51 protein-coding genes are annotated in these 54470 nt (G+C 56.1%); 35 read left to right on the top strand and 16 right to left on the bottom strand.

The window, feature by feature from the left end; translation table 11 throughout:
- Window positions 1-379: 379 nt before the first annotated feature.
- A complete protein-coding gene (locus tag DW56_RS23020; RefSeq protein ID WP_029589743.1) occupies window positions 380-2080 on the bottom strand; it encodes a rhamnan synthesis F family protein in 1701 nt (566 codons plus the stop codon).
- 914 nt (window positions 2081-2994) lie between these two features.
- On the opposite strand from DW56_RS23020, the gene DW56_RS05925 reads away from it, so the two are divergent.
- The 3 genes from DW56_RS05925 to DW56_RS05915 are packed head-to-tail and all read left to right on the top strand — an operon-like array spanning window position 2995 to window position 5313.
- On the top strand, window positions 2995-3801 hold the full coding sequence (locus tag DW56_RS05925) for a TIGR04255 family protein (RefSeq protein WP_024554304.1): 807 nt from the start codon (window positions 2995-2997) through the stop codon (window positions 3799-3801).
- Between the two features lie 17 nt (window positions 3802-3818).
- On the top strand, window positions 3819-4463 hold the full coding sequence (locus DW56_RS05920) for a helix-turn-helix domain-containing protein (protein WP_024554305.1): 645 nt from the start codon (window positions 3819-3821) through the stop codon (window positions 4461-4463).
- Window positions 4464-4473: 10 nt separating this feature from the next.
- Complete coding sequence (locus tag DW56_RS05915; RefSeq protein ID WP_024554306.1) at window positions 4474-5313, top strand: hypothetical protein; 840 nt, start codon at window positions 4474-4476, stop codon at window positions 5311-5313.
- A gap of 60 nt (window positions 5314-5373) precedes the next feature.
- Here DW56_RS05915 and DW56_RS05910 read toward each other — a convergent pair whose 3' ends face one another.
- Together DW56_RS05910 and DW56_RS05905 are read right to left on the bottom strand one after the other, a co-directional pair.
- Complete coding sequence (locus tag DW56_RS05910; protein WP_024554307.1) at window positions 5374-6426, bottom strand: phage portal protein; 1053 nt, start codon at window positions 6424-6426, stop codon at window positions 5374-5376.
- Entirely contained in the window at window positions 6426-8192 is a 1767-nt protein-coding gene (locus DW56_RS05905) for a terminase ATPase subunit family protein (protein WP_024554308.1), read from the bottom strand. Before DW56_RS05905 ends, DW56_RS05910 begins: the two co-directional genes overlap by 1 nt.
- Before the next feature lie 144 nt (window positions 8193-8336).
- Between DW56_RS05905 and DW56_RS05900 the strand changes: the two genes are divergently transcribed.
- The 26 genes from DW56_RS05900 to DW56_RS21375 all read left to right on the top strand — a co-directional run bounded on the left by DW56_RS05900 (window position 8337) and on the right by DW56_RS21375 (window position 25533).
- Entirely contained in the window at window positions 8337-9158 is an 822-nt protein-coding gene (locus DW56_RS05900; RefSeq protein WP_024554309.1) for a GPO family capsid scaffolding protein, read from the top strand.
- A 15-nt stretch (window positions 9159-9173) separates the two neighbouring features.
- Window positions 9174-10352: a phage major capsid protein, P2 family gene (locus tag DW56_RS05895; RefSeq protein ID WP_024554310.1), complete on the top strand. Its 1179-nt coding sequence runs from the start codon at window positions 9174-9176 to the stop codon at window positions 10350-10352.
- 2 nt (window positions 10353-10354) lie between these two features.
- Window positions 10355-11011 carry a phage terminase small subunit gene (gene gpM / locus DW56_RS05890; RefSeq protein ID WP_024554311.1) on the top strand — a complete coding sequence of 219 codons (657 nt, stop codon included), beginning with the start codon at window positions 10355-10357 and terminating at the stop codon, window positions 11009-11011.
- A gap of 99 nt (window positions 11012-11110) precedes the next feature.
- A complete protein-coding gene (locus tag DW56_RS05885) occupies window positions 11111-11578 on the top strand; it encodes a head completion/stabilization protein (RefSeq protein WP_024554312.1) in 468 nt (155 codons plus the stop codon).
- Window positions 11578-11781, top strand: a complete 204-nt coding sequence (locus DW56_RS05880; protein WP_024554313.1) for a tail protein X — start codon at window positions 11578-11580, stop codon at window positions 11779-11781. The genes DW56_RS05885 and DW56_RS05880 overlap by 1 nt, the downstream gene beginning before the upstream one ends.
- A gap of 2 nt (window positions 11782-11783) precedes the next feature.
- On the top strand, window positions 11784-11999 hold the full coding sequence (locus tag DW56_RS05875; protein ID WP_024554314.1) for an HP1 family phage holin: 216 nt from the start codon (window positions 11784-11786) through the stop codon (window positions 11997-11999).
- Entirely contained in the window at window positions 11980-12495 is a 516-nt protein-coding gene (locus DW56_RS05870) for a lysozyme (RefSeq protein ID WP_024554315.1), read from the top strand. Before DW56_RS05875 ends, DW56_RS05870 begins: the two co-directional genes overlap by 20 nt.
- Entirely contained in the window at window positions 12492-12938 is a 447-nt protein-coding gene (locus DW56_RS05865) for a DNZ54_00345 family protein (protein WP_024554316.1), read from the top strand. The genes DW56_RS05870 and DW56_RS05865 overlap by 4 nt, the downstream gene beginning before the upstream one ends.
- The gene (gene lysB / locus DW56_RS05860; protein ID WP_024554317.1) at window positions 12923-13339 is read left to right on the top strand and encodes an Rz-like lysis system protein LysB; all 417 of its coding nucleotides are present in this window, start codon (window positions 12923-12925) and stop codon (window positions 13337-13339) included. Before DW56_RS05865 ends, lysB begins: the two co-directional genes overlap by 16 nt.
- The gene (lysC, locus tag DW56_RS22835) at window positions 13221-13502 is read left to right on the top strand and encodes an Rz1-like lysis system protein LysC (protein ID WP_235048766.1); all 282 of its coding nucleotides are present in this window, start codon (window positions 13221-13223) and stop codon (window positions 13500-13502) included. The genes lysB and lysC overlap by 119 nt, the downstream gene beginning before the upstream one ends.
- Complete coding sequence (locus DW56_RS05855) at window positions 13444-13869, top strand: phage tail protein (protein ID WP_024554318.1); 426 nt, start codon at window positions 13444-13446, stop codon at window positions 13867-13869. The genes lysC and DW56_RS05855 overlap by 59 nt, the downstream gene beginning before the upstream one ends.
- On the top strand, window positions 13862-14308 hold the full coding sequence (locus tag DW56_RS05850) for a phage virion morphogenesis protein (RefSeq protein ID WP_024554319.1): 447 nt from the start codon (window positions 13862-13864) through the stop codon (window positions 14306-14308). Before DW56_RS05855 ends, DW56_RS05850 begins: the two co-directional genes overlap by 8 nt.
- A gap of 65 nt (window positions 14309-14373) precedes the next feature.
- The gene (locus DW56_RS05845) at window positions 14374-14961 is read left to right on the top strand and encodes a phage baseplate assembly protein V (protein WP_024554320.1); all 588 of its coding nucleotides are present in this window, start codon (window positions 14374-14376) and stop codon (window positions 14959-14961) included.
- A complete protein-coding gene (locus tag DW56_RS05840) occupies window positions 14958-15308 on the top strand; it encodes a GPW/gp25 family protein (protein ID WP_152976859.1) in 351 nt (116 codons plus the stop codon). The genes DW56_RS05845 and DW56_RS05840 overlap by 4 nt, the downstream gene beginning before the upstream one ends.
- The gene (locus DW56_RS05835; RefSeq protein WP_024554322.1) at window positions 15305-16213 is read left to right on the top strand and encodes a baseplate assembly protein; all 909 of its coding nucleotides are present in this window, start codon (window positions 15305-15307) and stop codon (window positions 16211-16213) included. The genes DW56_RS05840 and DW56_RS05835 overlap by 4 nt, the downstream gene beginning before the upstream one ends.
- The gene (locus tag DW56_RS05830; protein ID WP_024554323.1) at window positions 16206-16814 is read left to right on the top strand and encodes a phage tail protein I; all 609 of its coding nucleotides are present in this window, start codon (window positions 16206-16208) and stop codon (window positions 16812-16814) included. Before DW56_RS05835 ends, DW56_RS05830 begins: the two co-directional genes overlap by 8 nt.
- On the top strand, window positions 16811-18130 hold the full coding sequence (locus DW56_RS21385) for a phage tail protein (RefSeq protein ID WP_029697467.1): 1320 nt from the start codon (window positions 16811-16813) through the stop codon (window positions 18128-18130). Before DW56_RS05830 ends, DW56_RS21385 begins: the two co-directional genes overlap by 4 nt.
- On the top strand, window positions 18130-18315 hold the full coding sequence (locus tag DW56_RS05820; protein WP_024554324.1) for a hypothetical protein: 186 nt from the start codon (window positions 18130-18132) through the stop codon (window positions 18313-18315). Before DW56_RS21385 ends, DW56_RS05820 begins: the two co-directional genes overlap by 1 nt.
- A gap of 118 nt (window positions 18316-18433) precedes the next feature.
- Window positions 18434-19603 carry a phage tail sheath protein gene (locus tag DW56_RS05815; protein WP_024562188.1) on the top strand — a complete coding sequence of 390 codons (1170 nt, stop codon included), beginning with the start codon at window positions 18434-18436 and terminating at the stop codon, window positions 19601-19603.
- Window positions 19604-19612: 9 nt separating this feature from the next.
- Window positions 19613-20128, top strand: a complete 516-nt coding sequence (locus DW56_RS05810) for a phage major tail tube protein (protein WP_024554773.1) — start codon at window positions 19613-19615, stop codon at window positions 20126-20128.
- Between the two features lie 55 nt (window positions 20129-20183).
- Window positions 20184-20504 (top strand): phage tail assembly protein, encoded by a 321-nt coding sequence (locus DW56_RS05805; protein ID WP_024554772.1) that lies wholly within the window; start codon window positions 20184-20186, stop codon window positions 20502-20504.
- A gap of 11 nt (window positions 20505-20515) precedes the next feature.
- A complete protein-coding gene (locus DW56_RS21380; RefSeq protein ID WP_234409236.1) occupies window positions 20516-20641 on the top strand; it encodes a GpE family phage tail protein in 126 nt (41 codons plus the stop codon).
- On the top strand, window positions 20634-23678 hold the full coding sequence (locus tag DW56_RS05800; RefSeq protein ID WP_024554771.1) for a phage tail tape measure protein: 3045 nt from the start codon (window positions 20634-20636) through the stop codon (window positions 23676-23678). The genes DW56_RS21380 and DW56_RS05800 overlap by 8 nt, the downstream gene beginning before the upstream one ends.
- A complete protein-coding gene (locus tag DW56_RS05795) occupies window positions 23675-24139 on the top strand; it encodes a phage tail protein (RefSeq protein WP_024554770.1) in 465 nt (154 codons plus the stop codon). The genes DW56_RS05800 and DW56_RS05795 overlap by 4 nt, the downstream gene beginning before the upstream one ends.
- Window positions 24136-25242: a phage late control D family protein gene (locus DW56_RS05790; RefSeq protein WP_024554769.1), complete on the top strand. Its 1107-nt coding sequence runs from the start codon at window positions 24136-24138 to the stop codon at window positions 25240-25242. Before DW56_RS05795 ends, DW56_RS05790 begins: the two co-directional genes overlap by 4 nt.
- Window positions 25243-25314: 72 nt before the next feature.
- Window positions 25315-25533, top strand: coding sequence for an ogr/Delta-like zinc finger family protein (locus DW56_RS21375; RefSeq protein ID WP_071789819.1), 219 nt, complete (start codon window positions 25315-25317; stop codon window positions 25531-25533).
- Window positions 25534-25689: 156 nt separating this feature from the next.
- On the opposite strand, the gene rplS is transcribed toward DW56_RS21375, so the two are convergent.
- The 5 genes from rplS to ffh form a co-directional block, all read right to left on the bottom strand.
- A complete protein-coding gene (rplS, locus tag DW56_RS05785; RefSeq protein ID WP_002914145.1) occupies window positions 25690-26037 on the bottom strand; it encodes a 50S ribosomal protein L19 in 348 nt (115 codons plus the stop codon).
- Between the two features lie 47 nt (window positions 26038-26084).
- Window positions 26085-26858 carry a tRNA (guanosine(37)-N1)-methyltransferase TrmD gene (trmD, locus tag DW56_RS05780; RefSeq protein WP_024554768.1) on the bottom strand — a complete coding sequence of 258 codons (774 nt, stop codon included), beginning with the start codon at window positions 26856-26858 and terminating at the stop codon, window positions 26085-26087.
- 30 nt (window positions 26859-26888) lie between these two features.
- A complete protein-coding gene (gene rimM, locus DW56_RS05775; RefSeq protein WP_024554767.1) occupies window positions 26889-27437 on the bottom strand; it encodes a ribosome maturation factor RimM in 549 nt (182 codons plus the stop codon).
- A gap of 18 nt (window positions 27438-27455) precedes the next feature.
- Window positions 27456-27704: a 30S ribosomal protein S16 gene (gene rpsP / locus DW56_RS05770; protein WP_024554766.1), complete on the bottom strand. Its 249-nt coding sequence runs from the start codon at window positions 27702-27704 to the stop codon at window positions 27456-27458.
- A gap of 132 nt (window positions 27705-27836) precedes the next feature.
- Window positions 27837-29198 (bottom strand): signal recognition particle protein, encoded by a 1362-nt coding sequence (gene ffh / locus DW56_RS05765; protein ID WP_024554765.1) that lies wholly within the window; start codon window positions 29196-29198, stop codon window positions 27837-27839.
- A gap of 163 nt (window positions 29199-29361) precedes the next feature.
- Here ffh and DW56_RS05760 point away from each other — a divergent pair, with 163 nt between their 5' ends.
- Window positions 29362-30153 (top strand): cytochrome C assembly family protein, encoded by a 792-nt coding sequence (locus DW56_RS05760; RefSeq protein WP_024554764.1) that lies wholly within the window; start codon window positions 29362-29364, stop codon window positions 30151-30153.
- 28 nt (window positions 30154-30181) lie between these two features.
- A complete protein-coding gene (locus tag DW56_RS05755) occupies window positions 30182-31468 on the top strand; it encodes an HlyC/CorC family transporter (RefSeq protein ID WP_024554763.1) in 1287 nt (428 codons plus the stop codon).
- A 57-nt stretch (window positions 31469-31525) separates the two neighbouring features.
- Here the strand turns inward: DW56_RS05755 and grpE are convergent, their stop codons facing one another.
- Window positions 31526-32113: a nucleotide exchange factor GrpE gene (gene grpE / locus DW56_RS05750; RefSeq protein ID WP_024554762.1), complete on the bottom strand. Its 588-nt coding sequence runs from the start codon at window positions 32111-32113 to the stop codon at window positions 31526-31528.
- A 122-nt stretch (window positions 32114-32235) separates the two neighbouring features.
- Here grpE and nadK point away from each other — a divergent pair, with 122 nt between their 5' ends.
- The 3 genes from nadK (at window position 32236) to bamE (ending at window position 35449) form a co-directional block, all read left to right on the top strand.
- Window positions 32236-33114 carry an NAD(+) kinase gene (gene nadK / locus DW56_RS05745; protein ID WP_024554761.1) on the top strand — a complete coding sequence of 293 codons (879 nt, stop codon included), beginning with the start codon at window positions 32236-32238 and terminating at the stop codon, window positions 33112-33114.
- Window positions 33115-33200: 86 nt separating this feature from the next.
- Window positions 33201-34862, top strand: a complete 1662-nt coding sequence (gene recN, locus DW56_RS05740) for a DNA repair protein RecN (RefSeq protein ID WP_029589742.1) — start codon at window positions 33201-33203, stop codon at window positions 34860-34862.
- Window positions 34863-35104: 242 nt separating this feature from the next.
- A complete protein-coding gene (bamE, locus tag DW56_RS05735) occupies window positions 35105-35449 on the top strand; it encodes an outer membrane protein assembly factor BamE (RefSeq protein WP_024554293.1) in 345 nt (114 codons plus the stop codon).
- A 218-nt stretch (window positions 35450-35667) separates the two neighbouring features.
- Here the strand turns inward: bamE and DW56_RS05730 are convergent, their stop codons facing one another.
- A complete protein-coding gene (locus DW56_RS05730; protein ID WP_024554292.1) occupies window positions 35668-35958 on the bottom strand; it encodes an RnfH family protein in 291 nt (96 codons plus the stop codon).
- Window positions 35948-36385: a type II toxin-antitoxin system RatA family toxin gene (locus DW56_RS05725; RefSeq protein ID WP_024554291.1), complete on the bottom strand. Its 438-nt coding sequence runs from the start codon at window positions 36383-36385 to the stop codon at window positions 35948-35950. The genes DW56_RS05730 and DW56_RS05725 overlap by 11 nt, the downstream gene beginning before the upstream one ends.
- 149 nt (window positions 36386-36534) lie before the next feature.
- Between DW56_RS05725 and smpB the strand changes: the two genes are divergently transcribed.
- The gene (gene smpB / locus DW56_RS05720; protein WP_024554290.1) at window positions 36535-37017 is read left to right on the top strand and encodes an SsrA-binding protein SmpB; all 483 of its coding nucleotides are present in this window, start codon (window positions 36535-36537) and stop codon (window positions 37015-37017) included.
- 61 nt (window positions 37018-37078) lie between these two features.
- On the opposite strand, the gene DW56_RS05715 is transcribed toward smpB, so the two are convergent.
- The 5 genes from DW56_RS05715 to DW56_RS23125 all read right to left on the bottom strand — a co-directional run bounded on the left by DW56_RS05715 (window position 37079) and on the right by DW56_RS23125 (window position 54470).
- The gene (locus DW56_RS05715; protein WP_024554289.1) at window positions 37079-38248 is read right to left on the bottom strand and encodes an HlyD family type I secretion periplasmic adaptor subunit; all 1170 of its coding nucleotides are present in this window, start codon (window positions 38246-38248) and stop codon (window positions 37079-37081) included.
- Between the two features lie 9 nt (window positions 38249-38257).
- A complete protein-coding gene (locus DW56_RS05710) occupies window positions 38258-40393 on the bottom strand; it encodes a type I secretion system permease/ATPase (protein WP_029589741.1) in 2136 nt (711 codons plus the stop codon).
- A 25-nt stretch (window positions 40394-40418) separates the two neighbouring features.
- Window positions 40419-41717, bottom strand: coding sequence for a TolC family outer membrane protein (locus DW56_RS05705; RefSeq protein ID WP_234409237.1), 1299 nt, complete (start codon window positions 41715-41717; stop codon window positions 40419-40421).
- 150 nt (window positions 41718-41867) lie between these two features.
- Window positions 41868-54314, bottom strand: coding sequence for an Ig-like domain-containing protein (locus DW56_RS05700; RefSeq protein WP_029589740.1), 12447 nt, complete (start codon window positions 54312-54314; stop codon window positions 41868-41870).
- Between the two features lie 99 nt (window positions 54315-54413).
- On the bottom strand, window positions 54414-54470 hold the full coding sequence (locus DW56_RS23125) for an IS1 family transposase (protein WP_003032489.1): 57 nt from the start codon (window positions 54468-54470) through the stop codon (window positions 54414-54416).

The following is a 54470-nucleotide window of genomic DNA, read 5'->3' as shown; positions in this document are numbered from 1 at the left end:
GATGTCACCGACAGAATATGAAAACCAGTATTATCAACGGCTCGGAAGTGTCTAGATTATCCGTGGCGATTCAATCCGCATACCAGCGAGTTAACATTAGTGCCAATTATGGATAACTACATTATCCATAAAATTCATGCAACACAGCAGTATTTGAAAGTGACCCCATAGTGCAAGGTAATTTTGCTGTCGGTTTACTTGGCATAGGTGAGCCATATAGAGCGGTTATGGCAAGCGCTTTTTGACACGATAACCTGTAGACATAAATGCCTTTGATGTGGCAGTTACAAAAAGATGTTTGCCATTATGTGGAAACGCCAGCCCGTTCATTAAATTACGGGCTGGCAATGGGTAGCTGTATTAGCCCCGGTATTTAGGCCTAACTGACGACGGCCATGGTGGGAATAACCTCAGCCTTTTTGTTATTTTCATTGGCGAGGGTGTTGTTCTTAATGCCAGCTAAGAATGCCACCGCCTTTTGTATGTCATCGAACGGTATCTGGCGGATCATATCATCTGGTAAATCCCACCACTTGCTTTCAAGTAGTGCATGTATTGTCTTTTCATCAAAGCGATATCCGATAACGTCAGCAGGTATACCGGCAACGATAGCATAAGGCGGGACATTTCTGGTTACGACAGCTCTCGCACCGATGATGGCTCCGTCCCCGATTGTTATCCCATTCTTTATGAAAGCGCCATCACCGATCCATACGTCGTTGCCTATGATGGCGGGCTCAATATACCAAAACTGATCGTGGGTCGGCATTTCTTTTGTTTTGAACCCCAGTTCATCAAAATAGAAAAATGGCGATGATGAAAGAAAGTCTTTCGGGTGACTACCGTGCCCGATTACCACGCGCTGCCAAATAGAACAGAACGAGCCGATAACTGTGCCGATGCAATGAACATGGGTGTCCGGTGCGGCATAGGTGTAACGCCCAACATGCTGGATCTGAGGAGGACCAGGATGCATAGGAGATGAAATTTGCTTCTGCTTTCTAAAGCAATTTATATATTGTTCCCACAAATAGTGAGGTTCTTGTACCAAGGGCTCCACCTGAGGAGCGATCACTGGCCGAGGATGAGCTTCATCCCAAAGAAGTTGTTTGAGAATATCTCTAATCTCTTTTTTCGGATGTATGTACGAACCAAGCCGCCTTTTATAATGCCTATATCGAGAAATAGGAGCTGGGGGCTCAATTTGTGGCATAATGACTGGTTTAGGAGGTATCGGCTTTTGAGTACGCTCGATATTCTCAAGCATTAAAGCAATGTCATAATCGGTACGGCACTTTATAAAGTTTGTTATATGCGTGATTTTATGAATATTTGAGCCTTGCTCGAAATTCCCATTAGAGAAAAACATCGCTCTACGTTTAAGGAAGGGGCAGTTGTCCTCTATAAGAACACGATCGGCGCAACTTATAACAAAATTGTATGGAGATATGCTTGCGTATTTCTTCGTCGATGAAAAGCTAGCGAAAGTATATCCTCTATCAGAGAAATAAGGTGTTTGAGCTAACTCATGGAGGTTAACCGAATCAATATAGTTTTCGATTTTTGGCAGCTGTTGCCAATAATTCCTAAAGTCTTTTGAAGACGTGAGAGATTTACGATACGCCACAAAATATGATTGGAGATGCTGAATGTCGTCTTGGCCTTTGACCTTTTCGTTATAACCGGCGAGCCCCCAGAAATCGCAGGGCGTAGAATCCATTCGTGAAAAAAAGTCGGAAAGAGAAAACAGCGGCCCAAACAAAGTGAAATTGGTAACTAAAACTTCGTCAAATTTGCTCAAATAGTCATAGCCAACATAATCAAATGCTGCCTTGTAAGCTCCAGCATCTAGACCAACATTTTCACGAATGATCAGCTGATTAGAAACAGAACGAAGTTTACGATAACCGAGAGGATTCAATTCCCCGTTTACGACTACTACTATTTCGGAAGAATGTTCACCTAGCGCCTTTATTGAGTGAACAACGTAATCATCAACGATACCGTCCGCATCCCAAAAAAAGTAGACCAGTAAACGCTTATTGTTTTCTGGGCGCGTGATGACAGTCAAGTTTTCCATAATTTATCCAATATTCGAACTATGCTTTTGCGAAAGCACATTATTTTGTTAGAAAAGTGTAATCATTGGTAACATTGTACACCGAAATCGGTTCCAAATTGGAAGTGTGATTATCGTTTTTTTTAGGTTTTTTCCGAATTTTTCTTTTTTTTGTGCATGCAAGCGGTGCATGGTTTTGCATCTGACTGGATGGCTCGATAAGGCTGTGCGCCGCCATGGCTGGAGACGATTTGGCACGGATATGCATCTGCATTAAAGCGATACATGAAGCGGACAGACGTGGCGACTTTAGCATTCAAACATGTATACGCAGGCTGCGTCAGCGCCATGCTGCCAATAAAAACGAAAAAGGATTTGCTAAAGGTGTGAAAAGCTCCTCCTGCAAAATGCCTTAGAGAGCGCGTGTGAGACTATACGGGGAGCAGCGTTGACTATAAAGCGGCGCTTAACAAACCGCTTGTTCCTCTAACTATCATGCTGAAAGCAAAGAGTTAGCGGTTTGAATGACCCTCTATCAAATTAGCACTTCTCTCATTTCCACTTTCCCGCAGATCTTGGATAAGAATACTCCAAGGCCATATTGCGCAACCGCTAAACTGACGACCAGCTGCCCGAATTTTAACGTGGCCAGGTACTGCATAACTATGCCGCATAAATTCGCATGATCCCAGAAGACTCATTAATGCCCCTGCCCGCCAGTAATCACGGGCTTTAGCTTATGTCATGCAGCTGCATGAAAACCTCTACATAAAGCGGGCAGGCGTGGCGGGGCTACGAGCGCGCGCTGATTACTTTAGTGCATAGGAGGTCTGGCTAAAGTGCTATTGATTGAACTAAGTAGTGGTTAAAGTGTCAACCAAGATGTAAACTGTCAGCAGTTGATAGTTATTAATAGATATGATTAGGAGGGCGACATGAGTGACAACAAGCGTATGTCCAATGCACCCGTATACTACGTACTAGCGCAAATCAAGTTTACGCCTGTTAAGGCGATGAAAAAGTATGTAGATGACATACAAGATGCGTTACGTTTGCAAGGCTACCCTCTCTTCGAGGGCCGAGAATCTACGCAACTTAAGTTTGAGTTTAATACACCTACTGTACCGGCTCAGCCTGCTTTTGAAACGGTCCAGCAATGGTATATGTCTAACTTGAGTCGTACTTCGGGATTTATATTAGGAAACGATTTCCTCACGTTTCACACGACAGAATACGAAACACACCAACCATTTATTAAAGAATTAATGAAAGGGTTGGCTGTAGTGATGGAACATCCTAGGCCTGCTTTAATTACTCGCTTAGGCATGAGATACTTGGACGCTGTTTTACCTGAAAATGGTGAAACAATTGAACAATATCTCTGTGAAGGGTTGCATGGTATCGATTTAGACTTAAATCAGATTCAATCAGTCAATGAATTAGTTTTCCAGACTAAGGTCGGACCAATCATCGATAATGGTTTCCTAGTTACGCGTTTGCACAAAATGCACGGGCAGTTAGGCTTCCCACCTGACATGGTTCCGGTCGGAGTTGATGTGATCCCGCGCTTTAGAACTGAACACGCTCTTTGGCATGGCATCATCGATACTGATCACTATGTGGAAGGCAACTTGCCACCGGCTATCGATTTGATCGAGCAACAATTTACTTCTCTTCATAGGGTGATAAAAGGTACATTTAATAAAATGATCTCTCAGTATGCCATTGACAAATGGGTATAACGCCGGGGAGGTGTGATATGCGTCAATCCATGACTGGTAGTTACTATGAAACGCCTAGCTTTTCTCCTGCTATTGCCGGGGCATTTGTAGTTGCATCATCATTATTCTTAAGTAGCACTGGGTCGCATTTTTCTGTCGACGATGTAAACCAATGGCGCGCTTATGTACAGCCTAAGGTTCAGTTTGGATTATCAAAACCTGAAGCCGAGGGTGATGTTGAAAATGAGGTAGTTGATATTAGAACAATATCTGACCACTTGAACAACGTCAGATATACGCTTGCTCCATCAATGTCAGAGCTTGCAAAAGATTTAGGTATAACTAGACAGGCACTCTATAAATGGTTATCAGGTGAAAGTCAGCCTGATGACATGGCAAAGGCTAGTTACATTGTGGAGCTGAGCCGGTTATCAGATCGCTTTAATGAGGCTGGCATTGTAAATGCCAAGCTCATGGCTAAGATGAAAGCCTTCGACGGATTATCAATCATTGATTTGATAAAACGAGGTGACAACTGGCAGCAATCAGTCACTACCTTAATTGAAGAAGCTCGTAATCTTAAAAACGCTGGTGTAAAAGCAAATCTGATAGGTAGCAAAGGTTCTCCTACAGATGGCTGGATGTCATCAGTTTCTATCCCAGGTTCAGGAGTAAAGGAGTAAAAAGTAGTTTATGAATGACTCTGGAACAACATGGCGCCAAGGCCAAATTCTTAAGCATGAAGATGCTGTTTCCTTAGGTTTACTTATGGAAGAGGAAACGGGCGTTAAAGTTGTCGTCATAAGTCATGATTGTGACTTACAGAGTTCTTCTGAACCTAAAGTTGAGCTTATAGCTGGCCCCTTATTAAGGGGGGCCAGCAATTTTTCCCGCGCCAAGCATCCAAGAATATTGCATTTAAATTTTGAAAATGCCGCGGATGTTGACTTAAATGCTATCGAACTTAGGCATGACAATAAGCTTCTGATAGACAAAGATAAATTCACATGTCCAGAATGTGATCCAACCCTCACAATTTCCCCCGAAGAAAAGCAAGCTCTAAAACAATGGCTTGCAGCAAGATATGGGCGTCCTGCGTTCCCGGACGTTTTTGAGAGTAGGCTACGAGCTTTTGACATTAAAAAATTTAGATTCGAAAAAGAGCTAGCAAAGATTATTAGCCAGCATTCTAGGCATTTAATAGGGGTTTTCTTCGATTTAGGGGAGGATCGATTTACCGATCTAGAAGAAGGCACACCTTACGAATTAAATATCCATATGGTTTATGATGCGATAGATGGAGGCCCAGAAGCAAGACAAGAGGCTGAACAGGCTGTTGCGCTTATAAATAAATTGTTTACAACTTATCATGGGGAACCATCAGAGAGTGAGCTTATCGCTCTAATGTCCTGTAACGCTGTTCCAGATACTGAATTCACTTTGTATGCGTTGCGCAGGATGGATCAATGGCGTGTAGAGTACATCAGTTTAATGGGTGATGAGATAGGAGATTATTTAAATCCTTCTATTTGACTGTTGAATGAGCTATGTCGCACTGGGGCGTTAAATTTTCGAACGCCCAGTGCGTAGGTATTAGCTAAGATCTAAATTATAGGCATCAAAGCGGATCACCTCTTCCCCAATCCAGTCGTTAAGCTCACTCATCCGCTTTTGCAAAGGTAATAGCTCGTTGCGGACAAACACACGAGCGGCCTTCTCCACGTCGCCGAAGCCGCCGGTGTTGGTCGGGATGATTCCCATCAGCTGCGGCGGCACGCGGTGAGCTGCAAGCATGTCATCACGGCTGATGTTCTTGATGTTCAGAAATTCATCTTTTGCCGCCACCTCAGAGAGAGGAATTATCTGAATGCCGTCTTTCTTCCCGTTCGGGCTGTACATAAACAGGTTGCGGAAGTTGCCTGGCCCTTTTGAGCGTTTAAGCGCTTCTCGAATGTTGTCTACGTCCTGTTGGTTGGCCGCCGGGTCGCTCATGTACATGATGAAGCCAGCGTGCGAGCCGTTCAGGTAATACTTACGGCGAAACAGGGTCGCCGACTCGTTCAACAGCGTTGAGGGAATTGCGGACAGGTATTCTGGCAGGCCGTAAATCTCCTGGTTTAAGTCTGGCTCCATCAGGTGGAAGACTCGACCAGGCGCGAACTCATAAGGCTGCTTCTCGTAGCCGTACTGGACGAACCAATACTGATCCGCCTCAACGCCTCGCCGGGTGAACTTGGCTAGCGAAGGTTCCAGCTTCAGCGTGCCACCGAGCCGGTTTACTCGCTGCTCAAGGTAGGAATTTCCGAACACAAGAAAGTCCTGGGCGAAGCGTGAAAACGCCTGCTTTGAAAGCCAGCGGTGCGGAATGAACGTGCTGGTCAGAATGTTGCGCTTTACGTAAATGGCGCTGCTGTGGTGAACGGCAGCGCGGAACGTACGCGCCAGTCCGTCCAGGCTGATTGGGGGTTCATACCAGTTATCGACCTGCACGCATTCCAGATAGTCCAGCAGTTCGCGCCGGTCCAGAACCGGGACGGGGTCGCCGAACGAAAAAGCCTCCGCATGTGCGGCGCCGGGCTGTGATGTCATGGTCTGCGCGGCAGACTGGCGGCGCAGCTCCTGCGCGCGGGCTTTGCGTTTATTCATTAAAAAATCTCCACGATATTGCTGTTATTAACAGTGGTTCCTTCAAGCGGCTCATTAAACAGCGCGTGCATTGTTGCCCAGGCCAGATCTGCATGGCTTGCTTCCTCGCTGCGGCTGGCTTCATAGGTCGGACGGTTGCCGCTGGCCGTTGTGGCTTTGCGGATAGCCATGAAACTTTGCGCGATATCGGTCAGGCCAGCATCAAACTCCAGGCGGCGATGACTGATAATGTCGTATGCTTTCAGGACCAAGGCATTTTTTACGTTGGGGTTGTAAACAAACTCGCGTGCGGCCGGGAAAAACTGCTTAACCGACTTATAAACACCATCACCGACGCCGGTCGAATCAATGCCGATATATGCCACGTTGTAACGTCGGGTCAGTTCCTCAATGGCTTTCGCCTGTGCGCGAAAATCCATTCCTCGCCATTGATGGCGCTCAAGAATGCGAAACTTACCGCCCGGAACAAGCGGCGGCGCCACGACAACACATCCGGCGCTATCGCCGTTCTGCGTTCCCTTCGCCGGGTCGTAACCTATCCAGACCGGGCGGTGCCCGAACGGCCGGATCATCAGTGGTTCAAAGTCGTCCCATACCTCCCAGCTGTCCACCATGCAACCCTGCATGAGGGCCAGCTGGAATACCGAGGCCAGGTCGTCCATGAATACGCACATCAGCAGGTTCTGGTAATCCTCCGGGCTGTAACGCTGGCGCAACTGCTCAAGGTCGAAAAGGTCGCAGCCGCCGCGTACCGCATCCTCTACGGTGACAATCTGGCGAAACTGACCGTCAGCGCAGAGAGCGCCGCGCGAAAGGTGGCTATGTGACAGGTCGATTTCCACCTTGTCCGCTTTTGTCCGGCCTTTGTTGAACATGGCACCTGACCAGAACGGATAGGCGCTGTGAGTGAGGCTTGACGGCGTTGAGAAATAGGTTTCGCGCCATTTCTTGTGCAGTGCCATACCTGATGCAACTTTTTGCAGCTCCTGGAATTTCGGGATCCAGAAATACTCATCCAGATACAGATTTCCGTGGTAGCTCTGCGCGGTGCGGGCATTTGTGCCGAGAAAGTACAAGCACGCGCCATTGCTTAACGTCATCGGGTCGCCTTTCAGTTCGACATCCACTTCGCGCGCAAACTCAATGATGTACTGTTTAAAGACGTGTGCCTGAGCCTTACTTGCTGAAAGAAAAATCTGGTTGCGGCCGGTGGTCAACGCATCAATCAGCGCTTCACGGGCAAAAAAGTATGTGGCGCCAATTTGACGGGATTTAAGCAGATTGCGGACGGCGTATTTATTTCCCGCTTCCCACCACTGGCGCTGGTAGTCGAACATTCCGGCGTGAAAAACTTCTTCAAGCTTCTCGATCTGCTCGTCACTAAAAACGTTTTTTTCCGGCGGCTTGCGTGGGCCTTTGTTGCGGTTCGCCACGTTAGGGTTCAGGTCGGCTTCATTACCGCCGTCGTTGTACTTACCAATGCGAGCGTGTCGTTCCGCCTGGCGGGCCAGCAAATCAATTTCTTTAAAGTCCCTCCCCTCCTTCTGCTGCTTCATGATGAGCTGACAGTATCGCGCGGCTGTGGTGAGCTGCATCTGCTCAAGCGGGCCAATCTCGCTCCAATTGTCGCGCTTCTTCCAGCTGTGAACGGTCGCGGGTTTCTCTCCCAGCATTTCGGCAATGCGGGCAATACGAATGCCGCTGAAATACAGGAACATGGCCTGTTTTCGCGGATCGAGGTCAGGGTTGAGCGTCGTCGTAGTCATGGCGCCAGACTACGGCCCGGCGAGCGCTTGATCCGCTTCGTCCTGTTGTGCCATTTTTCCCACAATCGCCCCGCATTGTTTCTGCATCCCCCTCGCCGCAACCATAAGGCTCCTGAATCGTCCTGAACAACCGGAGCCGGACAGATGGCAAAAAAAGCAAAGCGTTTTCGTATTGGGGTGGAAGGCGCCACCACGGACGGACGCACCATTGAGCGCGTATGGCTTGAGCAGATGGCGGCAAATTACAACCCGCAGCTCTACACCGCCGTAATTAACCTCGAACACATCAAGGGCTACACACCTGATAGCCCCTTCCGCCGTTTTGGCACAGTGGACAGGCTGGAAGCGGAAGAAATCAATGACGGCCCATTGAAAGGCAAGCTCGCACTGTATGGCTGGATCACGCCGACCGACGAGCTGGTTTCCATGACCGCTAAGCTGCAGAAAATCTTCACTTCCATGGAAGTGAACCCGAAATTTGCAGATACCGGGGAGGCTTATCTGGTTGGCCTCGCCGTAACCGACGACCCGGCAAGCCTGGGTACGGAAATGCTGCAATTCAGCTCATCCGCGCCGCATAACCCTCTGGCCCGCCGCAAACAGGATGAAAGCAACCTGTTCACTGCTGCTGAAGAAACTCTGATTGAGTTTGAAGACGATCAGACCTTTTTCACCCGCGTTAAAGACCTGCTGAGCCGCAAAAAAGCCGACGACAACGCGAACTTTGCCGACGTGCATCGCGCGGTTGAGGCGGTGGCGGTGGAAGTCTCGACGACCGGCGAAAACTTCGCGTCGTTCAAAGCGGATTTAACGCAACGCCTGGAAGCGCTGGAGCAGAGCCAGCAACAGCAGGCAACCGACTTCACCGCTCTGCGCGAAGAACTGTCCACCCAGGACAGCCGCGGCGACCGCCGCCCGCATTCCACTGGCGGCAACGGTGGCAATGAAGCTCTCACCAACTGCTGACGGAGTAACAGCGCAATGAAAAAAACCACCCGATTTAAACTTAACGCCTACCTGACACGCCTTGCGGAGCTTAACGGCATCAGCATTGATGATGTCGGTAAGAAGTACACCGCTGAGCCGTCGGTTGCACAGACGCTGGAAACCAAAATTCAGGAGTCCTCCGCGTTTCTGCAGCGCATCAATCTTGTGCCGGTAGATGAGCAGTCCGGCGAGCGGCTGGGGCTGGGCATCGGTCAGACTATTGCCGGAACTACCGATACCACCAAACAGGAGCGTCAGCCGACTGACCCGACCTACATCGACGGCGAAGGTTACAAATGTACTCAGACCAATTTTGATACGGCCCTGCCTTATGAAAAGCTGGATCTGTGGGCAAAATTTCAGGACTTCCAGACTCGTATCCGTGACGCCATTGTGAAGCGTCAGGCGCTGGACCGCATCATGATCGGCTTCAACGGTCTGAAGCGAGAGAAGACCTCTGACCGCGTGACTTACCCGCTGCTGCAGGATGTAAACATTGGCTGGCTGGAAAAAATCCGCCGTGAAGCGCCTGTGCGCGTGCTGAGTAAAATCGTCTCCGGGGATGGCTCCACCATTTCCGAAAAAGTGCGGATTGGTAAAGGCGGAGACTTCAAAAACCTTGATGCGCTGGTTATGGGCGCCGTCAGCGAAAAAATAGAACCGTGGTATCAGGACGATACTGAGCTTGTTGTTATTTGTGGCCGCTCGCTGATGGCGGATAAGTATTTCCCCATCGTTAACCGTGACCAGCCAAACAGTGAAGCGCTGGCCGCCGATCTCATTATCAGCCAGAAGCGCATCGGCAACCTGCAGGCGGTGCAGGCGCCCTTCTTCCCGGCTAACGCCATGCTGATTACCCGCCTGGACAACCTGTCCATCTACTGGCAGGAAGGCACGCGCCGCCGCTCGGTTATCGACAATCCGAAGCGGGACCGCGTGGAAAACTTTGAATCGGTTAACGAAGCGTATGTGGTTGAGGATTACGACTGTGTTTGCCTGATTGAAAACATCGAAATGCTGGAAGTCGAAGATGCACCGACACAGCAGGCTGCAGGCGCGGATCTGTCCGATGAGCAGATTGCTCGCATCGCTGCAGTAACGGCTGCTGTCATGCAAACCATGAACACGGCGCCAGCGTCAACCACTGAAACCCAGGCGGACGGCGAGGCATAACAATGACCAACCCGTTCCGTGCGCATACGCGCTTCATCCAGGCACAGGAGGCCGCCCGACCGGGCGGCAGTGCCGCCGCCGCGACTGGCTATGAACGGATGCTGATGCAGCTTTCCGAACATGCGCGCCGTCTCAAAGGTGTGCAGTCCACTGAACGAAAAATTGAACTGAAACGCGAGTTTCTGCCGGTCTATGACGCCTGGATTGCCGGGCTATTGGCAGCAGATGCCGCACGTCAGGACGATGTGGCGATGTTCGTTCTGATCTGGCGCATTGATGCCGGGAACTATACCGGCGCGCTGGAGATTGCCCGCCACGCGCTTAAACATGGCTGGGTGCTGCCGCAGCGCTTCAACCGCACAACGGCAACGGCCATTGCCGAAGAGTTTGCTGATGCCGCCATGCGTGCTTTTGCTGCCGGTGAGACTTTCAGCGCCGCGCTGCTGACGCAGGCGCTTGACCTGGTTGAACCGCACGACATGCCGGATCAGTCGCGTGCGCGCATCTACAAAGCGCTGGGCTATGCCTTGCGGGATAACGATCAGGGTGTCGCCGCGCTCAACCATCTTAAACGCGCTCTACAGCTGGACAGCAACTGTGGCGTGAAAACTGAAATTAAGCAGCTGGAAGCCCGGCTGCGCAAGGCCGCTGGCGGCTAACCGAACGTGCCCACGCGCGGGGCGGCACGGGGTGGCGACAGGCTATAAGCCGCATCAAAACCCCGTCCACCGCCCACCATCAGGGAGTAGTGCATGAACATGAAATTTGTTTCGCCGGAGCCGGTGAACGAAAGCGCGCCGGACGTGATCGAAAATACCTTTTTTTGGCCCACGCTGGACCTTGCAGAGTATCGCCGCGACATGCGCACAGACGGGACAGTGACGCCGGAGCGGCTGCGACTGGCGGCGCGTACTGCCATTTCAGAAGTGAACGCCGAGCTGTTCGAGTTTCGCCGTAAGCAAATGGACCGAGGCTATGCCGTCCTGGCTGATGTTCCATCAGAAAAAATCGACGGTGAAAGCGAGCGTGTGCAGTTATACCGCCGCGCGGTTTGGTGCTGGACGAAAGCCGTCACGGTTGAAAACTACCGGGATTTTGACAGCACGGCGGAAGGGAACAAAAAGGCCGATGAAATGGAGGTAAGCCTGGGTGATTTGTGGCGCGATGCACGCTGGGCGATTGCCCGCCTGCAGGAGCTGCCGCATATGACGGTGGAGCTTATCTGATGAAAGTCCGGGCGCAGCAGTATGACACGGTAGATGCGCTCTGCTGGCGTCATTACGGGCGCACGCAGGGCATGACAGAAGCGGTACTGACCGCTAATCCGGGGCTGGCCGATGTCGGCCCCATCCTGCCGCACGGTCTGGAAGTTGAGCTGCCCGAACAGGTCAGCAGTCCGACCGCTGAAACCGTGCAGCTCTGGGAGTGAAAATGAATATCGAACGGGTAGCGGCGGCAATTGCTTACGCAATAGCAACTTTTCTTGCGTGGCTGGGCGACTGGTCCATTCAGGATGTGGGAACCGTATTTGGTATGGGGATAGGTGCCGGTGCGCTGTTTATTTCCTGGTACTACCGGCGCAAAACCTATCAGTTGCTTGAGGCCGGAAAAATTAGCCGGGAGGACTATGAACGCGTCAATCGTTAAACGTTGCCTTCTTGGCGTGGTACTGGCGATTGCTGCCACGCTGCCGCAGTTTGAGCTGCTGAAAACCTCGCCGCAGGGTCTGCAACTCATTGCGGATTATGAAGGGTGCCAGCTCACGCCGTACAAGTGCACTGCCGGGGTCTGGACGAACGGGATCGGCCATACCGCTGGCGTGGTGCCGGGTAAAACCATTAACGAGCATCAGGCGGCCAGTAACCTGGTTAGTGATGTGCTGAACGTAGAGCGAAGGCTTGCCGTCTGCGTGCCGGTACAGATGCCGCAGCAGGTTTACGACGCAATGGTAAGCCTGGCGTTTAACGTCGGCACGGGTGCCGCATGCAAATCAACAATGGTGACGTTTCTTAAGCGCGGGCAGTGGTTGCAGGCGTGCAACCAGCTTCCGCGCTGGGTTTACGTCAACGGGATTAAAAACGAAGGGCTGGAGAACCGCCGCGCGCGGGAGCTGGCATGGTGCTTAAAAGGGGTGACAAAGTGAAAAACAAAATGAGTGGCTGGGTGATCCATGTGCTGTTTCTGAGTGCGCTGGCATGGGGGATTTTTCATCCGCAAAGCGTGGCGATGAGCGCAGCGGCATGCTGGGTATTTTTCATGGCGTTTGTGACCGCCGCGATTATGGCAGTGGGTATTTTCAGCTACGCCGTCTATGCGTTTTGTGAAAAAGGCATTGTGAAGCCCGGCAGAGAGGAGATGCCACCTCTCCTTTGTAAGCTGTTCGGGCTGGATAAGCCGTCAGGATTGCGCAAAGTGCTATGGCCGGTTGAAGCGGCTTTCATTATCACCGCACTGCTCTATTCCGGCTGGTTTGTGACCGCTGTTATTTACCTGCTTAGCATTGCTACCTTTCGTATCGTTCGTGGCGTGATGAAAGGGCTGCTGAAAGACTGGCGCGATGGTGTTGAACCATGTCCCGCAGCGTAGCGATTATCGGCGCGCTGTTGCTGGCCTTGTCGCTGTGGCTTGGCTGGCAACTGAGGGACGCCCGTCGGGATGTTCAGGATAAAGACGGCGTTATCACCGAGCTGAAAGACGACCTGTCACGCACAACAAGCCAGCTGGTCGCGGTTGATCTGATGGCAAAAGCGAACAACGGCTTTCAGCTTGCCTATCAACAACAACAGGACGCCATCGCCGTTGCCGTCGCGGCGCGGGCGGAAAAGTTCAAGAGGCTTACCAATGAAAACCCAGAAGTTAAGCGCTGGGCTGACGCTCCTTTGCCTGCTGACGTTATCAGGATGCAAAAGCGACCGGCAATTACCGGCGCCGCAGGTTATGCCGCTTACCTGTCCGAAAATAGCACGCTGCCAACTTCCGGCGAGTAACCCGGCCACGAACGGCGAGCTAATAGCGGCAAAGGACGCAGCAGAAGCGGCTTGGGCGCAGTGCGCAGCCAGGGTGGATATGACTGTTGATTGTCAGGAAAAATATGAACAAACCATCATCGCTACGGGAAGCACTGCAAAGCATTCCGTATCTGGCGGCTAACCCTGACGCGCTGCACCTTTTTGTTGACGATGGGAAAGTCGTCAGCACAGGCGCGCCGGGGCTTAGCTGGGAATACAGGTACACCCTGAATCTGGTCGTTACGGACTACAGCGGCGATCAGAATCTGCTAATTGCCGTCGTGCTGGCGTGGCTTGCCACCAATCAGCCCGACGATTTACACAACCCGGATCTGCGCGAAAAACTGTTCCGCTTTCAAGTGGATGTTCTGAGCAACACGCTGGCCGACATCAGCATTCATCTGGCGCTGACGGAACGTGTGCTTGTCACACAGTCTGGTGATGAAGCTGTCGTTCAGGCAGTGCCGGAACCGGAAGTACCGGACGAATACTGGACCTCGCATGGCTGAGTTTAAGCAGATTGAAAGCTGGCTTGACGCCCTGCTGTCGCAGCTCGAACCGTCACAGCGCCGCAAGCTGATGCGCGATGTCGCCGCCGGGCTGCGAAAGCAACAGCAGCAGAACATCAGAATGCAGCAAAACCCGGACGGCAGCGCTTTTGAGCCAAGAAAAAGCAGCGGCCGGGCGAAGCATGGCCGTATTAAGCGCCAGATGTTCAGCAAGCTGCGCACCGCCCGTTATCTGAAAGCCCGCGCCACTGATACAGAGGCAGAGGTTGCATTTGAAGGACAGGTGCAGCGCATCGCCCGTGTCCATCACTATGGTTTGCGGGACCGTGTGAGAAAAAACGGGCCAGTTGTAAGGTATGCGCGCCGTGAATTGTTGGGCATTTCCGACGCTTCCGAAGAACTGATCCTGTCCCTGATTATGGACCACCTCTCCCGCTGATTGTCCTGTTAACCAGACAACGCCCGGCGCTAAGCGCCACGCGGCAATAATGGAAAACTGACACAATGAAAAATCCAGAATTTACTTTTGCTGAGCTTTACCGCCTGTTGCTGAACCTCATCAGAAATGGGGTCGTTATTGAGGTGGATAGCGAAAACTGGCTGTGCCGCGTTCAGACTGGCGAGCTGCAAACGACGTGGCTCAACTGGCTGACGATGCGAGCTGGCCGGTCAAAAACATGGTGGCGCCCGTCAGTAGGCGAACAGGTTGTATTGCTGTCCATTGGTGGCGATCTCACTACAGCGTTTGTGTTACCGGCGATTTATTCAAAAGACAACCCGCCGCCGTCCATGTCTGAAGATGCGCAGGTTACGTCGTTCCCGGATGGTGGCTGGATTGAATACGAGCCGGAATCAGGGCGTTACCTGGTGAAGGCCGGAGCAAACATCGTTTTTGAGGCGCCGGAAAGCATCCAGCTTAAAACCAGTGAGTTTGTTGTTGACGCCGACAGGACCCGCATAAATAGCGAGGTAGTGATAAACGGCGACGTCACACAGTCCGGCGGCTCAATGAGTTCAAATGGCGTGGTGGTGCATACCCATAAACACAGCGGCGTAGAGCGAGGAAGCAGCAATTCAGGAGGCCCTGTCTGATGCGTTATATCGGCATGAATCAGGAAAGCGGCGTGCGTATTACCGATCTGGAACATCTACGCCAGTCCATCCGGGATATTCTTGTAACGCCGGTCGGTTCACGGCTGGCGCGCCGGGAATACGGCTCGCTGCTGGCTGCACTTATCGACCAGCCCCAAAACGACGCGCTGAAACTGCAGGTGATGGCAGCAGTCTACAGCGCTCTTTGCCGCTGGGAGCCGCGCCTTGTTCTTAACAGCATTAATATTGAACGTGGCATGGATGGCTCAATGACGGTGGATCTTACAGGCAACAGGAATGATGGCGGTCCGGCCAGCCTGTCAGTTGAACTGGGGGTAATGGTATGAGTCTTGTTGACTTGTCGCAGCTACCCGCGCCGGAAGTGGTGGAAGTTCTCGACTTTGAAACCCTTTTTGCCCTGCGTAAGGCAAATTTCATCGCGCTTTACCCTGCAGAAGAACGCGATGCAGTAAGCCGCACCCTTGAGCTGGAATCTGAGCCAGTGGTTAAGCTGCTTCAGGAGAATACTTACCGGGAAATTCTCATGCGCCAGCGCATCAATGAGGCTGCGCAGGCAGTAATGGTTGCTTATTCGCTTGGAAGTGACCTTGACCAGTTGGCGGCTAACAATGGTGTAGAACGACTGACCGTTACGCCAGCGAATGAAGAAGCTGTGCCGCCGACCAGCGCGGTAATGGAAACTGATGATGACCTTCGTTTACGGGTTCCCCAAGCATTCGAAGGTTTGTCCGTGGCTGGGCCTACAGCTGCTTATGAATTTCACGCGCGCAGCGCTGATGGGCGTGTTGCCGATGCTTCAGCAACCAGCCCGGCGCCTGCACAGGTCGTTATTACCGTGTTAAGCCGCGAAGGGAATGGTGAGTCTCCCGCCGAACTATTGGCTGTAGTAGATGCGGCGTTGAATGATGAAAGCGTACGCCCACTGGCGGACAGGGTGACGGTGCGAAGCGCGGAGATTATATCTTATGAAGTCAACGCCACGTTGTATCTCTATCCTGGCCCGGAGGCGGAACCCATCCTGACTGCCGCGCGTGCAAACCTGCAAAAGTATATTGCCAGTCAGGCCAGGCTAGGGCGCGATATTCGCCGCTCAGCAATCTTTGCCGCCCTGCATGTTGAAGGTGTGCAGAGGGTGGAGTTAGCCGCACCGTCTGAAGATGTGGTGCTTGATAAGACCCAGGCGGCATGGTGCGAGAGTTGGTCCGTTACAACTGGTGGTACAGATGAATAATAGCCTTTTACCGCCGGGATCCAGCGCACTTGAACGCAGGATTGCCCAGGCATGCAGCGATATATCAGGGCTTGATGTTCCGCTGCGTGATTTATGGAATCCTGCCAAATGTCCCTTGAAGTTTCTGCCCTATCTCGCCTGGGCGTTTTCGGTGGACCGATGGGACGAAGGCTGGGCGGAAAGTGTCAAACGGCAGGTGGTGCTCGATGCGTTTTATATTCATCAGCACAAGGGAACCATAAGCGCTATCCGGCGCGTGGTGGAGCCGTTCGGGTTCCTGATCCGCGTTATTGAGTGGTGGAAAACCGGCGAAGCGCCCGGCACGTTTCGACTGGACATCGGCGTGCAGGACCAGGGCATTACGGAAGAAACCTATCAGGAGCTGGAGCGGCTCATCAGTGACGCCAAGCCGTGCAGCCGTCACCTGCTGGGCATGTCCATCAACCTTCAGGTGAGCGGCGAAACCCGCATAGCCGCCGCGGGCTACGACGGTGACGATCTCTCAATTTACCCGTACACCCCGGAAATTCTTTCCGTCAGCGGCCCGACATATGCGGGCGCGGCGGTTCACGTTATCGACCTGATGGAAGTCGGACAATGACACAAAAATTTTACGCAATCGTGACCAACCTCGGCGCGGCCAAAATTGCCAACGCCGCCGCGCTTGGCACAAAACTGAATATCACGCGGATGGCCGTGGGCGACGGCGGCGGCACGCTGCCCACGCCGAACGCCAGCCAGACAAAGCTGGTAAACGAGGTGCGCCGGGCGGCCATCAATACGCTGAGTATCGATGCCACCAACGCCAGCCAGGTGATTGCCGAGCAGGTGATCCCCGAAACGGAGGGCGGATTCTGGATCCGGGAAATGGGGCTGTTTGATGCGGAGGGTACGCTGATTGCGGTCTGTAACACGCCGGAAACCTACAAGCCCGCCCTGCAGGAAGGCAGCGGCCGCACGCAGACCGTGCGCATGCTCATCATCGTGAACAGCACGGACGCTATCACCCTGAAGATTGATCCGGCCGTGGTGCTGGCAACGCGGCAGTATGTTGATAATGCCGTGGTTGAGGTAAAAGGCTATGCCGACGCTCTGATGGATGAGCACCTGAAAAATGAAGACCCACACGAGCAATATGCGCCTAAAAAAAGTCCTGTCTTGACCGGTACGCCTGAAGCGCCCACCGCAGCAAAGGGAAGCAAAACGAAACAGATAGCTACCACAGAGTTTGTGGCGGTAGCACTGGCTGATCAAGGCCTTCCCGACGCCATTCCCGGCCGCTTCTTGCGTCGCCGGTACATTACTGCGAGCAGCAGTTATAAGCCCGATGCGAACGTGAAAGCGATCCGTGTCAGGGTGATCGGCGGCGGGGGCGGCGGTGGCGCAGCCGGTCAGACAAACAGCGGTTACACGGCGATTGGCGGCGGCGGCGGAGCAGGTGGTTACTCTGAGCGCACGCTTACCGTGGGCGCAGATTTTCAGTCCGTTAACGTCACGATTGGCGCAGGCGGCGCGCCGGGCGGGCAGTCTGGCTATTCGGGCGGCGCGGGCGGTGCAACATCTTTCGGCTCATATTGCTCTGGTTCGGGCGGAGATGGCGGAGCGGGAACAAGCGCGACAAATAATGCCTCTTACATTATGTCAGGCGGCGCAGGCGGCTTGGGTTATGGCGGAGAAATCAATGCGTGGGGCGCGCCGGGCAGCGTTGCCATTATGCCACCCATTAACGGCGGTATCTCCGGCGCGGGCGGAATGAGTGCCATCAGCTCTGGACCGGGCGGACGGGTCGGAAATTCCGGCGGAAGCGACGGGGTTTATGGCTCTGGCGGTTCGGGTGGCATCAGCCAGGTCGTAGGTTCTACTCAGTACGGCGGACGAGGTGGTGCCGGGATCGTTATCATTGAGGAGTATTCATAATGAGCGTTTATGCAGTCGTGGAAAAAGGGACGGTAATCAATCTGGTTGTATGGGATGGTGAATCAGACTGGGCGCCTGAAAGTGGCCGCGCTATTTCAGCGGACGGCACGGTAGATATCGGATGGAAATATGACGGCGGCAAGTTTTCTGCGCCGGATAGCAGCGAGGCAGAAAAGCCGGAGTAAATCACAGGCCCGCTTCGGGCCTGTTTGCTTTGTGCCATGCCCCGCACAATGCCCGCAGGATGCGCGCGAAGCTGTCACCTTTCACCATAGCGGAACCCCTTTACAGGAGAACCGCCACATGGCTCAGGATTATCACCACGGCGTGCGCGTTGAGGAAATCAACGAGGGCACCCGAACTATTACCACCGTCAGCACGGCAATCGTCGGTCTGGTCTGCACCGGCGACGACGCCGACGCGGCAACCTTTCCGCTCAACCGCCCGGTGCTGCTGACCGACGTGCTCACCGCCAGCGGCAAGGCTGGCGAGTCCGGCACGCTGGCCCGCTCGCTGGACGCCATTGCCGACCAGGCAAAACCCGTCACCGTCGTTGTGCGCGTGCCGCAGGGCGAAACCGAGGCGGAAACCACCGCTAACATCATCGGCGGCGTAACCGATGGCCAGCGCACCGGCATGAAGGCGCTGCTGGCCGCGCAGGCCGTCTGTGGCGTCAAGCCGCGCATTCTCGGCGTGCCGGGACATGACACGCAGGCCGTTGCGACCGAGCTGCTGAGCGTGGCGCAGAGCCTGCGCGGCTTTGCCTACCTGTCGGCCTACGGCTGCAAAAGCGTAGAAGAAGCCATCGCCTACCGCGCCAACTTCAGCCAGCGCGAAGGGATGCTTATCTGGCCTGACTTCATCAACTTTGACACCGTGCTGAAAGCGGACGCGACGGCCTACGCCACCGCCCGCGCGCTCGGTCTGCGCGCCAAAATCGACGAGCAGACCGGCTGGCACAAGTCCCTGTCAAACGTCGGGGTGAACGGCGTCACCGGCATTTCCAAAGACGTGTTCTGGGACCTGCAGGATCCGGCGACGGACGCGGGCCTGCTGAACCAGAACGACGTCACCACGCTGATCCGTAAAGACGGTTTCCGCTTCTGGGGTTCCCGCTGCCTGAGCGACGACGCGCTTTTTCAGTTTGAGTGTTACACCCGCACCGCGCAGGTGCTGATGGACACCATGGCAGAGGCGCAGATGTGGGCCGTTGACGGTCCGCTGAACCCGTCGCTGGCCCGCGACATTATTGAGGGCATCCGCGCAAAGCTGCGCAGTCTCGTTAACCAGGGCTATCTCCTCGGCGCGAATTGCTGGCTTGATGATTCGGTGAACGACAAAGACACCCTCAAGGCCGGGAAGCTCACCATTGATTATGACTATACCCCGGTCCCTCCACTGGAAAACCTGATGCTGCGCCAGCGCATCACTGACCAGTATCTGATTGACTTTGCCAGCCAGGTAAAAAGCTAAGGAGCCACAATGGCACTGCCTAAAAAACTGAAATATCTGAACCTGTTTAACGACGGCAACAGCTACATCGGGCTTGTTGAGTCGCTGACGCTGCCGAAGTTCACGCAGAAGTTCGAAAAATACCGTGGTGGAGGTATGCCGGGCGCAGTGGATATCAGCATGGGCCTGGACGATGGCGCGCTTGATACGGAATTTACAGTTGGCGGCATGGAGGCTCAACTGTTTAAGCAAATGAGCGTAACCACTGTTGACGGCGTGCAACTGCGCTTCGCGGAGTCTATTCAGCGCGACGACACAGGCGAAGTGCAGGCAGTAGAACTTGTTGTTCGCGGACGCCATAAAGAGCTGGATTCCGGCGAGCATAAACAGGGCGACAGCAGCACAATGAAAGTGAGCAGCACCAACAGTTACGCCAAGCTGACCATCAACGGTGAGGTCATATATGAAGTGGACCTCGTAAACATGGTCTGGATCGTAAACGGCGTGGACCTGATGGAAGCGCACCGCGCGGCCATTGGCCTGTAACAGCTGGCGCGCTTCGTCGCGCCTATTCTCTCCCTCTTTTAAAAATGGATTAATTATGGAAAACGTAAAAAACGAACAGGCTCCAGCAACTGAAACAACCGTCACGCTCGACAGTCCGATTGTGCGCGGAACTACCACTATCACTGAAATTGTGGTGCGTAAACCTAACTCAGGTGCTTTACGCGGCGCCCGCCTGCAGGCGCTGATGGATATGGATGTGGATTCTATGATGCTGGTTCTGCCACGTGTCACTACGCCTTCCCTGACGAAAGCGGAGGTAGCTATGCTGGAACCGGGCGATTTGCTGCAGCTGTCACTGGAGTTGGTGAGTTTTTTGTTGCCGAGGTCGGCGATGTCAGCTTTCCCGCAAAGCTGATCGTTGAAGACCTGGTAGCGGACATCGCTACCGTATTTCACTGGCCGCCATCCGCCACGGCTGATATGACGCTGACGGAGCTTCTGGAGTGGCGGCATAAAGCCATTTTAAGAAGTGGGGCCACTGACGATGAGTGATCGTAACCTGCGGCTGCAGGTCGTAATGAGCGCGATTGATAAGCTCACCCGCCCTTTCAAACAGGCGCGCGCCAGCACTCAGGAGCTGGCCGCCGCCGTCAAAAAGTCCCGCGACGCCCTTAAACAGATGAACCAGACCAGTGCGCAGCTGGACGGGTTCCGTAAGTTACAGACAGAAAACCAGAAGCTGGCCGACAGACTGAGCCTTGCCCGCCAGAAAGCCTTCCTGCTGAGTAACGAGCTGGGCCAGATGGGGCCGCCAACGCAGCGCCAGATTGTAGCAATGGAGCGACAGCGGCTAACCGTACAGCGCCTGGAGGAACGCCAGGGCAAACTACAACGGCAAACAGCGCAGGTTCGGGCCGAACTTTATCGCGCCGGGATTTCTGCTAACGATGGCGCCAGCGCCACGGCACGCATTACCCGGGAAACGGAGCGCTTTAATCGCCAGCTTTCAGAACAGGAAGCCAGGTTGAAGCGCGTCGGGGAACAACAGCGAAAAATGAATGCTGCTCGCGAGCAATACAGTAAAACGCTGGAAGCTCGCGACCGGGTGGCAGGTGCCGGCGCGGCCATGACGGCTGCAGGGGTTGGAATTGGCGCGCCGGTAGTCGCGGCCGTAAAAGATTATGCAAGCCTTGAAGATGCCATGAAAGGTGTGGCGAAACAGGTAAACGGGCTGCGTGATGATAACGGAAATCGCACATCGCAATTTTATGAGCTGCAGGCCGCCATCAAAACAGCAAGCGAGACGTTACCACTTCAAAACGGCGCGGTAGATTACGCTGCGCTGGTAGAAGGCGGCGCCCGTATGGGTATAGGGGAAAACGCCAAAACATGGAAAGAGTTAAAAGCAGACCTTCTCAACTTTGCCTCCGTTTCTGCAAAAGCCGCTACAGCCTTTGAATTGCCAGCTGGACAGCTTGCTGAAGACCTCGGAAAAATTGCCGGTCTTTATAAAGTACCAGCAAAAAACATTGAGCAGCTAGGGGATGTAATTAACTACCTGGACGATAACGCCAAATCAAAAGGTAATGAAATTATCGATGTGCTGCAGCGCATGGGCGGGGTCGCTGACCGCCTCGACTTTCGAAAAGCAGCTGCGCTGGGTTCTACCTTTCTGACCCTTGGAGCGGCGCCGGAAGTGGCAGCAAGTGCAGCTAATGCAATGGTGCGAGAATTATCAATTGCAAGCATGCAAAGTGATCGCTTTTTTGATGGGCTAGATGCGCTGAAACTTAAGGCGGGACAGCTAGAAAAAGATATGGCGAATGATTCAATGGGGACTATTCGTCGTGTGCTTCAGATGGTTAATCAGAAGATAGCACCAGATAAACGACTTAATGTTTTGACGCAATTATTCGGTAAGGAATTTGGCGATGATGCAGGAAAGCTTGCTAATAACCTTGATGAATTAGACAGGCAGTTAGCGTTAGTTCAGGGAAGGGCCTCAGCGGGGTCCATGCAGAAAGAATCTGACATCAACAAAGATTCCCTTTCTGCACAATGGATGCTTACAAAAGCCGGAACCGCAAACGTAATGAGTGGACTAGGCGAAACATTGCGTACACCGCTGATGGAAATTATGAGCGCTATCCGTCAGGTAACGGGCGCGGTTCGCCGTTGGGTTGAGGCTAATCCTGAGCTGGCTGGCACACTGATTAAAGTTGCTGCGGCGCTTGCAGCTCTCGCGGTAGTGACAGGAACGCTGATGGTAGCTGTTGCGGCAGTTATCGGCCCGCTGGCTGTTGTACGATTAAGTATGCAAACGCTGGGGATCCGGATTTTACCAGGCCTGTTTGCTCAGCTTGGCGGGCTTGGTAAGGGCTTTATGTGGCTGGCTAAATCCCCCCTTACGCTGCTTTCCGGCGGTTTCGGAGGTACAGCCAGTGCGGCGGGTTTGCTGGCAGGTCCGCTTTCTTCTCTGAAAGCCTCCCTTTCTAAAATTGGCGCTACTGCTGTACGAGTTGCATCAGGTCCACTGGCTTTGCTGCGTGGTGCGATGTGGGCTGTGCTTAACCCCCTCACTGCAGCTCGTGCAGCTATGACCGGAATTGGTCGTGCCTTGCTATGGCTGGCGTCCTCTCCTTTGGCGGTGTTGCGAACTGGCCTGACACTGATTTCTGGTTCGCTTACGGTGTTGCTGAGTCCGATAGGATTAGTTATTGCCGCGCTGGCAGGCGTGGCGTTAGTTATCTGGAAATACTGGCAACCGATTAAGGCGTTCCTGAGTGGTGTTGTTGAGGGTTTCAAGGCAGCGGTCGCGCCAATTTCAGAAGCCTTTTCCCCATTGATGCCAGTTTTTAGCTGGATCGCGGATAAGGTAAAAGCCCTGTTTGGTTGGTTCAGTAATTTGCTGGCACCGGTCAAATCGACTGCCGCAGAACTAAGCGGCGCTGCTGATATAGGCAAGCGGTTCGGCAAGGCGCTTGCTGATGGACTCAATCTGGTGATGAGTCCGCTGGAGTCGCTAAAGTCGGGAGTTTCCTGGTTGCTGGAAAAGCTTGGCGTCGTCAGCAAAGAAGCTGCAAAAGCGAAGCTGCCGGAAAACATAGCTCGGCAGTCCGCTACGATCACAACCGACGGCAAAGTTCAGTTGCCTCCGGGCGGCTCGCCGTATGGCATGCGTATGTATGATAACGGTGGTTATATTCCTGCAGGCAGAGCTGGCATAGTTGGTGAATACGGCCCTGAAATTGTAAACGGCCCCGCCAATATCATGAGCCGACGCCGCACAGCTGCTCTGGCGGCTGCGACCATGTTTGCAGCTGGCGGTCTTTCGCAACCTCTTGCAGCGAAGCCGCTGCATCCGCTCAGCCTGCCCTCTGTAGAGTATCAAGACGAGGCTCCGCGCCAGCGTGTAACTCAGAATGCAGCGCCGGTTCGCAATGAATACAATTTTCATATCGTGCAGCAACCAGGGCAAAGCCAGCAAAGCCTTGTAGATGAGCTTATGCGCAGGATAAAGGCGGAGCAAAGGCAGGCTGAAGCCCGCGCGCGTAGTAACTTTTCAGATCGGGGAGACTTGAACGAATGATGATGACGCTGGGGCTTTTTGTTTTCATGTTAAAAACCGTACCTTATCAGGAATTGCAGCTACAAAAGCAATGGCGGCACGCGAGCAACAGCCGCATCGGCAAGCGGCCTTCTCTCCAGTTCCTCGGCCCTGATACAGATACCATCACATTGTCCGGTACGCTTATGCCTGCCATAACGGGCGGACGCATTTCACTTCTGGCGCTTGAGCAAATGGCGGAAACTGGCAAAGGATGGCCGCTAATTGGTGGTGAAGGGACTATTTACGGCATGTTTGTAATTGAAAGCATAAATACGACGAAGAGCGAATTTTTCAGGGATGGGGCCGCCAGGAAAATTGATTTCACCATAACGCTTAAGCGAATTGATGAAACTCTTCAGTCTATGTTAGGCGACTTATCCACCCAGCTAACGCAGTTGAAAGATAGTGCCATTAATATGGCGGGCGGGTTATTACCATGAATGGCTACAGCTGGATTAATGGCGCGGCACTGATTCCGGCTTATCGCGTTACCTTAGAAAATAATGACATCACAGCCACGCTGGAAGGGCGTTTGCTTTCATTAACTCACACAGACAACCGCGGCTTTGAAGCGGATCAGCTGGATATTGAACTGGATGATGCTGATGGGAAGGTTCAGTTGCCCCGTCGTGGCGCTGTCCTGTCGCTCGCTATTGGCTGGCAGGGCGAGCCGCTTTACAGCAAGGGTCGTTTTACTGTTGATGAAATTGAACATTCAGGTGCGCCTGACCGCCTGACAATACGCGCGCGCAGCGCAGATTTTCGCGCAACACTGAATACCAAGCGGGAAAAATCATGGCATAACACAACGATTGGCGATGTGGTGAAAGAAATTGCCGCCAGACACAAGCTGGAACAGGCGATCGGCGAAGATATGGCTAAGCAGCCCGTTGAACATATTGACCAGACTAACGAATCAGACGGTAGCTTTCTAATGCGCCTGGCTAAACAGTATGGCGCCATTGCCTCGGTTAAAAATGGCAATTTGCTTTTTATCCGGCAAGGTCAGGGGAAAACGGCAAGCGGCAAAGCGCTGCCGGTAGTCACTATCGCCCGCGATTCAGGCGATAACCACAGGTTTAGCCTGGCAGACCGTGGCGCTTATACGGGGGTTGTGGCGAGCTGGCTGCATACTAAGGAGCCTAAGAAAAAGGAGGAGGTGAAAGTAAAGCGCAGGCGGAGACGTAAAACCACAGCACAGAAGCCAGATAAAGTCCCTGAGCCAAAACAAGGGGACTACCTCATCGGCACAGACGAAAACGTTCTGGTGTTAAGCCGGACCTATGCAAACCGGGCCAACGCAGAACGCGCCGCGAAAATGACATGGGAGCGGCTTCAGCGCGGCGCGGCTTCGTTTTCAATTAGCCTGGCAAAAGGTCGCGGCGATCTGTTCCCTGAGTTGCCTGTGAAAGTTAGCGGATTCAAACAGCCAATTGATGCCGCAGAATGGACGATTACGACGGTAACAAACAGCATTAGCGAAAGCGGCTTCACTACTTCGCTGGATCTTGAGGTAAAAATTGCAGATTTAGATATGGAATAGCAAGATGGAAGTTTAAATATGCAGCGAAACGGGATACCATAGCTTGCAAATTTAAGATGAGGCCGATTGAAAATGATGAACTGTCCGCTATGCGGTAAGGCTGCACACACTAGGAGTAGCCACCAAGTCACCCCAATGACCAAGGAGCGTTACAATCAGTGCCAGAACATAGAATGCAGCCACACGTTCATCACGCTTGAAACTTTTGTCCGTTCGATTGCCTGCCCGGGAAAAGTTGTGGCGGCCCCACCCCACCCCGATAAAGGTGGACAAAGCCATATGAATTTCTGAATCAGCCCACCGACAGGTGGGCTTTTTTATGGACGTTAATGTCCACCGTCCACGTTTTGTGTGGACACTTTGTGGACATTAAGCCATAAAAAAGGGGCTGCAATATTGCAACCCCTTGTTTTTACACTACATTTTTGGATGTCGCGAAAGCGAATCTTAGTTAAGACGCTCTTTGATACGAGCAGACTTACCGGTACGCTCACGCAGGTAGTACAGTTTAGCTTTACGAACGGCACCACGACGTTTAACAGCGATGCTGTCAACAACCGGAGAGTGAGTCTGGAAGACACGCTCAACGCCTTCGCCGTTGGAAATTTTACGAACAGTGAATGCAGAGTGCAGACCGCGGTTACGAATAGCGATAACCACGCCCTCGAATGCCTGCAGACGTTTTTTGGAACCTTCAACAACCCATACTTTCACTTCCACGGTATCACCCGGACGGAAGGAAGGTACGTCCTGCTTCATCTGCTCTTGTTCAAGTTGCTTAATAATGTTGCTCATAATTTAATCTCTTATCCTGGGTAAACTGATGTTTTGGGAGGCGGCGATTACGCTTCGCCCTGCCCATCATGTTTATGTTGCTGTTGCTTATGTTCCCGCTGGAACTCCGCCAGCAACCTTGCTTGCTCTTCAGTCAGAGCCAGGTTTTCCAGAAGTTCAGGTCTTCTAAGCCAGGTGCGGCCCAGCGACTGCTTCAGACGCCAGCGACGTATCTCGGCATGGTTGCCCGACAGCAATACCGCCGGTACTTCCATTCCTTCCAACACTTCAGGACGGGTGTAGTGTGGGCAATCCAGCAACCCGTCGGCGAAAGAATCTTCCGTCGCCGATGCTTCATGCCCCAGCACTCCCGGTATAAACCGGGCGACCGAGTCAATCAGCGTCATTGCTGGCAGCTCGCCACCGCTGAGTACGTAATCGCCGATTGACCATTCTTCGTCAATTTCGGTCTGGATCACGCGCTCATCTATCCCTTCGTACCGGCCGCAAACCAGAATTAACTTCTCGTTCGTTGCCAGTTCGCTAACGCCTGCTTGATCAAGCTTGCGTCCCTGAGGTGAAAGATAAATCACCTTCGCGCCTTCGCCTGCCGCGGCTTTCGCTGCATGGATGGCGTCCCGCAAGGGTTGCACCATCATTAGCATCCCCGGTCCGCCGCCGTAAGGACGATCGTCCACGGTACGGTGCCGGTCATGCGTGAAGTCACGAGGACTCCAGCTGTCGATGCTCAGCAGGCCATTTTTTACTGCCCGGCCAGTTACCCCGTAATCGGTAATCGCGCGGAACATCTCAGGAAACAGGCTAATTATGCCAATCCACATAGCGCCGTTTATTACCGTTTATCCGGAGGTTTAAAAACCAGGATCCCAGTCTACTTCGATAGTACGAGTAGCGAGATCGACTTTCTTGATAACCTGCCCATCGAGGAACGGAAGAAGCCGCTCCTTGATACCAAACGCATCTTTCAGGTTTGCCTTGATGACGAGTACGTCATTCGACCCGGTTTCCATCATATCGATGACTTTACCAAGGTCGTAGCCTTCAGTGGTGATAACCTGGCAACCCATCAGGTCTTTCCAGTAGTAATCACCCTCTTCAAGCGCCGGCAACTGCGAGGAATCCACGACAATTTCGCAATTAGTCAGCAGATTCGCGGCATCCCTATCGTCAACGCCTTTCAGCTTGATGATGAGATCCTGATTGTGGTGACGCCAGCTTTCCAGCTCGACATGCTGCCACTGACCCGCCTTCTGGATAAACCAGGGCTGATAGTCAAAAATGCTTTCGGCGTCTTCGGTGGAGGAAAACACTCTGAGCCAACCACGGATACCGTAAGTAGAGCCCATTTTCCCCAGCACTACCGGTTCAACAGGCGCTTTCGCGGTCTCTTGCTTGCTCATCATGACCACCGTGACAGATTAAGCTGCTTTTTTTGCTTCTTTGATCAGCGCGGAAACGCGATCAGAAAGGGTAGCGCCCTGGCCAACCCAATGCTCGATACGATCCAGATTCAGGCGAGTGCCTTCTTCTTTCTCGTTAGCCATCGGGTTGAAGAAACCAACGCGCTCAATGAAGCGGCCGTTGCGTGCATTACGGCTGTCGGTTACGACAACCTGGTAGAACGGACGCTTTTTAGCGCCGTGACGAGCTAAACGAATAGTTACCATAACATCCTCTTTAGTGAATAAAACAACCGGGCCCCATCGAGGAACGGAGCCCGGCGTCATATTAAAAGCCCGAAAATTTTACTCATTTCGGCGTAAAAAGCAATCTAAAGCTCACACGCCATGAGGAAAAGATTAACGTCCCGGGAAACCAGGCGGCATCATGCCTTTCATGCCGCGCATCATTTTCGCCATTCCGCCTTTCTTCATTTTCTTCATCATGCGCTGCATGTCGTCGAATTGTTTGAGCAAGCGGTTAACGTCCTGCACCTGCATGCCGCAGCCAGCGGCGATGCGGCGCTTGCGGGAGCCTTTGATGATATCCGGGTTAGCGCGTTCTTTGAGCGTCATGGAGCTAATAATGGCTTCCATACGCACCAGCACTTTGTCGTCCATCTGCGACTTCACGTTATCCGGAATTTGCCCCATGCCCGGCAGCTTGCCCATCAGGCTCGCCATGCCGCCCATGTTTTTCATCTGCTTGAGCTGTTCCAGGAAGTCGTTTAAATCAAAGCCGTCGCCTTTTTTCAGCTTATTGGCGAGCTTCTCGGCCTGCGCGCGGTCTACTTTGCTCTCGATATCTTCAATAAGCGACAGTACGTCGCCCATGCCGAGAATGCGCGAGGCGATACGGTCCGGGTGGAACGGCTCCAGCGCTTCGGTTTTCTCGCCGACACCCAGGAACTTAATCGGCTTGCCGGTGATATGACGAATAGACAGCGCCGCGCCGCCGCGGGCGTCGCCGTCCACTTTGGTGAGCACCACGCCGGTGAGCGGCAGCGCCTCGTTAAACGCTTTGGCGGTATTCGCCGCATCCTGGCCGGTCATGGCGTCGACGACGAACAGGGTCTCTACCGGCTTAATGGCGGCATGAACCTGCTTGATTTCGTCCATCATCGCTTCGTCAACGTGCAGACGACCAGCGGTATCCACCAGCAGCACGTCGTAGAACTTGAGCTTCGCCTCTTTCAGCGCCGCGTTAACAATGTCTACCGGCTTTTGCGCCACATCGGAGGGGAAGAAATCCACGCCCACCTGCTGCGCCAGGGTTTCCAGCTGTTTGATCGCCGCCGGGCGATAGACGTCAGCGGAAACCACCATCACTTTTTTCTTCTGCTTTTCACGCAGGAATTTGCCGAGCTTGCCGACGCTTGTGGTTTTACCGGCGCCTTGCAGGCCCGCCATCAGCACTACGGCAGGCGGCTGCGCCGCCAGGTTCAGGCTCTGGTTCTCTTCGCCCATCGCCGAAACAAGTTCGCTGCGCACGATTTTGACGAATTCCTGACCAGGCGTCAGGCTCTTGTTGACTTCATGCCCCACCGCCTTCTCTTTCACGCGGTTGATGAAGTCGCGCACTACTGGCAGAGCGACATCCGCCTCCAGCAGCGCCATGCGCACTTCACGCAGGGTCTCTTTGATATTGTCTTCAGTCAGGCGTCCGCGGCCGCTGATATTGCGCAGCGTGCGCGACAAACGGTCAGTTAAATTATCAAACATTCTCTTTTGCCTAAGGGATCGCTTAAGGCCGCCGCAGCGACACTGATTCAGATTGTGGCGGAGTATAACATGAAGCCGCCCTGCATGTGATGCAACGGTTGGAGCGCGCGCCACCTAACGCTATACTGCTTTCCTTTCTTTGTCTTCGAATGACGAACCTCATATGCCTGTTTTTGCATTGCTGGCGCTTGTAGCCTACTCCGTCAGCCTGGCGCTGATTATTCCCGGTCTGCTGCGGAAAAACAGCGCATGGCGTCGGCTCGCCATCCTCTCCGCCGTCATTGCGCTTATCTGCCACGCGCTGGCGCTGGAAGCGCGTATTTTTTCCACTCATGACGGCGGACAAAACTTAAGCTTGCTCAACGTGGGCTCGCTGGTCAGCCTGATGATCTGTACGGTAATGACCATTGTCGCCTCGCGCAACCGCGGCTGGCTGCTGCTGCCGATTGTTTACGCTTTTGCTTTGATAAACCTGGCGTTCGCCACGTTTGTGCCTAATGAGTACATCACGCATCTGGAAACCACGCCGGGCATGATGGTGCATATCGGCCTGTCGCTTTTCTCCTACGCCACGCTGATCATCGCCGCGCTCTACGCCTTCCAGCTCGCCTGGATTGATTATCAGCTGAAAAACAAAAGGCTCGCTTTCAGCGCCGAAATGCCGCCGCTGATGACCATCGAGCGCAAAATGTTTCACATCACCCAGGTCGGCGTAGTGTTGCTGACGCTGACCCTCTGCACCGGCCTTTTCTACCTGCATAACCTGTTCAGCGTAGAAAATATCGATAAAGCCGTGCTTTCTATCCTCGCCTGGTTTGTCTATATCATCCTGCTGTGGGGACACTATCATGAAGGGTGGCGCGGCCGCCGGGTAGTGTGGTTCAACGTGGCGGGCGCCGCTCTGTTGACGCTCTCCTATTTTGGCAGCCGCGTGTTGCAGCAATTCGCTGGCTGAAGAGTTAAACCGTTTAAAGGAAGGACTTTTGGAACACATCTCAACCACTACGCTCATCGTCACGCTTATCGTGATGGTAGTGGTCTCCGCTTATTTTTCCGGTTCTGAAACCGGCATGATGACACTAAACCGTTACCGCCTGCGCCACCTGGCTAAACAGGGCAACCGCGCGGCGAAACGGGTCGAGAAACTGCTGCGTAAGCCGGACCGCTTAATCAGCCTTGTCCTCATTGGCAATAACCTGGTGAATATCCTCGCCTCGTCGCTGGCGACCATCGTCGGCATGCGCCTGTATGGCGATGCGGGCGTTGCTATCGCCACCGGCGTGCTGACTTTCGTCGTGCTGATTTTCGCCGAAGTGCTGCCGAAAACCATCGCGGCGCTCTATCCGGAAAAAGTGGCCTTCCCCAGCAGCTTTCTGCTCGCGCCGCTGCAAGTGCTTATGATGCCGCTGGTGTGGCTGTTTAACGTCATTACGCGTTTGTTGATGCGCATGGTGGGGATCAAAACCGATAACGTAGTGAGCGCGGCGCTCAGTAAAGAAGAATTGCGCACCATTGTTAACGAGTCGCGCTCGCAAATCTCTCGCCGCAACCAGGATATGCTGCTGTCGGTGCTGGATCTGGAAAAAGTCAGTGTCGACGACATTATGGTGCCGCGCAACGACATCGTCGGCATCGATATCAACGATGACTGGAAGTCGATTGTTCGCCAGCTTACCCACTCGCCCCATGGGCGCATCGTGCTTTATCGCGACTCGCTGGACGACGCCATCGGCATGCTGCGCGTGCGCGAAGCCTGGCGTTTGAGAAACGAGAAAAAAGAATTTTCCAAAGAGATTATTCTGCGCGCCGCCGATGAAATTTATTACGTTCCGGCCGGCACGCCGCTCAGCGTCCAGCTGGTGAAATTTCAGCGCAACAAAAAGAAAGTGGGCCTGGTGGTCGATGAGTATGGCGATATTCAGGGGCTGGTGACGGTTGAAGATATTCTTGAAGAGATTGTCGGCGACTTTACCACCTCAATGTCGCCTACGCTTGCCGAAGAAGTCACGCCGCAAAATGACGGTTCGGTGATTATCGAGGGCAGCGCCAACATTCGCGAAATCAACAAAGCCTTTAACTGGCACCTGCCGGAAGACGAAGCGCGTACCGTCAATGGCATGTTGCTGGAAGCGCTGGAAGAGATCCCGGCCGTTGATACCCGCGTGCGCATCAAAAAGTACGATATCGATATTCTCGACGTACAGGACAATATGATTAAACAGGTGCGCGTCACGCCGGTGAAGCCGCTGCGGGAAAGCGTGGAAGAATAATTCAGCGCGAAAATGCAAAAGGCCAGTCCGCAGACTGGCCTTTTTTCTGTGCGAAGATTACGCCTTCGCCACTGTTACCATCGCGGCGCGAATGGTGCGGCCGTTCAGGGTATAGCCTTTTTGCATAACCGCGGCCACATGATTCGGCGCAACGCCTTCCGCTTCCACCATCGCGATAGCCTGGTGAACGTTCGGGTCCAGCGGCACGTTGGTTTCGGCAACCACTTCAACGCCGAATTTGCGCACCACGTCGAGCATGGATTTCATGGTCAGCTCAATACCTTCGACCATAGCGGCCATATCCGTATTGTTTTTATCCGCCACTTCCAGCGCGCGATCGAGGCTGTCGATAACCGGCAGCAGCTCGTTCACGAACTTCTCAAGCGCGAATTTATGCGCCTTTTCGATATCCTGCTCGGTACGGCGGCGCAGGTTTTCCATTTCAGCTTTTGCGCGCAGTACGTTTTCGCGCTCGCGATTCTGAACTTCTGCTAACTGGGACTGCAAATCAGCAATCTGTTCATCGCGCGGATCCACCTGCTCAGCCGATTCAGCGGATTCCACCGTCTCCACTTCGTCGTGCTGTTCCGTGATGATTTCTTCCGGGGCTTGCCCGTCAGGCGTTTTCTGTTCTTTACTACTCATGAAATTCTCCGCGTTTTTTTGCATTCATCTCGCTAACTTCGCTTATTATGGGGATCAGTTTGCCGGTTTCAAGGGAACACGACAGATTGTCATGCCCTACGTCACTAAGGACCTTCACGATAATGAATACCCCTTTTAAATGCATAGGTATTGTCGGACATCCGCGCCACCCCACCGCGCTCACTACTCATGAGATGCTCTGGCGCTGGCTTTGTGAAAAAGGTTATGACGTTATCGTTGAACAGCAAATCGCGCAGGAACTTAATCTGCACAATGTGAAAACCGGCACGCTGGCGGAAATTGGCCAGCAGGCGGATCTCGCGGTGGTAGTAGGCGGCGACGGCAATATGCTTGGCGCCGCGCGCGTGCTGGCGCGCTACGATATTAAAGTTATCGGCATTAACCGCGGCAACCTCGGTTTTTTAACCGACCTTGACCCGGACAACGCGCAGCAGCAGCTGGCGGATGTGCTTGAAGGCCAATACATCAGCGAAAAACGCTTTTTGCTGGAAGCGCAGGTATGCCAGCAGCACTGCCCGAAGCGAATCAGCACAGCCATAAATGAAGTGGTGCTGCACCCGGGAAAAGTGGCGCATATGATCGAATTTGAGGTCTATATTGATGAAAAATTCGCCTTCTCCCAGCGCTCCGATGGCCTGATTATTTCCACGCCTACCGGTTCGACCGCCTATTCTCTCTCCGCAGGCGGACCTATTCTCACCCCTTCTCTGGACGCCATTACGCTGGTGCCCATGTTTCCACACACGCTCTCTGCGCGCCCGCTGGTCATTAACAGCAGCAGCACCATTCGCCTGCGCTTTTCCCATATGCGCAGCGACTTAGAAATCAGCTGTGATAGCCAGATAGCGTTGCCCATCCAGGAAGGCGAAGATGTCTTTATCCGCCGTTGCGACTATCACCTGAATCTTATACACCCAAAAGATTATAGTTATTTCAACACATTAAGCTCCAAGCTCGGCTGGTCAAAAAAATTATTCTGAAACGAGCCTGCGCCACTTTACTGTATATAAAACCAGTTTATACTGTACGCAAATACAGCTCTGTTATTTTATACAGGAAGGTAGCTATGCTGGCTCAACTTACCATCAGCAATTTCGCCATCGTTCGCGAGCTTGAAATCGATTTTCACGCCGGCATGACGGCGATAACCGGTGAAACCGGCGCAGGTAAATCCATTGCGATTGACGCGCTGGGGCTGTGCCTTGGCGGGCGTGCGGAAGCGGATATGGTGCGTCAGGGCGCCAGCCGCGCCGATTTGTGCGCGCGCTTCTCGCTGAAAGACACCCCTGCCGCGCTACGCTGGCTGGAAGAAAATCAGCTGGAAGATGGTAGTGAGTGTTTGCTTCGCCGCGTGATCAGCAGCGACGGCCGCTCCCGCGGGTTTATCAACGGCACCGCCGTGCCGTTATCGCAGCTGCGCGAGCTGGGTCAGCTTCTGATTCAAATCCACGGCCAGCATGCGCATCAGCTCCTGCTTAAACCTGAGCACCAGAAAACGCTGCTCGACGGCTATGCCGGCGAGACCACGCTGACCCAGCAAATGGCTGCCGCCTACCGCCAGTGGCATCAGAGCTGCCGCGATTTGGCGCTGCACCAGCAGTTGAGCCAGGAGCGCGCCGCGCGTGCGGAACTGCTGCATTATCAGTTAAAAGAGCTGAACGACTTCAACCCGCAGGCAGGCGAGTTCGAGCAAATCGACGAGGAGTACAAACGTCTTGCCAACAGCGGCCAGCTGCTTTCCACCAGCCAGCAGGCGCTGCATCTGCTTGCCGACGGCGAAGACGCTAACCTGCAAAGCCAGCTTTATAGCGTACGCAACCTGGTTACCGACCTTATCGGCATGGATGACAAACTCTCCGGCGTGCTTGATATGCTGGAAGAAGCGGCTATTCAAATTACAGAGGCAAGCGACGAGTTGCGCCATTATTGCGACCGTCTGGACCTTGACCCGAACCGCCTGTACGAGCTTGAACAGCGCATTTCCCGCCAGATTAACCTGGCGCGCAAGCACCATATTTCGCCGGAAGAACTGCCTGCTTTTCATCAGAAACTGCTGGATGAGCAACAACAGCTCGACGATCAGGCGGATTGCCTGGAAACATTGACGCTGGCGGTGAATAACCATCATCAGCAGGCAATGAAAGTAGCCCGTCAACTGCACGAAAGCCGCGTTGCCTATGCGCGCGAACTGAGTGGGCTGATTACAGATAGTATGCACTCACTTTCCATGCCGCACGGCAAACTGACCATCGACGTGGCTTTTGAAGAGAATCATCTGACGGCTGAAGGGGCTGACCGCATCGATTTCCGCGTCTCCACCAACCCGGGCCAGCCGTTGCAGCCGCTGGCGAAAGTCGCCTCGGGTGGCGAGCTTTCCCGTATCGCGCTGGCTATTCAGGTCATTACGGCGCGTAAGATGGAAACCCCGGCGCTGATTTTCGACGAAGTGGACGTGGGTATCAGCGGCCCGACCGCGGCGGTAGTAGGCAAGCTGCTGCGTCAGCTTGGCGAATCGACGCAGGTCATGTGCGTTACCCATCTGCCGCAGGTCGCGGGCTGCGGTCATCATCACTTCTTTGTCAGCAAAGAGACCGACGGTGCCATGACGGAAACCCACATGCAGCCGCTCGACAAGCGCGCGCGCTTGCAGGAGCTGGCCCGCCTGCTTGGCGGCAGCGAAGTAACCCGCAATACGCTCGCTAACGCCAAAGAGTTGCTGGCGGCTTAAACGCGTACTGGCTTTACTACTCTCCCGCGCATAAAAACCCGGCATCGCCTGCCGGGTTTCGCTTAAAAAAAGAGCAATCCGTACCTACATATCGTCGTTGCGACCAATTTATCTCAACTTTTTTTCACCCGCAGGGTCATAGTGAAGCGCCTTAAGGTTTTAAACTGACTGAAGGTTTATTATCATCGGCAAATTATGTATGAGCCGCGTGCTGCTCGGGCCCGAAAAGGAATCTACTCACTATGCGCTGTAAAACGCTGACTGCTGCCGCAGCGGTCCTTCTGATGTTGACCGCAGGCTGTTCCACTCTGGAGCGAGTGGTTTACCGCCCCGATATCAACCAGGGGAATTACCTGACCCCAACCGATGTCTCTAAAGTTCGTATCGGTATGACGCAACAGCAGGTTGCTTATGCTCTGGGCACGCCGATGATGAGCGATCCGTTCGGCAGCAATACCTGGTACTATATTTTCCGCCAGCAACCGGGACATGAGACAGTAACGCAACAGACCCTGACGCTGACATTCAACAGCAACGGCGTATTGACCAATATCGACAACAAGCCGAAGCTGGACGGCCAGCGCTAAGCGCTCCGCAAGAAAAACAAAAAAGGTGCCTCCAGGCACCTTTTCTTTTTTAACACCGCTCTTTTTTCTGACGCCGCTCTTTTCGACGCGGCTGTTTTTCGCGCCGTTCATTTTCTGACGCTGCTCTTTTTCGACGCCGCTGCTGCGCCTTCATCCCGCGAAGGCCAGTAAATCAGTGCGGCCGAAAGCGGCCAGTTGATGCAGCCTGCAAGCAAGCGCTATTTTTGCGCCGACTTTTCAGCACGCTTGCGCCGCAGCTCTTTCGGGTCGGCAATCAGCGGCCGGTAAATCTCCACCCGGTCGCCGTCATTAAGCACGTCCGTCAGCTTTGCCGGGCGGCTGTAAATCCCCACCTTGTTCTTTTTGAGATCGATATCATCGCGCAGTTCCAGCAGGCCGGAGGCATAAATCGCCTGCTCTATCGTCGCCCCTTCTTCCAGCGTCAGCTTACGCAGATACTGTTTTTCCGGCAGCGCATAAACCACTTCGATGTGGATCTCAGCCGACACGGTAAACCTCTTTGGCGCGGTTAGTGAATGCCTGAACCATATTAGAGGCGAGTTCTTTGAAGACCCGTCCAAAGGCCAGCTCGATGAGTTTGTTAGTGAACTCGAAGTCGAGATGAAACTCCACCTGGCACGCGCTCTCGGTCAACTCGGTGAACTTCCAGCCACCCATGAGTTTCTTGAATGGCCCGTCCACCAGCTGCATCAGAATGCTCTGGTTGTTGGTCAGCGTGTTACGGGTGGTGAACGTTTTGCTGATGCCCGCTTTAGAGACATCCACCGCCGCCGTCATCTGGCCGGGAGTGGCTTCCAGCACGCGGCTTCCTACGCAACCGGGAAGAAACTCCGGGTAGGATTTCACGTCGTTCACTAACTGATACATCTGCGCAGCGCTGTAAGGCACCAGAGCAGTACGACTGATTTGTGGCATAGCGATTCCCATAAGTCATACAACCTACAAATAATAACATTTCTCACCGGTTAAACAAAAACTCGCCGTCAGGCATGCTAAGATAGCCGTTTGTTGCCCCACCGGATGGGGTGCCTTTTTTTACCGAATTACCTATACTGAGCAGCACTATGACGAAGAAAAAAGCACACAAACCCGGCTCAGCCACCATTGCGCTTAATAAGCGCGCCCGCCATGAATATTTCATCGAAGACGAATACGAAGCGGGTCTCGCCCTTCAGGGGTGGGAAGTCAAATCCCTGCGCGCTGGCAAAGCGAACATCGGCGACAGCTATGTCATTATGCGAGATGGCGAAGCGTATCTGTTTGGCGCTAACTTCACGCCGCTTACCGTCGCCTCATCCCACGTGGTTTGCGACCCAACCCGTACCCGTAAGCTGCTGCTGAACCAGCGCGAACTGGATACGCTGTATGGTCAAATCAATCGCGAGGGCTATACCATCGTCGCGCTGTCGCTGTACTGGAAGAACGCCTGGTGCAAAGTGAAGATCGGCGTGGCGAAAGGTAAGAAGCAGCACGATAAACGTTCAGATCTGAAAGATCGCGAGTGGCAGCTCGATAAAGCGCGCATCATGAAAAACGCAGGACGATAAGCCTGCGCTACGGGAAGAAAAAAACCGGCGAAAGCCGGTTTTTTCATGGGCAGCCCAAGCATTACCGCTCCCTCAGCGCCTCTTTCACTTTGTTCAGCGGCTTGATCAGGTAATCCAGCACCGTTTTCTGCCCGGTTTTGATATCCACGTCCGCCACCATGCCGGGAAGAATCGGGAACGCCTTGCCGTTGCGGTTATGCAGCTCCGCGCTTTTGGTGCGAACGTAAACGCGGTAGTAAAACTGGTCGCGCTTCACTTCGTCCTGAATGGTATCCGGCGAGACCATCTCCACGGTGCCGTCCAGCGTGCCGTAGATAGAGGAGTCGTAAGCCGACACTTTGACCGTCGCAGGCAAGCCTGGCCGGATATAGGCGATATCGCGCGGGTTGATACGCGTTTCAATGAGCAGCTTGTCCTCCAGCGGCACTATCTCCATCAGCTTGCCGCCGGGCTGCAATACGCCGCCCACGGTAGTGACCTGAATATCCTTCACCACCCCGCGCACCGGCGAGTAAATGGTCGCTCGTGTCACCTGGTCTTCTTTACCCGCCAGTACCTGTAACTGCGCGTCTAGATCGGCATTGGTTTTCACCTGCTCCTCCCGGGCGCGGACGGCGAATTCGTTGCGGGCGTCGTCCATTTTGCCTTTCAGTTCCGCCGCCTGGCGTTGCAGACGAATCACTTCCACCTGGCTTGCAGCGCCTTTCGCCACCAGCGGCTGGGTCATGCGTAACTCGTCCATCACCAGGCCATAGGTTTTGTTGAGGTTAGCCAGCGTTTCGTTGAGATTGCGTCGGCGCGACTCGTAAAGCTGCCGCTCTCGCGCCACCAGCTCTGGCTCTTTCATAGACTCGGCGCTGAACTTCAGCGGTTCGCCGGTCAGCTCCGAGCGCAACCGTTCGCTGGAGGCGCGCAGCGCCCGCACCCGCGCCGCCGCCTCGCCGAAGTTAGACTGAAAGCGCGTCGGGTCAAGGCGCGCCAGCATCTGCCCGCGATCGACAATGTCGCCCTCATGCACCAGCAGCGCATTGACAATGCCGCCGTCCAGGCTCTCAATAACCTGCGCGCGGCTTGAAGGCGTCACTTTACCGGTTCCCACCGTCACTTCATCGAGTGTCGCAAACCACGCCCAGACGAAGAACAGGACAATCCCCAGCAGCGTCAGCCAGATAACGGAAGAGTAAAAGCGCCCCTGGCGGGCCAGTTCTTCCTGAATGGTCAGTTGACTCATTGTTCCCCCTTACGCCACCGAGGCCACGTTGCTGTTGCGTTTCGCCTGGTTGAGAATGGTATCGCGCGGGCCGTCAGCCACCACTTTGCCGTTCTCTACCACCACAATGCGGTCCACCAGCGAAAGCAGCGCCGGACGGTGCGTCACCAGCACCAGCGTGCGCCCGGTTAGCCACTGATGAAGCTGACGAATAACATACGTTTCCAGCTGTTCGTCCATTGAGGCGGTGGGTTCGTCCAGCAGCACAATCTGCGGGTTACGCACAATCAGCCGGCTCAACAGCACCATCTGCCGCTGGCCGCCGGAAAGCCCGCGCCCGCCTTCGTTAATCAGCCGGTCGAGGCTCGCCGCGTCTTTCTGCACCATTGAAAGCGCGCCGCTGATGCGCAGCGCCTGCAACAGCTCGCTTTCCGTGGCATTCGGATGGCCGAGCATCAGGTTCTGGCGCAGCGTGCCGAAGAAAAGACGCGAATCCTGCGATAAAAAGCCCACCTGGCGACGTACATCGGCAGGATCGATATGCGCCAGATCGACGCCATCAATAATCACTTTGCCTTTGCTCGCCTGCGCCTGCCCTGAAAGCAGCTTCAGCAGGGTTGATTTCCCGGCGCCGACTTTGCCGAGGATCGCCACGCGCTCGCCGGGTTTGATCTCAAGGTTCGGGATCCAGAGCGCCTGATCGCCCTTCTCCACGTCGTAGCTGTACTGCACATCCTGAAACTGGTAGTGCCCCGCCAGCACCGGACAATGCGCCATCTTGTTTTGCGCATCGCGATCGAGCGGCTTTTTCAGCAGTTCATTAAGCCCTTCCATCGCCGTTTTCGCGTGCTGCCAGCGTGAAAACACCATAGTGAGCTGCATCAGCGGCGCCAGCGTGCGCGATGAAAGCAGGCTACAGGCCACCAGCGTACCGGTGGTTATCTGGCCGTCCAGCACCAGATAACTGCCGAAGACCAGCATGCCCGCGTAAGTTATCTGCTGTACGGTGGAAGCCCAGCCGCTAAGGCGAGCGCCCCAGACGCGCTGTTTCATGCCGATAGTCGCGCCCACGCCGTGGGTATGCTCCCACTGGCGCTGGAAGTACGGCTCCGCCTGTAACGCTTTAATATCTTCAACCCCTTCGATGGACTCCACCAGCACCGCGTTGCGAATCGCGCTTTCACGCATCCCCTCTTTCGCGAGCTTCGCCATGGGCCACTGCACCAGAATGCCGGGAATAACGATAAGCGGGATGGCGATAAGCGGGATAGCCACCAGCGGCCCGCCCACCAGCGCCATAATGCCGAGGAACAGCAGCACGAAAGGAATGTCCATCGCCGCGCCGACGGTGGTAGAGGTGAGCAGCTCGCGCACCTGATCAATTTCGCGAAGCTGCGAGATAAACGATCCGGTGGATTTAGGTCGCGCGTCGTTTTTGATAGCCAGCGCTCGGGCGAAAAAAAGCGACGAAACGTTAAGATCGATATGCTTGCCCATGATGTCCGACACATGGGTGCGGGCGAGACGAATAAAAAACTCCAGTAGCGCCGCCAGCAGCACGCCGAAAAAGAGCACCCACAGGGTGGGAAAAGATTGCGCCGGAATAACCCGGTCATATACCTGCATGGAAAAGAGAATGCCCGCCAGCGCCAGCACGTTGCCGATAACCGACGCGAGAGAAATCTCCGCGAGCTTGCGCCCGGCATGACGGAAATGGCGCCAGAACCAGTGCGGCTCCCAGGGACGGGCGAAATCATCAATGCGGGAGTCGCGCCCGCGGGCGGCGATGCCGAGCAGCACGATTTCCGGCTTAATGCTCGTTAACAGCGTCTCCAGCGGCTCTTCGCGCACCAGGTCGCCCCCTTCGCTCAGCCAGTAACTGGCGAGGCCGTCGGCGTCGATATCTTCAATCAGCATCAGCCCGCCCTCTTCGAGCTGAACGATAACGGGCAGCGTCTGGCTGTTCCAGCGCATTTTATCAAGCTCGGTGAGCTTCACCTGTAGGCCCATCAGGCCCGCCAACCGATCAAGGCGCGAAGCCAGCGGCAGGTTTTCAAACCAGCGCATCTGCTGGCGCGCCGCCGGGGCATCGGCGGGAAGGCCGAAACGGCCCGCCGCGCGCGCCATGGCGCGGGTCCAGCTTTCAGTATCCGGGGTCTGGGACATCTAAAACTCCTTTTGTAGCCGCCGCTTAAAGCGACGGCAGGGTATCGCCGGTCATTCGGGTGCGTTCAATGCCGAGCATATCGAGCAGGTTGTCCACGGCGCCCGCATAGCGTACCGCCGCATCCCACGCGTCATAGCGCGCGGTGATCGCCGAGGTGTCGGCCTGAAAGACATCCTGTTCAATGCTCAGCAGATCATTAAGGCTGCGTTTGCTTAAGCGGTACTCGTCGCGATAAACGCCCCGCGCCCGCCCGGCGCTGCTAAGCTGCAACTCGCCCGCCCGCTGTCGCTGCTGCGCGCCGGTCAGGTCCGCCCAGGCGGTAGCGGCGCGCTGGTTAATATCCAGCTTGCTTGCTTCCACATCGGCGCGGGCGCTGGCGCGATCGCCTTCGGCGGCGTCGACGCGGGCGCTGACCGCCCCACCCTGGTAAATGGGCGCATCCAGCACCAGTTGCACTTCGTCATCCCAGTAATCGCCGTTGTCGTTCTGGTAACGGGTGCGGCCCGCCTGTACGGAAACGGTGGGCCAGTGCTGCGCCTGGGCCTGGCGAATACGCTGCTCGGCGGCGAGCTGTTTCGCCTGGGCGGCGCGCACCGCGTTGTTTTGCTCGTAAGGAAGGGATTTCAGAGAAATTTTCTGGCGCATTAAATCTTCCGGCAGATCCGGCAGATTGTCGGAGACCACGCCGGTCAACACGCTCAGCGCCGCCTGGGCGGAGCGGGTCTGGGCGCGGTATTGCTCAAGGCTGGCGTTCATGCCGGCGATGCGGGTCTGCGCCTGTAAAACATCCGACTGGGTACTTAAACCTGCTTCAGCGCGCAGGTTCGCCATATCCAGTACGCTGTTAAGGGAATCGAGATTGCGCTGCGCCGCCTGCGCCAGCGCCTGATAACGTTTGACCTGCAAGTAGGCCTGAAGGGTTTGCATGCCTACCTGGTTTAAGGTGTCGTAAAGACCGTATCGGTAAGCTTCCGTCAGGTTTTCCTGCTCATCGATGCTGCCGCCGGTTTTACCAAAATCGTAGATAAGCTGTTTGAGGTTAACGCCGCCCGCCGCGTTGCTGTTCAGCGAGCCGGCCGAGTCGGTGCGATGGCTGCGGCCTACGTTGCCTTGCAAAGAGATTTGCGGAAACCAGGCGCTTTCAGCCTCTTCGAGGTTGGCTTTGCCAACGCGGATTTGCGCCGCCGCCTGGGCGATTTTCGGATTGCGGGCGAAGGCGCGTAGTATCGCCTCCTTTATAGAAAGCTGCGCCTGGAGCTGTTCACTCGGCGCCGTCTGCCACTGAAACGTCTCCTCTCCATAGACGTTCAGGTTCACTCCCATCAGGGCTGCCGCAAGACACACGGAAAGCCCAAGCCGCCTGTGGCGTGCTTCGCTTTGCTTCATGATTCCACCTTAGTTATGCCCGTCCGGGCGTCGTGGTGATATTGTTAAAATAAACAGGAAAGGCCTCTTCCCTGAGGCCCCGTCGCATTACACGTGGTTAACGTGGATCCCTTGCTGAATAAGCACGTCGCCCAGGGTGTTAGCCTGCGAGCTGTTGTGGTAAACGTCGAACTGCACGCCGTCCATTTCCCGCTGCCCGCTAATTTCCCAGACATCCCCGGCGCCGTTAATCAGGTTCACCTGATCGCCCGCGCCCCCTTTCACCACCAGATCGTCTTCCGGCTTGTCGGTTACCGTCAGCGCCTGGTTCACATCCAGGGTCAGGCCGTTGGTGCCCGATTTACCAAGGTCGACAATCTCAATGTGTTGCAGTTTGCCCGCCAGCTCCGTCAGATTGAGCAGCAGGTTGACGCCATCCAGCACCAGGGTATCGGTGCCCGCGCCGCCGTCTATCTGGGTAAAGCCCAGCGAGGCGAGGTGGATGGTGTCGTTGCCTGCGCTACCCTGCACCGTATCGCCGCTCAACGACGTGCCGTCTGCGAGATCAATGCTGACGCCGCCGATGGTGTAAGCGCCGTCCACGGTGGAAGCTGCCGCCGCGCTGCTGTCTGTCGCCGCCGCCGCGCTGCTCTGCGTGTCATCGCGAACCTCGCTGGCGAGCAGGGTCTGCGCGCCAGTCTGCTGCTCATCTCCGGCGAGCGCGCTGTTATGCTCTTCGCTTGCGCTAAGCAGCGAGAAGGTTGCCGCTTCCGATTCCGCAGAGAGCGTCGTGAAGCCCGCAGGCGGCGTAGTGGAGATGATCTGCCCGCCAAGCCCGACGTTCAGGTAGCCGATATTGCCTGCCGCGTCCGCGGCGTAAATATTCAGCACGCTGGAAAGCGACAGAATTTGCAGAATATTCAGCCCAAGCCCGAGGTTGGCGCTCCAGTTACCGTTAGCGTCAGTAATGGCGGTGGTGCTGACCGTGCCATTGAGCAACGACAGGTGAACCACGGAACCGGCGCCAAGGTTGCTGGAGCCGCCGCGCAGCGTCAGACCGGAAGTCAGCAGCGTGAGCGGGTTCAGCGTCGCGAGCGGGTTGAAGGTCAGCGTCGGCGTAGTGAGTTTTACCGTTACGTCGGCGCTGGAGGTGTTGGTGTTGCCCACCTTGTCCGTCACCGTCACGCCCACTTTCAGCGCGCCGTTGGTTAACCCCTGGAGCACGGAGCTTGCCACCGGCAGCGACCAGGTGCCGTCGGGGTTTACCGCCGCGTTATAGTTATTGCCGCCGAGGTTTACCACCACCGAGGCGCCATCCGCCGCGCCGCTGATTTTCCCGCTCAGGACCTGGCCCGATGCCGCTTCGCTCACGTTCAGGTATTTGTCGTTACCAAACAGCGAGGTCAGCGAAATCGACGGCAGCGAGTGGGTAATCACATTCAGCAGCCCGCTGGTGCTGGTGCTGTTGCCCGCCGGGTTAACCACAGAGGCGTTAACCGCCAGGGTGCCGTCCAGCAGCCCGCCGAGATCCGTTTTCGGCACGGTGACCTGCCAGTTGCCGTCGCTACCCACCGTTGTGGTGTAGTTCTTGCCGCCCAGCGTGACGTTTACCAGCGAGCCGACGGCGTTAGTACTGGTGCCGGTGATCACCTGCGCATTCAGCAGATCGGCAACGTTCAGCCCGTTGTCGCCAAAAATGGAGTTAATGGCGATGGAAGGCAGCGCGCCGATGCTTACGTTCAGCCCGCCTGTCGCCGTTGCCGGGTTGCCTGCTTTATCCACCGCAGTGACCGAGACGTTCAACAGACCATCTGTCAGCCCCTGTAGCAGGTTAGTCGCTACCGGCACGCGCCAGGTGCCGTCCGCCGCCACGGTGGTGGTGAGGTTTAGCGGCCCGAGCGCCACGTTGATTTGCGTTCCCGCCGCCAGGTTGGTGGCGGTGCCGCTCAGCACCTGCGGGTTCAGCAGGTCTGAAAGGCTTAGCGTGTTGTCGCCAAAGAGCGGATTAAGCGCCAGCTGCGGCAGGTTCTGAATAAGCGCATTCACCACCTGGGTGCCGCTGCTCGCCACGTTGCCGACCGCATCAACCGCCTGCGCCGTAACAGTCACCGTGCCGTTCGCCAGCCCCTGCAACAGGGAAGCTGGCGCGGCGACCGACCAGACGCCGTTGACCACCGGCGCCAGTAGCTCGGTTCCGTTGACCAGCACGCGCACGGTGCCGCTGGCGAGGTTCGTTGTGCCGCTGATAACCTGCCCCGCTGCCGCTTCCGCCGCGTTCAGGAAGCCATCCGCGCCGCCCAACAGCGAGGTGATAGCCACCGTCGGCAGCGTGCCGATGCCGACGTTCACCACCGGCCCCGGCGCGGTCGTGCTGTTACCTTCCGGCGTGGTGATAGTGATAAGGCTGGTGAGGCTGCCGTCGGTCAGGTTCGCCAGTTGTGAAGGCGAAACCTGAATGGAGAAGAGTCCATTTGCGCCCACCGTGCCGTTGAAGGTCTGGTTGCCTAGCTGCACCGAGACCAGCGACCCCGCCGCCGCCTGGCCGACGGAACCGCTAATGGTCTGGCTGACCAGCGCGTCCGCCGCGTTAAGCAGGTTGTCGGTAAAGAGCGCGACCGTGTTCAGCACAGGTTGCAGCAGGCTCAGCGTCAGGTTGGCGCCCGCCGTGGCGCCGTTGCCGTACTGGTCAGCGGCGGTAACGCTTACCGCCACGTTGCCGCTACCCAGCGCCTGAAGCGCGCTCTGTACCGCCGCCGGGAGGTTAGCCGACCAGCTACCATCCGGCCCCACCACCACGTTAATGGCCTGGGTGTTGCCGATCTGCACGGTGAGGTTCTGGCCGTTAAGCCCGGTCGCCGTACCGCTAATCACGCCGTTCACCAGCTCCGGCACGCTAAGAATGCCGTTGCCGAACAGCGGCGCCAGGCTAATGGTCGGCGCCACGTTCGCAAGGGTAAAGCTGGCGCCCGTGTTCAGCACGTTGCCCGCCGTATCCGTTACCTGCACCTGCAAGCCCGTACTGCCCGAAGGCAGCGCGCTTAACAGCGCGTTTGGCAGCGTGGTCGTCCAGGTGCCGGTCGCCGCGTCCACAACAGCATTCAGCGTCTGGCCCGCCACGTTAACCACTACCGAGGTAACATCCGCCGCATTGCTGAGGGTGCCGCTCACTACCTGGCCTGCGCCGCCGGCAAGATCGTTGAGGTTGATGATGTTATCAAGGCCAACCAGCACGTTGCCCACTATCGGCAGGTCCGAGAGCGCCAGGTTAAAGTCGATAAGCTCGTTGGTTGTATTGCCGAAAGCATCCGTCACGCCGACGTTAAGTTGCAGCGTCTGGTCAATCAGCCCCTGCCACAGGCTCGGCGGCAGGTCGATAGTGAAAGAACCGTCGCCCGCCAGCACCGGCGCCAGCGGAATATTCACATCCGTGCCGATAACAGAAGCCGTCACCGTCGCGCCGCGGTAGTCGCCGCTTACCCGCCCCGTCAGCACCTGAGTCACCAGCGATTCCGCTACGTTCAGAATACCGTCGCCGCCGAACAGGTCGTCCACCAGCACGCCCAGCCCCTGGTTAAGCGCCACGTTAAGCGCTACCCGGTTGGTGGAGGTGTTGCCGTTCGCGTCGGTCGAGGAGATTTGAATCACCTGCGCGCCGTCGGTCAAGGTGGCGAGATCCAGCTGCGGGAAGGTGTAGGTCCAGTTGCCGTTTTGATCCACGGTCGCGGTAGAAGAGAGCGGTCCGAGGCCAATCGTCACCGTCTGGCCCGGCTCGCCGGTGCCCTGCAACAGCAGGCCGCCTGCGGCGTTCACCGTATTGAGCACTGCCGGAACGCTAAGCGCATCGACGGTCAGCAGCGGCGCGTCCACATCCACCGTTAACGGACGTTCTACCGTAGCCGGGTTGCCTGCGGCGTCGGTTACGGTCGCGGTAACCACATAGTTGCCGCTTGTCAGCCCATCGACCGCGCTCTGCGGCACTGTCGTGCTCCAGGTGCCATCCGGGTTAACCGTGGTGTAGTAGTTAACGCCGTTCAGATTGACGGTCACCGGACGGCCCGCTTCGGCGGCATTCACCTGGCCTGAGATAACCAGCGGCGCGCCGGTTTCGCTGGTGCTGAGCACGTCGTCGCCCGCCAGCACGTTAATGCCAAGGCCCTGCGGCGCGACGGTGTCTACCGCCAGCGTGCTGGTGGCGGTAAACGGATCGCCGCCAGGCGCCGGGCTTACCACGCTTGCAGTAAGGGTGTAATCGCCCTGCGCCGGGAACGCGCTGCTCGCCACTGGCACAGCCCAGGTACCATCCGCGTTGATGGTCACGGTGCCGATAGCTTGTCCGTTAAGAGACAGCGTCAGGGTCTGGCCGGCAAGATCGGTAGTACGCCCCGTGATGGTCACGACGCCGCCGCTCAGTTCCGCGGCGTTAAGCACCCCGTCGCTGGTTACCGGATCGATATTTACGCTGAATGCCGGCGGCGTGAGATCGTACGTCACCGTCAGCGTTGGGCTGGTGGCCGTGTTTCCTGCGACATCGGTAACTGTCGCCGTCAGCGTGCCATCGGCAGGGTTAAGCGTGGCGAGTTGCGCAGGCGTCAGGGCAAGCGCCCAGGTTCCGCCCGGCTGCACCGTCGTGGTAAACACCTGTCCGGAGAGGGTCACCGTCACCGTCTGGCCCACCTGCACGTTGGTGGTGGTGCCGGTAATGGTCTGCCCCTGCTGGCTTTCCACCCAGTCAAGCTGGCCGTCGCCGAACGGCGTGGCAACGGTAATGGTCGGCGTTTCGAAAGCCACGGTGACAGGCGTAATGCCCACGCCGGTGTTGCCCGCGCCATCGGTAATATTAACGGTGATGTTCTGCGGGCCGCTGGCGATGCCGTTCAGCGCGCCCGGCGCAAGCGTCACGCTCCAGGTGCTGCTCGCCACATCGACAACCGCCGGGAACTCCCTGCCGCCAATGGTGACGGTAATTTGCGTCCCTTCGGTATTCACCGGCGTGGTGTAAACGCCGCTAAAGGTCAGGGCGCCGTCAGCTTCGGCAACGGTAAGGTAGCCATCGGCAAGCGCAGAGTTTGTGGCGGGATCCAGCGTCGCGGTCGGCGGCGTAAAGGCCACCAGGAACGACGGCGCCGGGTCAAGCGTGGTGCTGTTGCCGTATTGATCCTGCGCCGTCACGCTCACCGGCACCTGCGTGCCGCTGGCGAGATTTTGCAGCGAACCGGCAGGCAGCGCCACAGACCAGCTTCCGTCGTTTTCAACGCTGGCGACATAGGCTATGCCATTAATGTTCAGCGTGACCGTTACATACTGGTTTGGCCCCGTTACGCCCGTGGAGCCGCTAATGGTGGTATCGCTTGCCGCTTCAGCAAGGTTGAGAATATTGTCGCCGCCAAACAGCGGGTCTACGGTCGGCGTCGGCAGCGTGGTTTCTACCGCGAAGGTGACCGGGTCGGAGGTATCGATGTTGCCTGCCGCATCCTGCGCCGTCACGGTAATGGCTGGCGTAGTGCCTGAAGGCAGCGACGCCAGCACTTCAGTAGGGATAGTGACTGTCCAGTCGCCGTTTGCCGCCGTCTGCGCCGTTCCCGTCCAGGTAAATGCGTTCACTGTGAGCGTCACGGTAACGGTCTGCCCTTCGCCTGTCGCGCCGGTATTGCCGGTAATGACCTGGCCCGCAGGCGCGTTAGCTTCTGCGTTTGTCAGCACCTGGTCGCCAAATAGCGGGTTGACGGTCACATCCGGCACGTTGTTGATAACCGCCGTGACGGTTTCCGCCAGGCTATTCGCATTGCCTGCGGCATCGGTCACCACAATGTTCACCGGGATCTCGCCATCCGGCAGCGCGGCAAGCTGCCCCGCCGGGATAGTGACGCTCCAGGTGCCGTCGCCGTTAGAGGTTGCTGTAATCGGCGTGCCGTTGTTAAGGGTTGCCGTCACCGTCAGCGGACGATTCGGATCCGTTACGCCGGTGTTAATGGTGAAGGTATAGTCGCCCGTGGTTTCCGCAACGGTCAGCACGTCGTCGCCAAACAGCGGCGCGGTCAGCGCAGGGGTTGGCAAAGGCGTAACGAAGCTTGTGAAGGTCTCCGGCGCGCTGGTGGCGGTGTTGCCTGCGCGGTCAGCTACCGTAACGGTCAGCGAATGCGTCCCGTCGGCAAGCGCGGCCAGCACCTCTGGCGTTAAGGCCACAGACCAGGCGCCGGTGTTATCCACCGTGCCGACAATCGGCGCGCCGCCGTCAATCGAGACCGACACCGTCTGGCCCGGCCCGGCAAGACCGGTGGAGCCGTTCAGCGTCTGGCCTGCGCCCGCTTCGGCGGCATTGAGGAAGTCATCAGTAAAGATCGTCGCAGGCAGCGTAGCCGCAGGCGTTGCCAGCACCAGCTCAAGCGTCACGCTGTTAGTGGCCGGGTTAGCGTAGGCGTCAGCCGCGCTAACCGTCGCGGTGAACTGCCCGCTACCAAGCGCCGAGAGCAGCGCGCTGCCGCCAGCGCCCACTTCCACGCTCCAGACATTTTCCGCCGTGACCGAGCCTGTGTAAGTCTGCCCGCCAATGGTCAGGGTAACCGGGGTTCCCACCGCAAGCCCGGTTGAGGTGCCGGTAATGAGAATGACGTCTGAGGCTTCAGGCCCGTTGATGACGTTATCGACAGAGACAGGGTTGAAGGCCAGCGTCGGCAGAACGTCGTTACCGACATCAACCGTAATCGGCGAGGTGCTGACGTTGCCCTGGGTGTCTGTAGCCTGCACGGTAAGCACCACATCGTCGCCGGAGAGCGCCTGCAACTGCGCCGCCGGAATAGCCAGCGTCCACTCGCCCTGCTCGTTAGCAACAACCGCAGTGGTGATCGGCTGGCCGTTCACCAGCACGATTACGCTGGCGCCCGGCGCCGTTGTGCCGCTCAGCACCTGATCCACCGCCGACTCGCCCACGTTCAGCAAGCCGTCGTCAAAGACGCTGCCCGGATTGATGGCAATCGCCGGACCGGTGAAGTCTGCCAACACATCCTGGGTTCCTGTCGCCGGGTTCTGCGCGGCGTCAGTCGCGTTGACGGTAACGGTGTAAGTGGTGCCGTCGACAAGCGCCGCCAGCGCAGCGGACGGCACAAGCACGCTCCACAAGCCGTTGGCGTCTGTCGTGGTGTTGTAGGTGACGTTGTTGAAGGTGACGGTTACCGGCGTTCCTGCCGCCAGGTTTTGCGACGTGCCGCTCAGGGTGAGATCCGCGCCGCGCTCAGCGGCGTTAATAACGTCATCCTGCGCCACGATATCCACCGTCAGCTGCGGCAGGGATCCTGGCTGCGCCACGATGTTCACTGGACGATCGACGGTGATCGGGTTGCCAGCGGCGTCGGTCACCGTCACGCTTACCGGTAATGAACCGTCGGCGATGCCTGCGGTGGCTGCCGCCGGAATTTCCACGCTCCAGGCGCCGCCCGCCTGCACTTCCCCTTCATAGGTCTGACCGTTAATCGTTACGCGAACGATCTGCCCCTGTTCTACACGCTCGGTCGTCCCGGTGATGGTAAAGGCCACGCCCACTTCGGCGGCGTTAAGATAATCATCGCCCGTGATGGGGTCGATTTGCAGCGCCGGCGCATTCAACGGCGAAGCGTCCAGCGCAAAGCTGACGGTATCGCTCGTGCTGTTGCCTGCGGCGTCGGTGACGGTGGCGGTTACCGCTACCGGGCCATCCACAGCGCCGCTCAGCGCGCCTGCCGGCAGCGTAACGCTCCAGGTGCCGTCGCTCAGCACCAGCGCGATATAAGCCTGGCCGTTAACCTGCACCACGACCTGCTGCGGATTCGCCGGATCGTAAGTTGCCGTACCGGTGATTTGCAGCGGCTGCGTCACCTCAATGCCATTGACGATGTTGTCAGCCGTTACATCGTTGATGGTCAGGGCTGGCGCAGTTTTATCCACCAGCAGCGAGCTTTGCAGCACGTTCTGGTTGCCTGCGCCGTCGGTGGCGGTGATGGTAAGCGCCAGCGTGCCGTCGCTCAAAGCCTGAAGAACGGCAGGGGTCAGCGCCAGCGACCAGTTGCCGCTCGCGTCTACCGTCGCCGGGTATTCTGTTTGCCCGATAAGCACGACGACCGTCTGGCCTGCCCCCGTTACGCCGGTAGAGCCGTTAAGCGTACCGCCTGCGGCCGCTTCGGCTGCGCTCAGTATGCCATCGGCAAACGGCGTATTGAGCGTCACCACCGGCAAAGCGCTGGTGATAAGCGTGAAATCATGCGTGGTGGAAAGCGGGTTGCCTGCGGCATCTACTGTCGATACGGCAAACGTGACGGTGCCGTCGCTGATAAGCGCGGCGTCCGCCTGCGGCACAATAACGCTCCAGCCGCCGTCAGCCTGCACGGTAGCGGTGTACTGTTTGCCGTTTAAGGTAACGATAAGCTGGCTGTCTGCCGCCACGTTGTAAGTCGTGCCGCTAATCGTCAGGCCATTGGCAATTTCGCCAAGCCCGACGCTGTCGTCGCCGGTCAGCGGCGCGACCACGACAGAGCTGAGGTCGGTGTTGACGGTGAAATCACGGCTTTGCGACGCCGGGTTGCCCGCCGCGTCGGTGACCGTCGCCGTAAGCGTATAACTTCCCGAGTTGAGGCCCGCCAGATCGGCAGGCGGTACGGTGACAGACCAGTTGCCGCTGGCGTCGACCAGCGCCGTCCAGCTGGCTGCTCCCAGCGTTATCGTAACCTGCTGGCCCACCTGCACGTTAAGCGAGGTGCCGCTGAGGGTAATGCCCGCCGCGCGCTCAGCCGCGTCGATAATGTTATTGGCGGTGACAGGATCGATATTCAGCAGCGGGGTTTGCGTGGCATCCGCCGCTACGTTAATGGTGCGTGTAGTGGTGCTGCTGTTGCCTGCGGCGTCGGTCGCGGTCACGTTAAAGACCGCCTGGCCGTTTGGCAGCCCTTGCCATACTTCCGGCGGCACGGTAACTGACCATTCGCCGCCTGCGCCCGTTACCGTGCCGTTTAACGTAACGCCGTTTATGGTTACCACGATAGCCGAACCTGTTTCTGCCCCAGCGGCGACGCCGGTCAGCGTTTGCGCCGCGCCAGCTTCGGCAATGTTCAGATAATCATCGCCCGTAAACGGATTAACGGTGATCTGCGGCGGCGTGATATCCACTGTAAACTGGGTATTCAGGGTGTCGGTATTCCCTGCTGCATCGGCAACGACAACCTGCACCGGCACGGGCGACTGGGCTTCGGTCAGGCTGCTCAGCGCGCCGGAAGGCACCGTCACGCTCCAGTTGCCCTGGCTGTCCACGGTGCCCTGATAAACCTGGCCGCCAAGCGTAACGTTAACCGTCTGCCCGGCGCCCGGGTTGCCAGTGTTGCCGCTAATAATTTGGTCGGTTGTGGTTTCGCCAGCGCTCAGCACGCCGTCATCAAAGAGAGGGTTCGAGGTTGCGGCGGGCAGATTGTTAATCAACACATTCAGCGTGTGGAGATCGGTTACCGTGCCGTCCGGCAGCTGCGCTGTGGCCTCCACGGTATAAGTCCCGTCTGTGGTAATAGCCAGCAGGGCCGCGGAAGGAATTTCCGTTTGCCAGTTGCCGTTAGCGTCAACCGTCGCGTTATAGGTCGCACCGTTGAACGTCACGACAACCGCCGTGCCGACCGGCAGCCCGGCGCTGGTGCCCTGGATAAGCAGCGGCGAACCCGCCTCGGTGCGGTTAAGGTAGTCATCGGCAGAGATAATGCTGATAGCCACCGCGTCGGTGGTGGTGTCTACGGTAACAGGGTAAGCGATGGTCGCAGACTGATTGAAGGTGTCAGTTACGCTCACCTGCAATGTGTTCGCACCTTCACTCAACGCCTGCAATACGCTAACCGGCACTTCCACACTCCAGTTACCGCTGCTGTCCACCGTCACGCTCTGCGACCAGTTGCCGAAAGAGACGCTGACCGTGCTGCCCGGCGCGGCGTCGGTTACGCTGCCGGTAAGGGTTTGCGCGGTTTTGATTTCGGCGGCATCCAGGATGTTATCGTCGGTGAACGGATTAACGTTCACCACAGGCTGAGTGGATTTTACGCTGATGATCTGCGTGGTTTCGGTAACGTTGCCTGCCGCGTCGGTAACGCTTGCGACCAGCGGATAATCGCCGGAGGTGAGGCTGACCAGCGCTTCTGCCGGCAGGTCAATCTGCCAGCGGCCATCGTCGCCAACCACGGCGGTATAGGTTTGGTTATTAAGGGTTACCGTGACCGTCTGGCCCGGTTCAGTGCTCACGCCGCTCAGCGTTTGCGTGCTCGTCAGCTCCTGCGCGTCGAGCTTGCCGTCGCTGGTCAGCGGCAGCACGCTCAGCAGCGGCGGCGTGGTGTCGAGCGTCGCGGTGGTTTCGGTGCTGCCGATGTTGCCTGCCCCGTCTGTCACCACCACCGTAACCGGAATATCGCCCTGCGGCAGCGTCTGGAGCTGCCCGGCAGGCACGGTGATCGACCAGTTGCCTTCGTTATCAACCGGCGCCGTATAGTTCTGGCCGCCCACCTGCACGGCCACCGTCTGGCCGCTGCCGGTCACGCCGGTATTGCCGCTGATTATCTGATCCTGCTGGATTTCGCCTGCGCTCAGCAGCCCGTCGCCAAAGGGCGTATCGACTACCGGTTGCGGCAGATGGTTAATCGCGACATTCAGCGTGCGTACATCCTGGGCGCTTTGATCGTTAAGCACCACTGTCGCCGTGATTTCGCGCGGGCCGTCCTGCAACAGCGCCAGATCTTCCGGCGGAATGATGGCGCTCCAGTTGCCTGCGTTATCCACCACTGCGTTATAGATTTTGCCGTTGAGGCCCACCTGCACAACGACGCCCGGGCCGCTGACGGTAGTAATGCCGCGCACTTCCAGCGGCTGAGTGGATTCCGCCGCGTTCAGGTTGTCATCCGTTGACAGAATGGCGATGGCGATGCCCGTCTGGGCGCGGTCGATGGTGATGCTGGAGGTGATATCTACGGTGGTGTTATCCGGCAGCAGCGCAGTGGCGGTCAGCGTGGCCGTGCCGTCCTGCAACGCCTGGAAATCCGCCGCGGGAATAACGGCGCTCCAGCTGCCGTCGCCCAGCACGCGTGCATAGTAAACCCGCGCGCCCAGCGTCAGGGTAATCAACGAATCTGCCGGAATGTTCTGCGTATCGCCGGTCACGATTTGCGAAAGCTGGAGCTCGGCGTTGTTCAGCGCGTTGTCGCCGCCAAGCGGGTCGATGGTCACTACCGGTACGGTGAAGTTAACCGAGAAGGATTGCTCCGCCGTGGTGGTGTTGCCCGCCGCATCGGTAAGGCTGACGCCCACCGTATAGGTCTGGCCTTCCGTCAGCCCCTGCAATGCTGTCGACGGGATAGTGGTTTGCCAGCTGCCATCGGCGTTGACCACGGCGGTATAGGTTTGACCGTTCAGCGTCAGCGTAACGGTCTGGCCTGCCTCTTCGGCAGAGGTGAAACCGCGCACCAGTTTATCGCTGGCGGCCTGGATCTCATCCAGCACGCCTGCTGGCGTGAAATCGGTAAGTTCGAGCGTAGGCGCTGTGGCGTCGACGGTGAGGTCAATGGTCTGCGTGGTCGGCAGGCCGTTCGCGTCGACCAGCGTGACGGTGATGGGGTTGCTGCCGTCAGCCAGCGCCTGCAATGCCGCTGCGGGCAGCGTCGCGCTCCAGGTGCCGTCGCCGTTAACAATCGCGGTGTAGGTTATGCCGCCAAGGGTGATGGTTACCGTCGCGCCAGCGTTATCGGCTTCCGTACGCCCGGAGATGACAATATCCTGCGCACGCTCCTGCGCGTTGATGAGATTATCGCCCGTGACAGGATCGACAATCAGCGTGGATGGCAATGGCGGATCGTCCGTCGGCAACGGGTTTTCGCCGCCGTCGCCTCCCCCGCCGTTTCCGTTATTTCCGCCGCCGTCGCCTCCCCCGCCGTTTCCGTTATCTCCGCCGCCGTTGTCACCGCCGCCACTATCTCCGCCGCCATTATCGCCGCCGCCATTATCGCCGCCGCCGTTATCTCCGTCGCCGTCACCGTCGCCGTTTCCATTGTCGCCGCCGCCGTTGTTGTTATCGTTGTCGCCTCCGCCGCCATTACCGCCGCTGCCGCCTGCGGCAATGGCAATACCTGCGATACCCGCCACCGCCGCGAGGCCGCCCAGCACGGCTGCCGTGGAGACGCCTTCTGCGCCAATCAACGCTTCAGTAGAGGTTTCAGCGAAAGTGGGAACGATAGCCTCGGCTGTCGCCGGGCCCGCTTCAGTTGCGAAAGGAAAGAGAGCATGGTGCACGCCCTGCTCATCCTGGAAGATAAGTTCACTGTGCAAGCCTTCCGCATCCAGGCGGAAAAAGTTCTGGTAGCGAACCGTAGTGCCATCCCGCATATGGACAATCAGGTCATTGCCCTGACGCTCATAAGAATTAACAGATTCCGGTGAAGCGTTAATTCTCACCACACTGGTCTGGGTTAAATTTACAATTCGATCAGCATTCTTGGAATATCGAATAACCGTATCCCCTGTTTTCTGGTTGAGTATATCTACGGTTCCGGGAAGGCTATTTTGCACGGCCATTTGGTATTTCCTCTCGCTATAAAAACAATACTGCGCGCGACTACGACGTAAAAAAATTACGTCAGCAAACATGCAGCACACCTTGGTAATGACTCCAACTTATTGATAGTGTTTTATGTTCAGATAATGCCCGATGACTTTGTCATGCAGCTCCAC

It is taken from the genome of Franconibacter helveticus LMG 23732, assembly GCF_000463115.2.
Classification (GTDB): domain Bacteria; phylum Pseudomonadota; class Gammaproteobacteria; order Enterobacterales; family Enterobacteriaceae; genus Franconibacter; species Franconibacter helveticus.
The sequence above is the reverse complement of the archived record's forward strand: the minus strand, read 5'-3'. Positions and strand labels throughout refer to the sequence as shown.

Coding starts and splice junctions, on each gene's coding strand:
- DW56_RS05810 (WP_024554773.1), top strand. CDS start 19,613: ATGGCACTGCCTAAAAAACTGAAATATCTGAACCTGTTTAACGACGGC.
- DW56_RS05875 (WP_024554314.1), top strand. CDS start 11,784: ATGAATATCGAACGGGTAGCGGCGGCAATTGCTTACGCAATAGCAACT.
- DW56_RS05835 (WP_024554322.1), top strand. CDS start 15,305: ATGAGTCTTGTTGACTTGTCGCAGCTACCCGCGCCGGAAGTGGTGGAA.
- DW56_RS05850 (WP_024554319.1), top strand. CDS start 13,862: ATGGCTGAGTTTAAGCAGATTGAAAGCTGGCTTGACGCCCTGCTGTCG.
- DW56_RS05790 (WP_024554769.1), top strand. CDS start 24,136: ATGAATGGCTACAGCTGGATTAATGGCGCGGCACTGATTCCGGCTTAT.
- DW56_RS05800 (WP_024554771.1), top strand. CDS start 20,634: ATGAGTGATCGTAACCTGCGGCTGCAGGTCGTAATGAGCGCGATTGAT.
- DW56_RS21375 (WP_071789819.1), top strand. CDS start 25,315: ATGATGAACTGTCCGCTATGCGGTAAGGCTGCACACACTAGGAGTAGC.
- grpE (WP_024554762.1), bottom strand. CDS start 32,113: ATGAGTAGTAAAGAACAGAAAACGCCTGACGGGCAAGCCCCGGAAGAA.
- DW56_RS05760 (WP_024554764.1), top strand. CDS start 29,362: ATGCCTGTTTTTGCATTGCTGGCGCTTGTAGCCTACTCCGTCAGCCTG.
- DW56_RS05885 (WP_024554312.1), top strand. CDS start 11,111: ATGAAATTTGTTTCGCCGGAGCCGGTGAACGAAAGCGCGCCGGACGTG.
- rplS (WP_002914145.1), bottom strand. CDS start 26,037: ATGAGCAACATTATTAAGCAACTTGAACAAGAGCAGATGAAGCAGGAC.
- DW56_RS05880 (WP_024554313.1), top strand. CDS start 11,578: ATGAAAGTCCGGGCGCAGCAGTATGACACGGTAGATGCGCTCTGCTGG.
- bamE (WP_024554293.1), top strand. CDS start 35,105: ATGCGCTGTAAAACGCTGACTGCTGCCGCAGCGGTCCTTCTGATGTTG.
- rimM (WP_024554767.1), bottom strand. CDS start 27,437: ATGAGCAAGCAAGAGACCGCGAAAGCGCCTGTTGAACCGGTAGTGCTG.
- DW56_RS05920 (WP_024554305.1), top strand. CDS start 3,819: ATGCGTCAATCCATGACTGGTAGTTACTATGAAACGCCTAGCTTTTCT.
- trmD (WP_024554768.1), bottom strand. CDS start 26,858: ATGTGGATTGGCATAATTAGCCTGTTTCCTGAGATGTTCCGCGCGATT.
- DW56_RS05795 (WP_024554770.1), top strand. CDS start 23,675: ATGATGATGACGCTGGGGCTTTTTGTTTTCATGTTAAAAACCGTACCT.
- DW56_RS05715 (WP_024554289.1), bottom strand. CDS start 38,248: ATGAGTCAACTGACCATTCAGGAAGAACTGGCCCGCCAGGGGCGCTTT.
- DW56_RS05845 (WP_024554320.1), top strand. CDS start 14,374: ATGAAAAATCCAGAATTTACTTTTGCTGAGCTTTACCGCCTGTTGCTG.
- DW56_RS05830 (WP_024554323.1), top strand. CDS start 16,206: ATGAATAATAGCCTTTTACCGCCGGGATCCAGCGCACTTGAACGCAGG.
- DW56_RS05870 (WP_024554315.1), top strand. CDS start 11,980: ATGAACGCGTCAATCGTTAAACGTTGCCTTCTTGGCGTGGTACTGGCG.
- DW56_RS05815 (WP_024562188.1), top strand. CDS start 18,434: ATGGCTCAGGATTATCACCACGGCGTGCGCGTTGAGGAAATCAACGAG.
- DW56_RS05900 (WP_024554309.1), top strand. CDS start 8,337: ATGGCAAAAAAAGCAAAGCGTTTTCGTATTGGGGTGGAAGGCGCCACC.
- DW56_RS05895 (WP_024554310.1), top strand. CDS start 9,174: ATGAAAAAAACCACCCGATTTAAACTTAACGCCTACCTGACACGCCTT.
- DW56_RS05915 (WP_024554306.1), top strand. CDS start 4,474: ATGAATGACTCTGGAACAACATGGCGCCAAGGCCAAATTCTTAAGCAT.
- smpB (WP_024554290.1), top strand. CDS start 36,535: ATGACGAAGAAAAAAGCACACAAACCCGGCTCAGCCACCATTGCGCTT.
- DW56_RS05710 (WP_029589741.1), bottom strand. CDS start 40,393: ATGTCCCAGACCCCGGATACTGAAAGCTGGACCCGCGCCATGGCGCGC.
- DW56_RS23020 (WP_029589743.1), bottom strand. CDS start 2,080: ATGGAAAACTTGACTGTCATCACGCGCCCAGAAAACAATAAGCGTTTA.
- gpM (WP_024554311.1), top strand. CDS start 10,355: ATGACCAACCCGTTCCGTGCGCATACGCGCTTCATCCAGGCACAGGAG.
- DW56_RS05705 (WP_234409237.1), bottom strand. CDS start 41,717: ATGGGAGTGAACCTGAACGTCTATGGAGAGGAGACGTTTCAGTGGCAG.
- DW56_RS05820 (WP_024554324.1), top strand. CDS start 18,130: ATGAGCGTTTATGCAGTCGTGGAAAAAGGGACGGTAATCAATCTGGTT.
- DW56_RS05700 (WP_029589740.1), bottom strand. CDS start 54,314: ATGGCCGTGCAAAATAGCCTTCCCGGAACCGTAGATATACTCAACCAG.
- DW56_RS05905 (WP_024554308.1), bottom strand. CDS start 8,192: ATGACTACGACGACGCTCAACCCTGACCTCGATCCGCGAAAACAGGCC.
- recN (WP_029589742.1), top strand. CDS start 33,201: ATGCTGGCTCAACTTACCATCAGCAATTTCGCCATCGTTCGCGAGCTT.
- DW56_RS21385 (WP_029697467.1), top strand. CDS start 16,811: ATGACACAAAAATTTTACGCAATCGTGACCAACCTCGGCGCGGCCAAA.
- DW56_RS05855 (WP_024554318.1), top strand. CDS start 13,444: ATGAACAAACCATCATCGCTACGGGAAGCACTGCAAAGCATTCCGTAT.
- nadK (WP_024554761.1), top strand. CDS start 32,236: ATGAATACCCCTTTTAAATGCATAGGTATTGTCGGACATCCGCGCCAC.
- DW56_RS05805 (WP_024554772.1), top strand. CDS start 20,184: ATGGAAAACGTAAAAAACGAACAGGCTCCAGCAACTGAAACAACCGTC.
- lysB (WP_024554317.1), top strand. CDS start 12,923: ATGTCCCGCAGCGTAGCGATTATCGGCGCGCTGTTGCTGGCCTTGTCG.
- DW56_RS05910 (WP_024554307.1), bottom strand. CDS start 6,426: ATGAATAAACGCAAAGCCCGCGCGCAGGAGCTGCGCCGCCAGTCTGCC.
- DW56_RS05725 (WP_024554291.1), bottom strand. CDS start 36,385: ATGCCACAAATCAGTCGTACTGCTCTGGTGCCTTACAGCGCTGCGCAG.
- rpsP (WP_024554766.1), bottom strand. CDS start 27,704: ATGGTAACTATTCGTTTAGCTCGTCACGGCGCTAAAAAGCGTCCGTTC.
- ffh (WP_024554765.1), bottom strand. CDS start 29,198: ATGTTTGATAATTTAACTGACCGTTTGTCGCGCACGCTGCGCAATATC.
- DW56_RS05925 (WP_024554304.1), top strand. CDS start 2,995: ATGAGTGACAACAAGCGTATGTCCAATGCACCCGTATACTACGTACTA.